Genomic DNA, 55,677 nt, shown 5'->3' on the forward strand with positions numbered 1-55,677 from the left:
GCGATGGCCGCGGCGCCGGCGAAGACGATGCCCGCGGCGGCGATGCCGGCACCGGCGCCGATCGAGCCGGCGGCCGGCTGGCCGTAGCCGATCAGGAGGAGCGCGATCAGGCCGCCGAGTACCACGTTGGCCCCGGCCGCGACGATCAGCGCCGCGGTGAGTCCGGCGTGCCGGCCGACGACGGTCGCGCCGACCATCTCGGAACGGCCGGTCTCCTCGTTCTGCCGGGTGTGCCGCACGACCGCGAGGGTGCTCATGAAGCCGGCGAGCACCGCGGCGTACGTGAGGAACGAGAACATGATCATCGCGGCTTCGCTCGCGCCGGTCGGCGCCGTGCGGAACAGCAGCAGCGCGGGGCTACCGACCGCACTGCGCAGGATCTCGATGCGGTCCGCCTCGGTCGGGTAGCGGTCCTGTACCGACGCCACCACGATCGGGACGAACAGCGCCGTGCCGGCGATCCACAGTGGAAGCTGGACGCGGTCCCGCCGGATCGCCAGCCGCACGAGGCGACCGGTACCCGTGAAGGCGCTCATCAGACCATCGCCTCCTGTAGCTCGTCGCCGTAGTGGCGCATGAACAGCTCCTCCAGCGACGGCGGGGCGCTGGTGAGCGTCCGCACCTCGAAGCGGGTCAGGTAGCGCAGCGCGTGGTCCAGCTCGTGACTGTCCACATCGAACTTCGCGCGGGTGCCCTCGACCTTTGCGTCGTGTACCCCCGACTGCTCCTCGAGGCCGGTGATCGGGTGGGTGGTCTCCACCGAGATCGACGTGCGCGTCAGGTGGCGCAGCTCGCTCAGCGTGCCGGCCTCCACGGTCCTGCCCTGCCGGATGATGCTCACCCGGTCGCAGAGCGCCTCCACCTCCGAGAAGATGTGGCTGGAAAGGAGGACGGTGCGGCCCTCGTGCTTCACCTCGCGCACGCACTCCTGGAAGGCCGCCTCCATCAACGGGTCGAGGCCCGAGGTCGGCTCGTCGAGGATGTAGAGCTCGACGTCGGAGGCGAACGCGGCGACGACCGCCACCTTCTGCCGGTTGCCCTTGGAGTACGTGCGGGCCTTCTTGCTCGGGTCGAGCTGAAACCGCTCGACCAGCTCGGCGCGGCGCCGCTTGTCCAGCCCGCCGCGGAGGGCGCCGAAGAGGTCGATCGCCTCCCCGCCGGTCAGGTTGGGCCAGAGGTTCACGTCGCCGGGTACGTAGGCGAGCCGCCGATGCAACGCCACCGCGTCCCGCCACGGGTGGCCGCCGAGCAGGCTCACGTCGCCGGCGTCGGCGCGGAGCAGGCCGAGCAGCACCCGGATGGTCGTGGACTTGCCCGAGCCGTTCGGGCCCAGGAAGCCGTGCACCTCACCGGTGTCGACGGACAGGTCGAGCCCGTCCAGCGCGCGGGTCTGACCGAAGGTCTTCACCAGGCCAGAGACCGAGATCGCAGATGTCATACCGCTGAAGCTACGCTCGTTTCACAAATTTGTGAAACGTCAGAAGCGTATGAATAGCGTCAAGAAATGTGACCCGGGCCACCGCCCTGTCAGAGCTGGGCGTCGACCACCTCGCCGATGCCGGAGGCGACCAACTCGTCGCGGATCACGGCGGCGTCGCCCTCGACGACCAGCGTGAGACCGTGCGGGTTGAGGTGGCTGGCGGCCGCCTGGGAGACCGTCGCCTCGTCGGCCGCCAGCAGGGTCGCGCGCAGGTTGGCGTGGTAGTCGTCGGGCAGGTTGTGCACCACCAACGTGGCCAGGGCACCGGCGATCGCGCCCGGCGTCTGAAGCTCGACCGACAGCTGCCCCGCCCGCCACGACCGGGCCACCGCCAGCTCCGGCTCGGTGACGCCCTCGGCCGCGGTACGCGAGATCTCGCCGACGGTGTCGACCAGCGCCGGCACGGTGACCGCGGTCTGCACGCTCGAGCTGACCAGCAGCCGGCCGAAGCGGCGGGACTGGCCGAACTCGCCGCGGATGCCGTACGTGTACCCGCGCACCTCGCGGATCAGGTGGTTGAGCCGGGAGGTGAACGCCCCGCCCAGCACCGTCGCGGCCAGCGTCATCGGCACGTAGTCGGGGTGCGCGCGGTGTGGCGCGGCGTGCCCGAGCCGCAGCGTCGACTGCACCGAGCCGGGTCGGTCGACGAGCACGACCCGCCGCTCGGTACGCGGATCGATCGGCAGCGGCCCGCCCATCCCCTCGACCGGCGCACCGGCACCGGCGAAGACCGCCGCGCCGAGCGCGTCGAGGTCGACCGTCGTCAGGTCGCCGGCGACCACCAGCGTGCCCCGCTGGCCGAACCAGCCGCCGTGGTACCCGGTCACGTCGTCGACCGTGATCGCCGCGACCGAGTCGGGGTCGCCGTGCAGCGGGCGGCCGTGCCGCTGGTCGCGCCCGAAGAGGTCGGCCCGCAGCGCGGCCTCGGCTCGCGGCCCGGGGTCCGCCCACTCCATCCGGAGCGCGGTCGCCTCGTCGTCGCGCACCCGGGCGATGTCCGCCGGGTCCAGGCGCGGAGTGCGGGCCGCCTCGGCGAGCAGCGCCACCGCGTCCGGCAGCCGGTCGACCGGCGCCTGCACGCCGATCCGGAACGAGTCCCAGTCCACTGTGGTGAAAAGCTCGGCGCCCAGGCTCTCCAGCGCGAGCGCGTACGCGGCCGAGTCGCGCTCGCCCGTGCCCTCCTCCAAGGCCTTGGCCACCACAGCGGCGAGCCCTTCGCGGCCGGCCGGCTCGCGGCCGGCGCCGGCGTCGATCAGCAGGATCGCGATCGCCAAAGCCTGGCCGGGCAGGTGGGCGGCGACCACGCCGTCGCGGCGCACGACCTCGGGAAAGCGGTACGGCCGGGCGGCACCAGGCCCCGGACGCTCGGCGACCAGACTCACGAAGGCTCCTCGGTCAGGTAGGTGAGGGTGACGCGGCTCGACGGGCGCAGCTCGGCGGCGACCTCGGCCACGGCGTCGAGCGTGACCGCCTGCCAGGCCGGCAGCCGATCCCCCGCCCGCGCCGCGTCGCCGAACTGCGTGGCGTACCGGCTCAGCGCGTCCGCCCGACCCGCCACTGTGGACACCTGCCGCCACCACGCGGTGGCCAGCAGCGCCTTGGCCCGATCCAGCTCCTCCTGGCTGACGTCGGCGAGCCCGTCGAGCACGCCGACCAGGCCGGCCTCCAGGTCGGCGGCGGACACGCCGTCGCGGGCGGTCGCGCTCACGATCAGCGGGGCGGGCGCGTGCGCCAGGTCGACGCCGTACGCCGAGACGTAGTCCGGCTGGGCGAGCCGCGCCCCGTCCGCGAGCCTCTGGTAGAGGCGGCTGCCCCGGCCGTTGCCGAGGATCGTGGCGAGCACGGTGACCGCGTCGTACTCCGCCGAGCCGAACGCGTGGGTGCGCTGCGCGATGTAGATGCGCGGGGCGGGCACGTCGCCGACCACGTCCTCGCGCACCGGACCGCCGGGCGGCGCCGGCCGCGTGCCGTCGGGGGCGGGCGGGATGTCGGTACGCGCCGGCAGCCCGCCGAAGTATTTCTCGGCGAGCGCGAACACCTCGGCCGGCACCACGTCGCCCACGACCGACAGCACCGCGTTGTTGGGCGCGTAGTACGTGGTGTGGAAGGCCGCGAACGTCGGCAGGTCGGCCGCGTTGAGGTCGTCCATCGAGCCGATCGTCGCGTGGTGGTACGGGTGGCCGGGCGGGTAGAGCAGCGGCAGCAGGCGCAGCCAGGCGTCGCCGTACGGCACGTTGTCGTACCGCTGGCGCCGCTCGTTCTTGACCACCTCGCGCTGGTTGTCGAGCGTCTCCTGGGTGAGCGCCGGCACGAGCCCGCCCATCCGGTCCGCCTCGAGCCACAGCGCCAGCTCCAGGTGCTCCGACGGCACGGTCTCGAAGTAGTTGGTGCGGTCGGGGTTGGTGGTCGCGTTGAGCGAGCCGCCGGCGCCCTGGATCAGCCGCATGTGCTCGGTCTTCGCCACGTGCGCCGACCCCTCGAACATCAGGTGCTCGAAGAGGTGCGCGAACCCGGTCTGCCCCTCCGGCTCGTGCCGCGATCCCACGTCGTACCAGATATTGACGGCCACGACTGGTGCCGTGCGATCTTCGCTGACCACGACGCGGAGGCCGTTGTCGAGGCGGGTGGTTTCGATGGGCCACGGGTAGCCGGTCGGCGACATGCGCTCGACGGTAGCGGATCTATTGCGTTCCGCACGCAACGGTCCCTCGGCGGTGTCCGGGGCGGGCCGGGAAGCATACTCGGGACATGCTGTGTGAGCCGTACCTGCTCGATCCCACCGCGGACGGCGTGCACGTCGTCTGGCACACCGAGGGGCCCGGCTCCCACCACGCGGTGCTCGTCGGTCCGGCCGTCGCGGCCATGACCGGCGACCAGGCCCGTGCCGCGGCCGCCGGCGACGCGGGTGAGGGATGGCGCCGCGTCGGCGCGGACACCGTCGAGCTGTCCCGCACCCGGGAGGACCAGGAGTCCGCGGTACCGGGCCGGACGTACCCGATCGTCACCCGCCGCCCCGTGTACCGGCACCTGGCCACCGTCACCGGCCTCGCGGGTGGGCGCACGCCGTACCGGGTGGTGTCCGACGGCACGGTCACCGCCGCGTACACGCTCGCGCCCGCCCCGCCGCCCGACCGGCCGGTGCGCCTGCTGCTCACCAGCGACCACCAGCTCAAGGCGATGGTGCCGGTCAACCTGGCGAAGGTGGCCGAGACGGCGGGCGAGACCTTCGACGGCGTGCTGATGGCCGGCGACATGGTAAACGCGCCCGACCGGGCCAGCGAGTGGTTCGACAGCACGGCCGAGCCGCCGTTCTTCCGCACGTTCGAGCGGATCCTGGCGCACTCGCCGATCTACCCCGCGCTCGGCAACCACGAGGTGATGGGGCGCTGGTCGGAGACCGCGACGCTGGACGCCCAGTTCAACGACCCGCAGCCGGGCGACTGGGACATCACCACGTACGCGGAGCTGTTCCCGTACCCGCGCAGCGAGTCCGGCGGCCAGAAGTGGTGGTCCCGCACGATCGGCGACGTGCACGTGATCTGCCTCTTCGCCACGCAGGTGTGGCGCTCGCCGCACCCCGAGGGCCGGGGCAAGTTTCAGGAGGCGCTCGAAGACGTCGACAACCCCGACCGCTGGGGCTGGGGCCAGTTCATCTTCGAGCCAATCAAGCGCGGCTCACCCCAGTTCGCCTTCCTGGAGGCCGAGCTGGCGTCGTCCGCCGCGCGGGCCGCGCGCTATCGCGTGGTGATGTTCCACCACCCGAGCCACGGGCTGGGCAACCACTCGGTGCCGCCGTACACCGATCCGGTCCAGGTCGTCGGGCACAAGTCGATCCGGTACGAGTACCCCCTGGCCGACGACCACATCCTGCGCGACGTGGAGCCGCTGCTCTCCGCGTCCGGCGTGCACCTCGTCCTCAATGGACACTCGCACGTGTGGAACCGCTTCCGGAACGCGGCCGGCGTGCACTGGCTCGAAACGTCCAATGTGGGCAACAGCTACGGCGCCTACGACGTCACCTCCGGCATGACCCGCTGGTACCCGCCGGGCTACGTACTACAGGGCGACCCGGGCGGCCTCCAGCCGGTGGTGCCGACGGTCGCTCCCCTGGTGCGCCCCGACGGCGTGCCGCTGCCCTTCGTGGCGAGCAACGAGGTCACCGTCTTCACCCTGCTCGACTCGGCGGCGGGCGTCGTGCGCTCATACCGCCACGACACCCGCCACCCCGAGTCACCCGCGATCCTCTTCGACGAGTTCCCCTTGCGCTGAAAGGCCCCTTCGCCGTCATACCCCGGTCCGCAGGTGACGCGGACCGGGGCAAATTTCCGCCTCTAAGAAAGTCCTACCTGAAGGGGCCGCGGACCTCGTAGGTGATGCCGCCGGACGACGAGCCTGACGTGCCGCGCTGTGACGAGAAGTACAGGCGCGTGCCGTCCGGGGAGAAGGCCGGGCCGGTGATCTCCGAGCCGGACTGCCCGGCGAGGCGGATGAACGGCGCCACCACCCCGGCCGGCGTGATGATGTTGATCTCCATGTTGCCGCCGTCCTCGGCGACGAAGAGGTCGCCCGAGTCCGAGCCGGTGATGTTGTCGACGCCGGTCAACGGGGCGGTGCCGCTCACCAGCGAGTCGTCGTAGGCGAGGTCGATCCGCTGGTTGACCGCGTCGTAGGCCCACACCCGGTTGTCGCCCTTGGTCGTGAACCAGCAGACGCCGTCGGCGTAGTAGCAGCCCTCGCCGCCGTTGAACCGCTTGGCGCCGGAGACCTGGCTCCGGGTGCGGGTGGGGCTGCCGTCCGGGTCGGGCACCGGCGCCCAACTCACCGGACCGCTGGTGGCCGTGCCGGCGACCAGCACCTCCAGCGTGCCGGACGAGAGGTTGCCCCAGCTGGTGGGACGGAAGCGGTAGAAGCAACCGTTGGTCTCGTCCTCGGTCAGGTAGATCACCCGCCGGTCCGGGTCGGCCGCGGCCGCCTCGTGTGTGAAGCGTCCCATCGCCGGCCGCCGCACCGCCGCGGTCCCGCCCAGCGGGTACGTCTCGTACACGTACCCCAGGTCGGTCTCCTCGCAGGACAGCCAGGTGCCCCACGGGGTGGCGCCGCCGGCGCAGTTGCGGTTGGTGTTGCCCAGGATCCGGTACGCGGACGCGACGCTGCCGTCCGCGTTGAACCGCACCGCCGAGGCACCTCCCGTGGACGAGATCTCGGAGTTGGACACGTACACCCAGCCGGACCCGGCCACGAAGCACGCGCCGCCGTCCGGGGCGTCGTGCCAGGTGTACCCGGCCACCGCCTGGCGGGAACGGGCGATGATCCGGCTGGTGAAGCCGGTCGGCAGTTGTACGCCGTTGGCGTCGGCGGCGCGCAGCCCGCCGTAGGGACTCGGCCCGGGCTGGGCGGGGGCGGCGAAGGCAGCCGACCAGAGGCTGCCGGAGAAGGCGGCGGTGCCCGCTCCGATGACGGTGGCACGCAACACAGTGCGACGATCCATGCCGGAAACGTATTGATTGATCGGTGTCGTGCGGCATGCCCGGAAGGTGAACGCCGGACGACGGTCCGTTGATAGTCCAGCGATGGGATATGATGCGACGGTGACCCGATGGTATGCGTGCTTTAGTTGGCCGGCGCTGGCGCCGGCGACTGAGGCATGACCGCATGACCTAGTCACCACCGCCAGAGCCGGCACAGGGCAGGAGAGACTCCTGCCCTTTCGCGTGCAACGACGACGCAGAGCCGGCTTCGGCCCCGGGACGCCGGCCCCGGGGTGGCTGGCGGAAGGAACCCCACGTGACTCTCCCGAGTGTGCAGCGGGTCAGCGACACCCGGATCGACAAGGTCGTGCCGCTGGTGTCGCCCGCGCTGCTCCACCATGAGCTGCCCCTTGACGACGATCTTTCGGCCGCGGTGGTCGACGGCCGGCGTGCCGTGGCCCGCGTGCTGGACCGGGAGGACGACCGCCTCATGGTCGTCGTGGGCCCGTGTTCGGTGCACGACCCCGCGGCCGCCCTCGAGTACGCCGACCGGCTCGCCGAGACGGCGGCGCGGCTCGCCGACGACCTGCTGATCGTGATGCGGGTCTACTTCGAAAAGCCGCGCTCGACCGTCGGCTGGAAGGGGCTCATCAACGACCCCGGCCTCGACGGCTCCGGCGACGTCAACACCGGCCTGCGTACCGCCCGCTCGCTGCTGCTCCAGGTGCTGCGCAAGGGCTTGCCGGTCGGCTGCGAGTTCCTCGACCCGATCACCCCGCAGTACATCGCCGACACCGTCTCGTGGGGTGCGATCGGCGCCCGCACGGTGGAGAGCCAGGTGCACCGCCAGCTCGCCTCGGGCCTTTCGATGCCGATCGGCATGAAGAACAGGCCGGACGGGGCGATCTCCACGGCCGTCGACGCGATCCGGGCCGCGGCGGTGCCGCACGTGTTTCCCGGTATCGACGTGTCCGGCACGCCGGCGATCCTGCACACCCGCGGCAACGCCGACTGCCACCTGGTGCTACGCGGCGGCCGCGGCGGGCCCAACTACGGCGCCGAGGACGTCGCCGGCGCGCTCGACCTGCTGCGCGCGGCCGGGCTGCCGGAGCGGCTGATCGTCGACGCCAGCCACGACAACAGCGGCAAGGACCACACCCGCCAGCCCGTGGTCGCCGAGGACGTGGCCGCCCAGCTCGCCGCCGGCCAGCGCGGCATCGCCGGGGTCATGCTCGAGTCGTTCCTGGTACCGGGCCGGCAAGACCTGGACCCGACGCGCCCCCTCGCCTACGGCAAGTCGATCACCGACGCGTGCATGGGCTGGGACACGACGGTCCAGGTCCTGGAAGGGCTCGCCTCCGCCCGCCGCTGATGCCTACGCGATCTTGCACCCCGCATTCCGGCGCGGGGTGCAAGCTCAGGCGGTTCTGCGGCGCTCGCTGGAGCCCATGAAGCGGGCCGCCAGCCAGACGAAGAGGACCGCGAGCGCGATCTGGATGGCGTGCCGGATCCAGTCGATGCCCTTGGTGTCGCCGACGCCGAGCCAGTCGGCGAGCACGCCACCGAGCAGCGCCGCCGCGATGCCGACGCCGATGGTGACCCAGACGGAGATGTTCTGCCGGCCGGGCAGGAGCAGCCGACCCAGCATGCCGACGATGGCGCCACCGATGATGGCCCAGAGAATCGTTCCGATCATGTGGGGAGCGTATGACCGGTGCTCGCCTAAAAGAGGTGAATTGCCAGGAAAGCCCGGACCACTCGTGAAAGTGCTGTGAAGATCGGTATCAGCTGCAACCCCAGCCTCACCTCTGGACGTCTTTGCAGGCGTGACCGAACCTCTCCTCCGCTTCCACCCCGGGCGCGCCGCCGGACGGCCCCGGCGCCACGCGCTCGTCAACCTCGCGACGCTCGTGGTGTGCGGCCTCCTCGCCGGCCTCGTCGTCGCGGCCGCGATGTTTCCGGCGCTGGCCGCCTCGGGCCTCGCGGCGAAGGCGGGAGCGGAGTCGTTCGAGGCCTTGCCCACCGAGCTCACGACCACCCAGGCGCCGCAGCAGACCGAGGTGTACGCGTCCGACGGCAAGACGCTGATCTCGCGGTTCTTCGACGAAAACCGCGACGACGTCACGTTCGACCAGATCTCCGAGCCGATGCGCGAGGCGATGATCGCGGCGGAAGACCACAACTTCTACGTGCACAACGGCGTCGACGTGAAGGGCACGTTCCGCGCCCTGCTCAACAACAGCACCGGCGGGGCACAGCAGGGCGCCTCGACGCTGACGATGCAGTTCGTGCGGATGTCCACCATCTACACCGCGCCCACGTACGACAGCGCGGTCAAGGCGGGCGAGGACACCACCGCCCGCAAGGTCCGCGAGATGCGGCTGGCGCAGCAGGCGGAGAAGAGGTTTTCCAAGGACGAGATCCTCACCCGCTACCTCAACCTCGCACCGTTCGGTCACAACACGTACGGGGTCAACGCCGCCAGCCAGTTCTACTTCGGGAAGAAGCCGAAGGACCTGACCATCCCGGAGGCGGCGCTGATCGCCGGCATGGTCAAGTCGCCCACCTACAACGACCCGCTGGATCCCAAGGGCAAGGAGCGCGCGCTCGACCGGCGCAACTGGGTGATCGGCCAGATGGTGGAGATCAAGGCGATCACCGCGGCCGAAGGCGAGGCCGCGAAGAAGGTCAAGCTGACGGTCAAGGGAAAGCGCCCGCCGAAGGGCTGCACGGTCACCAAGCCGAACGACTGGGGCTTCTTCTGCGACTACTTCCGCCGGTGGTGGCTCGGCCAGGAGGCCTTCGGCGCCACGCCGTACGACCGCGAGCGGCGGCTGCACGGTGGCGGCTACCGCGTCGTAACCACGCTCGACCCGAGCGTGCAGAAGAAGGCCCGGGACAACGTGGAGGAGCACCTCAAGACCGGCAACAAGCACGCGCTCATGGTCGCCGCGATCGAGCCGGGCACCGGGCGGGTGCGCGCGCTCGCCACCAACCGGGTGTTCAAGCTCGACAACTCCAAGAACAAGCCCACGACCAATCCGAAGAACCAGGGGCAGAGGGGCACCTACCCGAACACCACCAACCCGTTGCTCACGGGGGGCAGCGGTTACCAGTTCGGGTCGACCTTCAAGATCTTCACGCTGGTGGCCGCGCTCGAGAAGGGATATCCGCTCGCCACCACGATCAACGCCCCGCAGCAGTACAAGTCCAAGTACCACGCCTCGGGCAGCTCGGCCTGCCCCGGCACCGACCAGTGGTGCCCGAAGAACAGCAGCCCCAGCCTCGCCGGCGTGCACAACGCCTGGACCGGCTTCGGCAAGTCGGTCAACACGTACTTCGTGCCGCTGGAGGAGATGGCCGGCGCGGCCAACACCGTGGAAGCCGCGAAGAAACTGGGCATCCGCTTCCTCAACGAGGACGACGCCAGCATGGCGAACGACAAGGAGAAGGCCGACGGGTGGGGCTCCTTCACGCTCGGCGTCTCCGGCACGACCCCGCTCGACCTCGCCAACGCGTACGCCACCCTCGCCGCGGACGGCAGGCACTGCGAGCCGATCCCGGTACAGGAGATCAAGGACTTCGAGGGCAAGAAGCTCGACGTCGCCAACCCACGCTGCGACCAGGCGGTCGACCGTGACGTGGCGCGCGCCGCGATCGACGCCGCGCGGTGCCCGGTTGGCGACAGGTCCGCGTTCGGCGAGTGCAACGGCACGACCGCCGCCGACGCGTTCCGCACCATCAAGCACCCGATCGCCGGCAAGACCGGTACGACCGACAGCAAGCGCACCGCCTCGCTGGTCGTCACCAGCCGGACGATGGCGGTCGCCGGCATCCTGGTCGACCCGGACTGGCCGGAGACCACGGCGAACATGGACCACGGCATCGTCAACCCCGCCGTGTACGAGACGCTCGCCGACATCATGCGGGGCAAGGCGCAGCAGGACTTCCCGCGCCCCAGCCAGAAGATCGCGTACGGCACGCAGCGCCAGATCCCGACCGTCACCTGCCAGACCGTCGAAGCAGCGACGTCCACATTGGAGGGTCAGGGTTTCCGGGTCGAGGTGAACGAGGTGCCGATCCCGTCGTCCTGCCCCGCCGGCACGGTCGCCGGCACCGAACCGGCCGGACGCACCATCGACGGCGGCCTGGTGGTGCTTCGCAAGAGCAATGGGGTCGCCGGCCCCCCTCCCACCGCGTCGCCTCCCACGCGGTAAGAGGCCGGCACGCAAAGAGCGCCGCCCGGTGGGATGGCCACCGGGCGGCGCTGGCGTCGGTGTGCAGGTCGCCTCTCGGCGAGTGGCACGACGCGGCTCCAGCCGGACGGTATTCCGCGAAGGCAAATAGGTGAGGCCCGGGGACACTGGACACACCGTCAGTCATCTCAACGGCACGCCCCCGCCAGGTGTTCCGGGGCCCGGGGGTGGCCCGCGCCACACCCGACCGGCTCAGTCGCGGAGGCGGCTCGGGTCGACCTCCCGGCCGGGATAACGGGTGAGGTACTCCGTCTCCAGCTCGGCCGTGCGCCGCAGGTGGTTGGCCACCGCGGCGTCGGAGCCGTGTCGCAGCGTGTCCAGCCGGGTCCGGTGCAGGCTGCTCATCTCCCGGAAGAGGTCGTCATCGGTGAGGTCGGCCCCGTCGACACCGGTGTCGAGCTCGGCCGCCGCGCCTTCGGCGTACTGCGCAGGTCCGCTCATGTCCCACCGTTGCCCGGCCCGAACCTCGCCGAAACCCCGCCGGTACTCTCGGGCGTATGAGGCGGCTGTGGTCACCGGCGTGGATCGCGCGCCACGTGCTCGCGGTCGGGCTCGTGGCCGGCTTCCTGGCCCTCGGCTGGTGGCAGATCAGCCGAGCCGCCGGGGGCAACACCCTCAGTTGGGCGTACGCGTTCGAGTGGCCCGTGTTCGCCGCGTTCGTGGTGTTCATCTGGGTGCGCGAGGTGCGCCTCACGCTCCGCGGTAAGCCCGAGGTGCCGGTCTCACCGGCCCCGTCGGGCTCAGCGGCCACGGCCTACCGCCGCCCCGTCCGCACCGCGCGGCAGCCCGTCGGGTACGACGATGGCGCCGACCCGGAGCTTGCGGCGTACAACCGATATCTGGCCTGGCTCAACGAGCACCCGGACGCCCGGCCCGCCGACTACCCGGGGTGAGTAGAGGAGTAACCGTGGGGGGAGCCCTGCTGCGCTACCGCGCGATCGCGTACATCGTGGGCGTGGTCCTGATCGTGCTCGTGGTGATCGGCATGCCGCTCAAGTACGTCTGGGACGAGCCTTCCATCGTGGAGACCGTAGGCCCGGCACACGGCTTCCTCTACATGATCTACCTGGTCGCGGTCTTCGACCTGGCCCGCCGCGCCCGGTGGGGGCTGCGTCGCATGCTTCTGGTCATGCTCGCGGGCACGATTCCGTTTCTTTCCTTCTACGCCGAGCGGGTCGCGACCCGGTGGGTGCGCGAGCCCGTCGCCGTCACCGGTTGAACTCACCGGCGCGCAGCGCCGCGCAGAACACCCTCCATGCTGTCGCGGTGACCTCAATGAACGGCCCGTCCGGCGACGCAGAGTTACGGATCGCGACGTGAGCCTCGTCCAAGGCCACCTCGACACAGTTCAGCGACTCACACTGCCCGCTCTTACGCCACTTCGTCGGTCCATCCGCCACGGCAACCTGCCCCTCCGCGGGCTGGTGCGCGCCGGCCATGACGGCACCGCCCCGCACTCGCGCTGCTATCAAATGTTCCATGCCGAGGCATATGCAGAAAGGAGGGCGTACATGAATGAATGACCTCCTCGCCGCTACCAATGTGCCACACGCCGTCGCGGCTTCCGTGAACAACAAAAAGAGGCATCCGTCGTGGATGCCCCGCTGGTGCCGGAGGAGAGCTCCCCGGGCGGAGAGACCCGGGGAACAGGACCCTACTGAAGGTCGAACTGACCTGCGCGAACGCCGCTGATGAACGCTGCCCACACCGGGCGGGCGAAGGCCAACTGCGTGTCCGGAACCGAGTTGTTGCGAATAGCAACCTCGTCGGCGCGCTCGGCTACCTCGACGCAGTTGTGCGCCTCGCAGCGTGCGCTCTTCCGCCACACGTCGGTGACGGAATGTGTCTGGGACATCCGGTGCTCCTCTTAAGCAGCCGCAAATGTCGCGGCAGAGCGCCGTGACGCCACACTGTAGCGCATGAAGAGTGGACCGATGCGCCCAAACCGCCGCACTTACGGCCGAGTCCGAACTGCCCCTTTGACGGATGCTCAGGCACCCCGGGCACGATGCTGGAAAAGCTAGCAGGGCAGGTGTAGCCTTCACAAGACTAGCTAAATGGCAGGTCGCGTCTAGCCAGGTGGCATTCTGCACAGATCATTTTCTTGCACGGACGGGTCTACTGCACGGTGACACATCGTGGGCGCGTGACGCGCGCAGCCGGGGAGGGTCGCCGATGACGACGGTGCACGGGCCTACGGTCGGCCGGCGCCGGCTGCGGTCCGCGCTGCGCCGGGCGAGAGACGCCGCCGGGCTGACCCAGGAGCAGGTGGCGGCCGCCATGGACTGGTCGCTCTCCAAGCTGATCCGCATCGAGGCCGGCTCCGTGTCGATCTCCACCAACGACGTCAAGGCGCTGCTCGGTCACTACCGGATGACCGACCAGCACCAGATCAACGAGCTGGTCGAGCTGGCCCGGGTCTCCCGGCGCCGCACCTGGTGGTCGCAGTACAAAGACACCCTCCCCAGTGCCTACGCGGCGTACATCGGGCTGGAGGCGGAGGCGTTCAAGCTCTCCTTCTTCCAGCCCTCCGGCATCCCCGGCCTCCTACAGACCGACTCCTACGCGCGGGCCGCCGTCACCGCGGCCTCGACCACCGTGGGCGACACGATGGACGCGGAGCAGATCGAGCTCCGACACGCGATCCGCATGCGGCGGCAAAAGGAAGTGCTCGACCGCCCCGACCGGCCACACATCGACGTGGTGCTCGACGAAGCCGCGCTGCACCGGCAGACCGGCGGCCCGGAGAGCCTGCGCGAGCAGCTGCGTCACCTGGCCGACGTCGGACGGCGCGCCCAGGTGACGATCAGGGTGCTCCCGTTCACGGCGGGCGACTACGCCCCTCAAGGCCCGTTCGTGATCCTGCGCTTCCCTGACGATGACGACACCGACATCGTCTATCTCGAGGGAGTGCTCGCCCAAGACGTGCTCGACCGCCCCACCGACGTAGCGGCGTATCAGCAGATGTTCGACCGACTCTGGGAGATGTCCCTCCAGCCCGACGAGTCCCTCGAAAAGATCACCAAGATGGCCGACCAGCTCGGCTGATCGGCGAAACAACGCAGGAGCGGCGGCATGACTGCGACATATGGACCCACCGTTGGTCGGCGACGGTTGCGGTCCGCGTTGCGCGCGGCGCGTGAGGCGGCAGGCTTCACGCAGGAGCAGGTTGCCACGGAGATGGACTGGTCCCTGTCGAAGATCATCCGGATCGAGTCAGGTGCCGTCGGCGTCTCGCCCATCGACGCGCGCGCCCTGCTGCGGCTCTACGGGGTGACCGACAAGCCGCGGGTCGACGAGCTCGTCGGGCTGGCCCGTTCGTCGCGGGTGCGCCGGTGGTGGTCGTCGTACGCGGGCGCCCTCCCCGCGCCGTACACGGCCTACATCGGGCTGGAGGCGGAGACCTCGTCGGTGCTCTGCTACACGCCCACCAAGCTCCCCGCGCTCTTCCAGACCGAGGCTTACGCGGCCAAGGCGCTGCGCCGCCAGCCGGGCGCCGACGAGGAGAGCCAGATCGCGGTGCGGCTCGCCCGCCAGCGGGAGGTGCTGGGCAAGGACGACCCGCCACACATCACCGCGGTGATCGACGAGGCGGTCGTGCGGCGCATCGCCAGCGACCCGCGTACGAAGCGGGAGCAGCTGGAGCGGCTCGTCTCGCTGTGCGGCGAGCCCAACATCACCATCCAGGTGCTGCCGTTCGCGGCGGGCGTCGACGGCTTTCCCAACCCGTTCGCGATCCTGGAGTTTCCCGACCCGACCGACGACGCCGTGATGTACCTGGAAAACGGCCTCGGCGACGACGTGGTCGACCAGCCCGACCTGGTAAAGCCCTACCGGCACGAGTTTGACCGGCTGCGCGAGATGGCGCTGAGCCCGACCGAGACCCAGGACATGATCAAACGGATCGTGGGCGAGCTCGACTGAGCCCGCCCACGATCGGTGTGGCCCCCCGGCCCCACCGCGCCCCTCGTCCGCCGTTGACCCGCTTTGCCGCGCGGCGGCCGAACTCGGGACGAAGTCTCTATGGCTAGCGCATGCGCCAGATGTTCATCGTTACCAGCGGCTCGGCCAGCCCGCCGAGCCGGTATGCCTCTTGCGCCCGGAGCAGCGCCCGGGTGACCTGCCCGTACTGCCGCTCCTCGTCGCTGCTGAAGAGCAGCACCGTCATCCCGCGAAACTCGCCCCACAGCTCGTAGGCCCGCGGCCGCAGGCGGTGGCCGATCGTCGCCACGAGGAATGGGACGAACGCCACCGCCGTGAGCGCCAGGTAGGCCTGTGCACTCAGGTGGTTGAGCTCGGTGGTCATGCCGAGCGTGATCCCGATGGCGGCCAGCACGATCGCGGTCACCGTCACCGACCGCACGGTGAGCTGATGTGCTGGGCCTCGGGCCGTGTGCAGGTGCCTGAGCTCGCCGACCGGGAACCGGCGCCCACCGACGATGAACCAGTCGCGGGTAACCAGGATGCCGGGCTGTTGGTACAGCGGAGCAGGCGGTTTCGGGCTCGTTACGTCTGCTTGCGTTACGGGCTGTGCTGCTGGTGACCGCGCGGGGTAGCGAGTAGTCTGCACTTCAATGCCTCCTACGGCTCGTGAGGCGGGCTGGTGTGGTGGTTCTTGAGATCGGCACCTGGTGGCAGCCAGGTGCCGATCGTCTTTCTCGCTCTGTTCCGTCTGGCGATCAAGTGCCGCTTCAGCAACCTCAAGGGCCCTGCTGCCATTGTGCGAGATGCCATCTAGTCGAGGGAAGGGGTGCAATCAGCCACCTGGCAGATTGGCAGCGGTCGGCTAGCTGCATCGCGGGGCTTTCAGGCCCGCATATCCGATTTGTCAGCGCCGTCGCCCACCCAACGCGTAGACCGACAAATCGCCCTTCACCCGTCTGGCCGACCGACCTGGGTGTACGACCTAATCACTTAGAGTGACACAGACATTCGCCCCGTTCGCGGGCGTCCGTCACAAGTCATCCTTCCGCCACTTTCGCCCGCCCGGCCCCGACGCTAGGTTGGAGCCGCTGGTCCGGTAGTCAGTCACTCCCCCGGGTGACGCCGGTCCGGTGCCGCCTAATCGCACGACGATTACTCTCCGTCAGCGAGTTGGGGACCCACCGAATGCACTGGGGTGAATCCGCGGCCCGCCCGCCCCTCGGCGGACCCGGTAGGGCGATCTTCCCGCCCGAATCCGTCAGCTCACGTCGCCTCGCCGCTCGCGGCGAGCCGCCGCTAGCGCAAGCTGCCGAGTTTGATGGGTCGCGCGCAAGCTCGCTCACCCGGTAGGCGGCGTTGGGGAAGAAGGGTTCACCGTTTGTCTTCCGCGCGGAAGCTGCTCCACGCCCTCGTGCTGATCGGGCTCGGGATCGGGCTGACCGTGCCGGCAGCGGCCGCACAGGCCGAGCCGTCGCCGAGCGAGCTGACGGAGCAGATCAACAAGGCATCCACCGAGCTGGAGAAGGTCGTCGAGTCGTACAACAAGCTCAACGAGCAGCTCAAGCAGACCAAGGCCGCCGCCACGGCGCTCAGCGCCAAGATGGGCCCGCTGGAGGCCCAGCTCGCCAAGGCGGACACCGAGGTGGGCCAGATGGCTTCGGTGGCGTACCGGACGGGCCAGGTGGGCACCGCGAGCGCCCTGCTGAACGGCAGCGGGCCGCTCGCCGACCGGCTCGGCATGCTCGACCAGCTGGCCCGCGACCGCAAGCGGCAGCTGGAGGGTTTCACCGAGGCCGAGCGCCGGTTCACCGAGCAGAAGGCGACGCTCGACGCCACCCAGGCCAAGCAGACCGCCCAGCTCAAGGAGCTCGCGGCCGGCAAGAAGAAGATCGAGGGCGACCTCGACAAGCTGTACAAGATGCGCGAGGAGGCGTACGGCTCGGCCACCACCTCCAGCGGCGGCTACACCGGGTCGATCCCCTCGATCTCCGGTAAGGCGGGCGTGGCGGTGCGGTTCGCGTACAACGCGATCGGCACGCCCTACGTCTGGGCCGGCGAGAGCTCCAGCGGGTACGACTGCTCGGGCCTCACGCTCGCCGCCTGGCGAGCGGCCGGCAAGTCGCTGCCGCACAACGCCGCGATGCAGTGGGACGTGGTGGCACACATCGGCCGCGGCTCCCTCCAGGCGGGCGACCTCGTCTTCTACAACGGTCTCGGCCACGTCGCGATCTACGTGGGCAGCGGCAAGGTGATCCACGCGCCGCAGGCCGGCGAGAGCGTCGAGCTGGCATCGGTCGACATGATGACCCCGTACGGCTACGGCAGAGTCAGATAAATCTTCAAGTGCGCCGATCGAGGGCGGCTTGCGGCGGGTCCATCGCGGACGCGCCGTCGGCAGCCCTCGATCGGCGCACAAGTCCTTGATCGGCGGGAGGACGGGCCGGCCGGAAGTGTCGTACCGCGGGTTCACCGTCGAGGCATGACCGAAGTCTTTCTGGCGGCCACCGAGCCGTTCTCGTTCGACCTGTCCCTGCGCGCCCTGGCCGGCTTCGCGCCCTGCGCCGGTGGCCATGTGATCTCCGGGGGCCGGGTGCGCAAGGCGTTCCTGCTCGGCTCCGAGGCGGTGGTCGCCGACGTCGGGCCTGCTTCCGAGGGTCCGGGCGTCGTGCTCACCCTCCACGCCGACCGCCACCTCTTACCCACCGAGCGGGCGGTGGTGCATCGCGCCGTCGGGCGGTGGCTCGGCCTCGACGACGACCTCGGTGCCTTCCTCGACGTCGCCGGGCGCGACCCGGCCATGGCCGGGCTGCTGCGCGCCGCGCACGGGCTACACCAGGTGCGCTTCTCCTCGCTCGCCGAGGGCGCGGTCTACTTCGCGCTCGTCCAGCGGAGCACCCAGTGGTATGCGGCGGCCCGCAAGCGCCGGGTGGCCGCCGAGCTCGGGCCGTCCCTGACGCTCGACGGGGTGGAGCACGTCGCGTTCCCTTCGCTCGCCACGGTCGCCGCGCGAGACGACGCCGATCTCGTCCGCTTCGCGGGCAATCGGCTGCGCGCCCGCCGCCTGCGCGAGGTGGTCGAGGGGGTGGCCTCGCTCGACGAGGAGTGGCTCCGCACCGGGCCGTATGAGGACGTTCGCAAGGCGCTGCTGGCCCTGCCGGGCGTCGGCGCGTTCACCGCGCACGCGCTGTTGTTGCGCGTGCTCGGCCGCCCCGATGGCGTGCCGCTCCACATGCCCCAGTTCGAAGACGCCGCTCGCGCGGTGTATGGCAACCCACCGCCCAGCCCCGCCGAGTTGCGCGCGGCATACGGGTCTTCGATCGGCTGGTGGGCCTACTACGTGCGCACCGCCCGCTCGTGGCAGCCGGAAGACACCCTGGTGGCCGCATAGACGGGCGAGCGGCCGGTGTCCTATTCGGACACCGGCCGCTCAGCGGGCAGATGGTGGGGGGTGTGTGTCAGGCGGCCTGGAGGCCCTCGGCCCGAGCCAGCTCGCGCAGCCGGCCCAGCGCCTGGATCTCCAGCTGGCGGATCCGCTCGCGGGAGAGGGAGAAGCGCGAGGCGACCTCGGTGAGCGAGTGCTCGCGCCCGTCCTCCAGGCCGTAGCGGGCCCGCATGATGCCGGCCGACCGGTCGTCGAGGTGGTTGAGCAGGCCCTCGATCCGCTGCCGCTCGAGGGCGGTCAGCACGACCTCCTCGGGCGACGGCGCGTCGCTGTCGGCCACCAGGTCACCGAGGTTGGTGTCGCCGTCGTCGCCGACCGGCGTGTCGAGCGACACGGTGTCCTGCGACCAGCGCACCAGCTCGTGCACCCGCTCCACCGGCACGCCCAGCGCCACCGCGATCTGCTCCGGCTCCGGGTCGGAGCCGAGCTCGCGGGTCAGCTGGCGAGCCACGTTACGCATCCGGTTGACGTCTTCGACGAGGTGCACCGGCAGCCGCACGGTGCGCTCCTGCTGGGCGATCGCCCGGCTGATGGCCTGGCGGATCCACCACGTCGCGTACGTCGAAAACTTGAAACCGCGCTCGTAGTCGAACTTCTCCACGGCGCGCACCAGGCCGGTGTTGCCCTCCTGGATCAGGTCGAGCATCGGCATGCCCGACCGCACGTAGCGGCGGGCGATCGACACGACCAGCCGGAGGTTGGCCCGGATGAAGAGGTCCTTGGCGCGCTCGCCCTCGAAGACGATGCGCTCGAGCTCCTCCTGGCCGACGCCCTTCGGGATCTGCCCCTCGTCGAGCAGGTGCTCGGCGTAGAGCCCGGCCTCGATGGCCTTCGAGAGGTCGACCTCGGTGGCGGCGTCGAGCAGTGGCGTCCGGGAGATCTCGTGTAGGTAGACGCCAACCAGGTCGCGCTCTTCGGCGACCTCGTCGGTGCGCATCACCACATTGCTTTCCACGTTGCTCACGATCCCCTCGTTCGCCCCTCTTGCTCTCTTGCCTGCGGTCCCCACGTTCATCAGCCCTCCCCCGTAACTTCCGCTATCCCCCGCGGTGCTGACACCTACACAACAGATGAGACGCGTAAGGGATTCCATCTGCTGAGTCGAAAGTGTCACGAATGCCTGAGTACTAGCTGAGAGCGCGGTGCATAGTTGCTGTGCACTGCCCTCATCAGGACGTTCGGGGTCCGACCCGGTGGTGGATTGGGCGGCCGCTGTGCATACTTCGCCCGAATAATGACAACATCCGAGCTCCATAAGGCACAGCGATCCGGGTCACTACCTGTCTGCGATCCTCGTCACTTCACAGTACGCACGTACGCCGACGCCGGTTCACTGTCGGATCAAGGATTACCCGGCCCTCAACGGCGCTAACTCAAGCCCGCTCGGCATCCATCTCAACCGTGACGGTCGTCACGCCCGACCGGTGGCGAGCAGGGCGACGGCACCCCGCACCTGACCCGCCGAGCGCGCCAGCGCGCCCCGTGCGTCGGCCACGCTCGCGCCCGAGACGAGCGCCACAAGAGCGGCCTTGAGGTCGCCGTCCGCGTCGGCGAGGGCCCGGCGGCAGGCTTCCTCGCCGTACCCGGTGGCCTCCTCCAGGATGGAGATCATGCGGCCGCGCAGCTTCGCGTTGGTGGCGACCATGTCGATCATCAGGTTGGAGTAGACCCGGCCGAGCCGCACCATCACCGCGGTGGAGAAGGCGTTCAGCACCAGCTTCTGCGCGGTCGCCGCCTTCATCCGGGTGGAGCCGGTCACCACCTCCGGCCCGGTGTCCACGCCGATGAAGACGTCCACCTCGGCGGCCGCCGCGGCGGCGGGGTCGGCGGCCACCAGCACGGTGCCGGCACCCGCCGCACGCGAGGCGCGCAGCGCGCCCAGCACGTACGGGGTGCGCCCGCTCGCGGCCAGCCCCACCACGAGGTCGCCGGCGTGCACGCAGTCGGCGGCCTCGCGCTCGCCGCCGCCGTCGCTGTCCTCCGCGTCCTCGACCGGCCGGAAGACCGCCCCGGTGCCGCCGGCGAGATGGGCGCAGAACCAGTCTTCCGGCGAGTTGAACGTCGGCGGCAGCTCCGCCACGTCGAGCACTCCCAGCCGTCCGGAGGTACCCGCGCCGAAGTAGTGCACCCGGCGACCGGAGCGGATCGCCACGACCGCCAGGTCGACGGCGGCCGCGATCTCGTCGAGCACGGCCGCCACCGCGGTCGGCACGGTGCGATCGGCCTCGTTGATGACCCGTACGACGTCGCGGGTCGACATCAGGTCCAGGTCGACGCTGTCCGGGTTGCGGCGCTCGGTCGGCGAGCCGACCCGGACGACCGCGCGCCCGTCCGCTTCCGCCGTCACCGGGACCGCCGGGCCGCACCCACGCGGTGGGTCTGCACGGCCTCGGCGGTGACCTCGAGCGCGCGGCGCGCCTTGGTCCGGTTGCGGGCCGCGACGCCGACGAAGAGGCAGTCGACGACGGTCAGCTGGGCCAGGCGGCTGGCCATCGCACCCGATCGGTACGTGGTCTCGCGCGCCGCCGTGGTGAGCACGAAGTCGGCCACCTCGGTGATCGGGGATCTGGGGAAGTTGGTCAGGGCGACCGTGGTGGCGCCCCGCGCGCGGGCCTGCTGGAGCACCTCGATGACGTCGGAGGTGGTGCCGGAGTGCGAGATGCCCATCGCCACGTCACCCTTGCCGAGCAGCGCGGCCGAGGTGAGCGCGAGGTGCACGTCCGGCCAGGCGAACGCGGTGCGCCCGATGCGGTGCAGCTTTTGCTGGAAGTCGGAGGCGACGAAACCACTCGCGGCGGCGCCGTAGATGTCTACCCTGCCGGCACTGTTGATGGCGTCGACCACCTGCTCGCAGACGGCGGGGTCGAGCTGCTCGGCCGTCTCCTCCACCGCGCGGGCGTCGTTGAACGAGATCGTCGCGATGATCTGGGCCAGGTCGGCACCGGGCGGGATGTCGCCGCCGACCACGCGCGCGTCCGGCGGCTCGACCCGGCGCGCGGCCTCGGCGGCGAGCCGGATGCGCAGCTGCGGGTAGCCCTCCATGCCGACCGAGCGGCAGAAGCGGATGACCGTGGCCTCGGATGTCTCCGCGGCGGTCGCGAGATCGGTGATCGTGCGCCGCGCGGCGTCGGCCGGATCGGCCACGACGAGGCGCGCGACGCGCTGCTCCGCGGGCGACAGCGACGGAAGCAGGCCGCTGATGTGCACAATCAGCCCGCTCGACTCGTGAGTCGCGGAAACCTTCGTCGTTTTCGCCACGGATGAAACTTACTTTCACAGAGGTCGGACCGTCAACCGTGACCTCGCTATCTGCGACGGTACGCCGTGGACCTTTCCACCGCGTCCGGCTTTCGCCCGCCGAGCGTGCCATTCCTTACACCCGTTCGGTTGGATGGCGGGGATACGGTGTGGCAATGGCCGATCGCACCGCATTGATCACCGGTGGCACGGGCGGGTTGGGCGGTGCCGTCACCGCCGCTTTCGTCGCGGCGGGTTGGCGCGCCGTCGTGCCGGTGCGCAAAGATCCGCCCGAGGGCGGCAGCGCCGAATACCTGACCGCGGACCTCACCGATCCCGCGGCGGTCGAGTCGGTGGTTTCGGCCGCCGTGTCCGACCCGGCCGCGCCTCTGCGGGCCGTGGTCAACCTCGTGGGCGGGTACGCGCCGGGCGGTCTCGTGCACGAGACCCCGATCGAAGACTTCGAGCGGATGCTGTCGCTCAACCTGCGCCCCACCTACCTCGTCACCCAGGCGGCGCTGCCACACCTGATCGAGGCCGGCGGCGGGGCCGTGGTCTGCGTCTCCTCCCGGGCGGCGGTCTCACCCTTCCCCGGCGCGGCCGGCTACGTCACCTCGAAGGCCGCCGTGCTGGCTTTCGCCAACGCGGTAGCGGTGGAGTACAAGGCAAAGGGGGTGCGGTGCAACACCGTGCTGCCGAGCGTGATCGACACCCCGGCCAACAGGGCCGCCCAGCCTGACGCGGACCCGTCGCGGTGGGTACGGCCGGAGGAGATCGCGACGGTGATCCGGTTTCTCGCCGGCGAGGAGTCGGCGCCGACCAGTGGCGCGGCGATCCCGGTCTACGGGCGGGCGTAGCTCCGGTCGGCCAGCGCCGCGAGGCGCTCCTGGATACGGGCGGTCACCTCGTCCGGCGTACCATTTCCGTCAATCACCACGAAAGAGCCGAATTCAGGCAGCGACCGGTACGCGACGGTCGACGTCGCCAGGAAGTCCTCGCTCTCGTGGTCTTCGGCCCGCAGGTCGATGCGGCGGACCGCCTCGGCCGGATCCACCGCGAGGAAGAACGTCACGTCCGGCCGGGGAAACAGCGCGTACGCCCGGCGGGCCAGCCACTCGGCGACCCGGCTGCCGTCGTGGGCGCGGATGCTCGCGTACTGGCAGACCGCGTACCGGTCCATGACCGCGACCCGGCCGCGCAGGCGGGAGCGGAGCAGCGCTCGGGCGATGGCCAGCCAGCGAAGGATCGACTCGACCAGGAGGAGCCCAGCCCGGCCGAGCAGCCGCTGAGCGTCGCCGCCGCGGCCCAGGCGCTTGGCCAGCCGGCTGAACCACCTGCGGCCGCCGGCGTTCTGCCAGTAGGTGGCCGGAAGGCCGGCCTCGGTCAACGCGGTGGCCAGGCGGTGGGCCTGGGTGGTCTTGCCAGAGCCGTCGACGCCCACGAGCGCGACAACCCGTGGGTGCCCGGTCACAGCGGGCCGAACTCTGGAGTAGATCACAGCAGCCCACAGTACTCGGGCTGCACAACATCGTACTTTCGGCTAGATTTCCGTGAACCGTTTGGTCTAGGGTGAGATAGCTGATCGGTTAATCAACCCCTGAATGATCGGACAGCTGAGAAGACGGACAGGAACTGACACGAGTCCGGACACAGGTGCAGGGAGGACCACCATGACCGCGACACACGTGCACCAGACGAAGAGCAGTGCCCACCTGGACCAGCGCCAGGCGACCGATAACGCGGCGGATCTGATGGCCGCGATGGCCTCGCTGCCGCCGCACCACCCGTCCCGGGCCCGCGTGCGCGACCAGGTGATCGAGTCCTGGCTCCCGCTGGCACAGCACCTCGCCAACCGCTTCGCCGGCCGTGGCGAGCCGATCGAAGACCTGGTGCAGACGGCGACAGTCGGGCTGATCAAGGCGGTCGACAAGTTCGACCCCGAGCGCGGCGTCGAGTTCGCCGCCTATGCGATCCCCACCATCATCGGCGAGATCAAGCGCCACTTCCGCGACCGCACGTGGGACATCCGGGTGCCCCGCCGCCTCCAGGAGCTGCGGCTGAGCATCTCCGAGGCGACGAGCACGCTGCTTCAGACGCTCGGCCGCTCGCCGACGGTCGCCGACATCGCCGCCCACATCGGGATCAGCGAAGAAGAGGTGCTGGAAGGGTTGGAAGGCGCCCGGGCGTACAACGCCGTGTCGCTCTCCATGCCGACCAGCGACGGCGACCGTGCCACCGAGCTTGGCGACATGCTCGGCAGCGAGGACAGCGAGTTCGAGCTCGCCGAGCTGCGCGTCGCGCTCGGGCCGGCGCTCGCCGCGCTCGACCAGCGCGAGCAGAAGATCCTGACGCTCCGCTTCTACGGCAACATGACGCAGTCGCAGATCGCCGACCAGATCGGGGTCTCGCAGATGCACGTGTCCCGGCTGCTCGCCCGGGCACTCGCCAAGCTGCGTGGCCACCTCGGCGAGGACGCCGCCTAGGCGCTCGCCACCCCCAGACGCTCGACGGCGGTTCGCCGGATGAGCGGCCCTTCACGCGCGGACGGACCGGTGCGCCTCTATCAAGGGGCAGGGGCCACCGGTCCGTCCGTGCGTGTCAACGGGCCTTCACCTGGGTATTTGTTCTTCCTTCCCCCGAGCGACGACGCTGAGGAGCTTTTATGAGCGTGGACGACGGACTGCTCATCACACTCAAACGGGTCGCCGCAACGCTCAAGCAGGCAGAGATCCCGTTCGCACTCGGCGGCAGCTTCGCCGTGTACGCGCACGGCGGCCACTCCGGTGACCACGACGTCGACTTCCTCCTTCGCGAGGAGGACGTCGAGCGGGCGCTGGAAGCGTTGGTGGCGACCGGTTTCCGGGCCGAGCGGCCGCCGGAAGACTGGTTGGTCAAGGTCTACGACGAGGATCGGATGGTCGACCTCATCCACCACCCGCTGGACACTCCGGTGACCGCGGAGACCCTCGCCGACACCGTCCCCCGGGTCGTCGACGCGATCGTCATGCCGTGCGTGACCGCCACGCAGCTGATGATCCACAAGCTGCTGAGCTTCACCGAGCACTACTGTGACTTCACCCGCGGCCTGCCGCTGGCCCGGTCTCTGCGCGAGCAGATCGACTGGGACCGGGTGCGTAAGGAAACCGCGCCGTCGCCGTACGCCGAGGCGTTCCTGCTGCTGCTCGAACGACTGGAGGTCGTTCCATGATCGATGAATATGTGGAGGCGGCCGTACAGCGGCTGCTGACCGAGCACGGGGGCCTCGCCGAGCAGGGCATCACGGTGGCTCGCCGGGAACGCACGATGGTCCTCTGCGGTGAGGTGGAAAGCCCCGCCCGCCGGGATGAGATCGTGCGGCTGGTCGAGGAGAACTTCCCCGACGTCCCCCTGTGGGTCGACATCGGCATCACCCGCGCGAACGCACCGAGCGAGGCGGAGGACCTGCTGTGAAGGACCCGAACGACCCGCCTATCCGCATCGCGGCGGTGGGCGACGTCCACATGGACCAGGACGTGCTCGGCCGCTTCCGCCCCGCCCTGGATCAGCTGCCCGAACACGCCGACGTGCTGCTGCTCGCCGGTGACCTGACCCGGCACGGCACCGAGGCGGAAGCGCGCTGCGTGGCACAGGAGTTCGGCCAGCTCGGCGTCCCGGTGATCGCCGTGCTCGGCAACCACGACTACCACTGCGACCAGGTCGACAAGGTCGTCGACGTGCTCACCAACGAGGGCGGCATCACCGTCCTCGAAGGAGACAGCACGGTCGTGGAGACGCCGGCCTGCCGCCTCGGTGTTGCCGGCGCGAAGGGCTTCGGCGGCGGGTTCGCGGGGCGGTGCGCCAGCGAGTTCGGCGAGCCGGAGATGAAGGCGTTCGTGCGCACGACGAGCACGGTGGCCGAGCGGCTGGGCCAGGTGCTGCGCGACCTCGACTGCGACGTGCGGGTCGCGCTGACCCACTACGCGCCGGTGCCGGACACGTTGGCCGGCGAGCCGCCCGAGATCTACCCATTTCTCGGCTCGTACCTGCTCGGTCAGGCCATCGACTCGGCGCCGACCGCCCTGGCGGTGCACGGGCACGCACACGCCGGCAGCGAGCGGGGCGCCACCCCGGGCGGCGTTCGGGTGCGTAACGTCGCGCATCCGGTCATCAAGCAGGCCTACAGCGTCTTCCGGCTTGGCTGAGAATAGGTTTCTGCCGGCGAGCGCGGGGGTACCTCACAACACATGGAATTTCTTCTGTGGATTATCGCAGTTGTGCTCGTGGTCGCCGGCATCCTGGCGCTCTTCCGCCGGCAGGTCCTGTGGGGCGTCGTCCTCATCATCGTGGGGCTGCTCGTTGGCCCCGGTGGCGTCAGCATCTTCACCTAGTCACCAGGTGCTTTCGCACCGCTACCCCTCGGCGTATCTGAGCGGTCTGGGCGACTTGCGGCCACCCCAACGGCTGTAAGTCGCCCAGATCTTGGTAAGGGGCGCACAACCTGTGCGGCCGCCCGGCCACCGGCGTGCCTCAATCACTGCCGTGGCTGAGATCCATCACCTGACGTACGGTGCCGTCAATCCCGTCGTCGCGTACCTGATCGCCTTCGTCGGCTCGCTGCTCGGTCTGGTCTGCACGAGCCGGGCCCGGGCCGCCCGCCATCGCCGGCGGCGCGCCCGCTGGCTCGTCCTCGCCGCCATCACGATCGGCGGGGCCGCGATCTGGCTCATGCACTTCACCGCCATGTTCGGCTTCGACGTACCGGACAGCCCGGTCCGGTACAGCCCGACGCTCACCGTCGCGAGCCTCGTCGTTGCGGTCGTTACCGTGGGATCCGGCCTCTTCGTCGTCGGCCGCGGCGAGCCGAACGGCGGCCGTATCGTCCTTGGCGGCCTGCTCACCGGCGCCGGCGCGGTGGCGATGCACTACACCGCGATGGCCGCCGTGCGGGTCGCCGGCCGCATCGAGTACTCCGGCGCGCTCGTCGGAGCCTCCACCCTCATCGCCGTCGCGTGCGCGACCCTGGCGCTCTGGCTCGTCATCGCGGTACGCGGCTGGCGTGCGGTCGTCGGCGGCGCGTTCGTGCTCGGGCTCGCCGTGTGCGGCATGCACTACACCGGCATGGCGGCGATGCGCGTGCGGCTGTGGACACCCGGTGAGACCCGGGTAGAAGGGCTCAGCCCGTCACTGCTCATCGTGCCGATCACGGTCCTGGCCGCGGTCACGCTGATCGGTGTGGCGTTCAGCGCGCTCCAGGCGATGACCGAGGAGGAGTTCGCCGACGACCGGTGGCCCGCGTCCCGGGCCGCCGGCCGGCCCGCGCCGATCGACGCGGGCCCGCCGTACGTGCGCGCTGTCGGAATGCGCCGCGTCCGCTGATCAGCAGCGCGGGACGCTCGGGATGAAGCCGTCGTATCCGGTGTAGACATACGCGTCGGAGACGAACCTGCCGGTGCCGATGCGGTCCCAGATGTTGCTCGTGCCGTACGTGCCGGTGACCGTCGTCCCGGTCGTCTGGCAGTAGATGGTGACGGTGGCGCCGTCGGCGACGGTGCCGACCGAGGCGTAGCCCGTGCCGGGTCCGGATCGGACGGTCAGCGGCGAGCCGGCCGTGTTGACGGTGCCCGACCCGGTGTTGCCGCCGGAGCAGGCGTTGTCGCTGGTGTACGTCTTCGTGCCCCAGTAGAGCGCGAGCGCGCCGTTGAAGCGCACCTGGATGTCCGCCCCGTTCAGGCGCTGCTCGTAGTGCAGGTGCGGGCCAGTCGAGCCGCCGGTGGTGCCGACGTAGCCGATGACGCTGCCGTAGCCCACCGTCTGTCCAACAGAGACGTTGAACGCGTTGAGGTGCGCGTAGTACGTGGTGTACCCGCTGCCGTGGTTGATGCGCACGTACTTGCCGTAGCTCGTGTTGCCGAGGTCGGTGACCCGGTCGACGGTGCCGGGCGCGCTGGCGACGACGGGGTCGCCGGTGTCGTCCGTGCGGTTGAAGTCGATGGCGTTGGCAGGGCTGTGGTTGGTGCGGGTCTGGCCGGACCACGACTGTCCACAGGGGAATGGGACCTTGAACGTCGGTGCGGCCTGTGCCGGGCCGGGCGCCACGATGACCACGGCGGCCGCGGTGGCGGTAACGGCGAGGAGTCGGAGCACGCGTCTTGCCATGGAAGTCCTCCTGCGTCGAAAACCTTCCTGCTTGCGCGGCAGTTTGACAGAAAGCTTCATCGAGCGGAAGGAGGGCCGACGGAAATTGGCGTGATCCGGTATACCTGGGCCCATGGCTTCCCCGGCGTACCTCGCGACCATGCCGCTGCACGCGATCACCGAGGTCTACGGGGAAGACGGCCTGCGGCAGCGGTTCGCGCTGGAGGTCGCCCGCTTCGCCGCCGCCGACCAGGATCGGCTGACCGAGGCGCTGGAGCTGGCCGCGCACCTGCACCGCGACGACCGCCGGACCCGCGAGCCGTACCTCAACCACCTGCTCCGGGTCGCGATCCGGATCATGTCGCACTACGGCGTGACCGACGTCGACGTACTCGTGGCGGCGTTGCTCCACGACACGGTCGAAGACCACCCCGAGGAGCTGGGCGGCGACGCCGAGGCGGCGCTGGCCGAGCTGGCCCGGCGGTTCAACCCGCGGGTCGCCGACCTGGTCCGCGCGGTGACCAACCCGGAGTACGACCCGGGGCGCGACCGCCACGAGCAATACCGGGCGCACGTGGCGGAGAGCCTCGACCGCCACCCGTGGGCACGCGTGATCAAGGTGTCCGACTTCACCGACAACGGGGTGGGCGTCATACACACCACCGGGCCGAAGGTGCACAGCTCAGCCACGAAGTACCGGCCGCTCGTGCCGGTCTTCCGGGAGCTGGTCGGCCGCCCGGACACGCCGCTCTCCGACCCGACGAAGGCGCACATCATGGACCAGCTCGACCTCGCGGAGAGCCGGTTCGCGGCCATCCTCGACGGCCATGGAAGCGCTCCCGACGTTTCCTAATCGTTACGGCTTCCTTACTCGAAAGCCTGGACGAAAGATCGGTGCAAGCGCTTACATGTGTAGACGCCCCAAGTCGGGACCGGCACGTGAGCCAACGCACCGTGCCGGCGAGGAAGGAGGACGGCATGGCGGTCTTTCCAAGACGACGCCAAGCCATCGTGATCGCCACCGTGGTCGGGTTGGCGCTCAGCGCCACCGCGTGCGGGGACGGCGACGACAGCGGAAGTGGCAGCAACGGAAGCTCGGCGGAGTGCTCCGCCTTTGACAAGTACGACGGCAACGACGGCAAGAAGGTCAAGATCTACGCGTCCATCCGTGACACGGAGGCCGACCTGCTTGAGCAGTCCTGGAAGCAGTTCAGCGACTGCACCGGCATCGAGATCGACTACGAGGGCAGCGGCGAGTTCGAGGCGCAGCTCCAGGTTCTTGTGGACGGCGGCAACGCGCCGGACATCGCCTTCATCCCCCAGCCCGGTCTGCTGGGCACGTTCGCGAAGTCGGGCAAGCTCAAGCCCGCTCCCGCCGACACCAAGGCTTCGGCGGAGGCCAACTACCCCGCTGACTGGCTGAAGTACGGCACGGTCGACGGCACGTTCTACGGCGCGCCGCTCGGCTCCAACGTCAAGTCCTTCGTCTGGTACTCGCCGAAGACCTTCCAGGAGAAGGGCTACGCGGTCCCCAAGACCTGGGACGAGCTCATCGCACTCAGCGACAAGATCGCTCAGGGCGGCGAAAAGCCCTGGTGCGCGGGCATCGAGTCCGGTGACGCCACCGGCTGGCCGGCCACCGACTGGATCGAGGACATCATGCTCCGCGACCAGTCGCCCGAGGTTTACGACCAGTGGGTGACCCACCAGATCCCGTTCAACGACCCGAAGGTCGCCGCCGCGGTCGACCGCGCCGGCACGATCCTCAAGAACGACAAGTACGTCAACGCCGGGTTCGGCCCCGTGAAGAGCATCTCGACCACGTCGTTCCAGGAGGCGGGCCTGCCGATCCTGGAAGACAAGTGCTACCTGCACCGCCAGGCGTCCTTCTACGCCAACCAGTGGCCGCAGGGCACGAAGGTGGCCGAGGACGGCGACGTGTTCGCCTTCTACTTCCCGGCCGTCGACCCGAGCAAGGGCGAGCCGGTGCTCGCGGCCGGTGAGTTCACCGCCGCGTTCGCCGACCGTCCCGAGGTCCAGGCGGTGCAGAACTACCTGGCCACGCCCGAGTACGCCAACTCCCGGGCCAAGCTCGGCAACTGGGTGTCGGGCAGCAAGGGCGCGGACATCAACAACTTCGCCAACCCGATCGACAAGCTGTCGGTCGAGATCCTGCAAGACCAGAGCAAGGTGCTCCGCTTCGACGGCTCCGACCTGATGCCGTCGGCCGTCGGCGCCGGCACGTTCTGGAAGGGCATGGTCGAGTGGATCAACGGTAAGGACACCGCGAGCGTGCTCGCCGGTATCCAGAGCTCCTGGAAGTAGCGCATAGACGGCCGGCCCGACCCCTTCCCTCGGGGTCGGGCCGGCCGATCCCCCTCGGGAGGGCGGATGGAATTCGCGGACATTTCCCCCAAGCTCACCATGTTGGTGTACGGCCTCGTCGCGTTCGCGGTCGTCGTCGGTGGGCTCTTGCTTCTGCTTGACGTCGTACCCACCTACTTCGCCCGCCGGCGGGAGCGCCAGCTCATCGCCGTCGCCGCCGGCGACGCGCCCGCGCCACCCGCGGGCCGCCTGCGCAAGCCCCGCGAGTTCGGGTACGCGATCTTCTTCCTCCTCCCGGTCGTGGTCCTGGTGCTGATCGGGCTGGTGGTGCCATTGATCCGGACCACCATCCTGTCGTTCCAGAACGGCGACAGCTCCGGGTGGGTTGGCCTGGACAACTACGGCTGGATGTTCAGCAACGGCGACATCCTCGGTGTGCTGTGGAACAGCCTCCTCTGGGTCGTGCTGGTGCCGCTGGTGGCGACCTCGGTGGGGCTCCTCTACGCCGTGCTCGTCGACCGCGCCCGCTTCGAGGCGGTCGCCAAGTCGCTGATCTTCCTGCCGATGGCGATCTCGATGGTCGGCGCGAGCATCATCTGGCGGTTCGTGTACGCGTACCGCGGCGAGGAGCAGGATCAGATCGGTCTGCTCAACCAGATCGTGGTGTGGCTCGGCGGCGCGCCGCAGCAGTGGCTGCTCGAGTCGCCGCTCAACACGTTGCTGCTGATCATGGTCCTGGTCTGGATCCAGGCCGGCTTCGCGATGGTCATCCTCTCCGCCGCCATCAAGGCGATCCCCGCCGACATCGTGGAGGCGGCCCGCCTCGACGGCGTCACCGCGTGGCAGATGTTCTGGCGGATCACGATGCCGAGCATCCGGCCCGCCCTGATCGTCGTGGTCGTGGCCATCACGGTCGCCACGATGAAGATCTTCGACATCGTGCGGACGATGACCAACGGCAACTACGACACCAACGTCATCGCCCTGGAGATGTACAACCAGGCGTTCCGTTATCAGGAGGTCGGGCAGGGCTCGGCACTGGCCGTGTTCCTGTTCATCCTGGTGATCCCGATCGTCATCTTCCAGGTCCGCAACCTGCGCCAGCAGCGGGAGGGCTGACATGGCTACCACGACTCCCGTCCTGCCCGGCCTCACCGCGGAGCCGCTGCCCAAGACGGTGGCCGGCCGCGTGCGCAAGCGGCTCAACACCCGCGCCGCCACGATCGTCTCGATCCTCATCGCGGTGCTGTGGACGGTGCCCACCTTCGGCCTGTTCATCTCGTCGCTGCGTCCCGAGCAGGCGATCAAGACCACCGGCTGGTGGACGTTCTTCAGCGACCCCCAGCTGACGCTGGAAAACTACAACGAGGTCCTCTTCGGACAGTCGGCCTCCTCCGGCCAGCTGGCCAACTACTTCGTCAACTCGCTCGTCATCACGATCCCGTCGGTGCTCTTCCCGGTGGCGTTCGCCGCGATGGCGGCCTACGCGCTCTCCTGGATCCAGTTTCGCGGGCGGGAGTGGCTCTACATCCTCATCTTCGCGCTCCAGATCGTGCCGCTCCAGATGTCGCTCGTACCGCTGCTGAGCTTCTTCTCCCGGGGCGTCTCGCTGGGCGGCATCACGCTCATGCCCGCCTGGCAGCTGGAAGACGAGCAGAAGTTCATCCAGGTGTGGTTCGCGCACACCTGCTTCGCCCTGCCGTTCGCCGTGTTCCTGCTGCACAACTTCGTGTCGCAGCTGCCCGGCGAGCTGATGGAGGCGGCCCGGGTAGACGGGGCCAGCCACCCGAAGATCTTCCGGACCATCGTGTTGCCGTTGATCACGCCGGCGCTGGCATCGCTGACCATCTTCCAGTTCCTGTGGGTCTGGAACGACCTGCTCGTAGCGCTCATCTTCGCGGGAGGCGGGGACGAAACGGCCCCGCTGACGGTACGGCTCGCCGAGCTGGCCGGCACCCGCGGCAACGAGTGGCAACGGCTGACGTCCGGCGCGTTCGTGTCGATCGTCATCCCGCTGATCGTCTTCCTCTCCCTCCAGCGGTACTTCGTCCGGGGTCTCCTCACCGGCAGCGTGAAGGGCTGATGGCCGTGTGCGGGTGGGTGGCCCGGCCACCCGCCCGCCGACGGTCGACTGGGGAGGTGCACGCGTGACAAAGATCGACGATGTCGCGCGACTGGCCGGCGTATCGACGGCCACCGTTTCCCGGGCACTGCGCGGCCTGCCGACGGTGTCCCAGGCCACCCGCGACCGGGTGCTCGCGGCCGCGGCCCAGCTCGGATACGCCGCCTCGCCAAGCGCGTCGCGCCTGGCCGGCGGCAAGTCCGGGGCGGTTGCGGTGGTCGTGCCGCGGATCACCCGCTGGTTCTTCGCGACCGTGGTCGAGGCCGCCGAGCAGGCGCTGCACGAGGCCGGCTACGACCTGCTGCTGCACAACCTCGGCGGCAGCGAGACCGAGCGGCAGCGGCTGCTGCACACGGCCGCGCTGCACAAGCGCGTCGACGCGCTGATGCTGGTGGCCACACCGCTCCAAGGCGTCGACCTCGAGGCGGTCACCGGCCTCGCCCTGCCCGGCGTGACGGTCAGCTCGGGCACCGGCGTGCCGGGCTGGCCCAGCATCCGGATCGACGACGTCGCCGCCGCGTACACCGCCACGTCACACCTCATCGGGTGCGGCCACCGGCGGATCGCGCACATCTCCGGCGATCCCGCCGACGAGCTGGCATTCACCACGCACATCGACCGCCGCCGCGGCTACTGGCAGGCGCTGGCCGAGGTCGGCGTCACCCCGGACCCGGCGCTGGACGTGGAGGAGGAGTTCACGGTCTCCGGCGGCGAGCGGGCGGTGGCCACGCTGCTGCGGCGGGGCGACCCGCCCACCGCCATATTCGCGGCCTGCGACGAGATCGCCATGGGCGCGATGGCGGCCCTACGGCAGGCGGGGCTCAAGGTGCCAGAAGACATCAGCGTGATCGGCATCGACGACCACGACCTGGCCGGTGTGGTGGGCCTCACAACAGTGGCCCAGCCAGCCGCCGATCAAGGCCGCCTCGCGGCCAACATCCTTCTCGGCCCGCTGACCGGCGGCGAGTACCCAGGAGAGGAAACCGTGATCCTGCCAACTCAGTTGATCGTTCGCGAATCTACCGCGCCGCCTCGGGCAAACTAGAGCGATGCCTGAGCAGAGCAAAGACTGGTGGCGCACAGCCGTCATCTACCAGATCTATCCCCGGTCCTTCGCCGACTCCAACGGCGACGGCATCGGCGACCTGCCCGGCATCACGGCGCGGCTCGACCACCTCGTCGAGCTCGGCGTCGACGCCCTCTGGCTGTCGCCCTTCTACCCCTCGCCGCAGGCGGACGCCGGCTACGACGTGTCCGACTACCGAGACGTGGATCCCCTCTTCGGCCGCCTCGACGACGCCGACAAGCTCCTCGCCGCGGCCCGCGAGCGGGGCCTGCGGGTGATCGTCGACCTGGTGCCCAACCACACGTCGAGCGAGCACCCGTGGTTCAAGCAGGCGCTCGCCGCCGGCCCGGGCAGTCCCGAGCGGGCCCGCTACATCTTCCGGACGCACAAGCCGAACAACTGGGAGAGCACGTTCGGCGGCCCGGCCTGGACCCAGGTGCCCGACGGCGAGTGGTACCTGCACCTGTTCGACGCGGGCCAGCCCGACCTCAACTGGGACCACCCCGAGGTGCGCGCCGAGTTCCGCGACATCCTGCGCTTCTGGCTCGACCGCGGTGTCGACGGCTTCCGGGTCGACGTCGCGCACGGGCTGATCAAGCAGGCCGACCTCGCCGACTGGCACTACCCGGTCGAGCCGCTCACCGGCCCGGCCACGGAGGGCATCCGCCCCCCGATGTGGGACCAGGACGCCGTGCACGACGTCTACCGCGACTGGCGGCGGGTCCTGGAGGAGTACCCCGGCGAGCGCGTGCTCGTAGCCGAGGCCTGGGTCTCGCCCGCCGAGCGGCTCGCGGCGTACGTGCGGCCGGACGAGATGCACCAGGCGTTCAACTTCGAGTACCTGGAGGCCGCCTGGACCGCGGCCGCCCAGCACGAGGTGATCACCCGGTCGCTGGCGGCCAACGGGACGGTCGGCGCGCCGACCACGTGGGTGCTGTCCAACCACGACGTGCTCCGCCACGCCTCCCGCCTCGGCCTGCCGATCGGCACCATGCGCCCGCGCGGCATCGGCGTCGGCGACCCGCAGCCTGACCTCGTGCTCGGCCTGCGCCGGGCCCGCGCGGCGACGCTGCTGATGCTGGCCCTGCCCGGCTCGGCCTACCTCTACCAGGGCGAGGAGCTGGGCCTGCCGGAGCACACGACGATGCCGGACGAGGAACGGCAGGATCCGATGTTCCGGCGTACCAACGGCGAACAGAAGGGGCGCGACGGCTGCCGGGTCCCGATCCCGTGGCAGAGCGACGCCCCGTCGTACGGGTTCGGCCCCACCAACGCGAGCTGGCTCCCCCAGCCCGCGAACTGGGCCGGATACGCGCTCGACCGGCAGCGCGGGGTGCCCGGCTCGACGTACGAGATGTACCGCGCGGCCCTGCGCCTGCGTGCCCAGCAGGGGCTCGGCCCCGGCTCGCTCACCTGGGCCGAAGGGCCAGAGGGCGTGCTCGCCTTCCGCAACGGCGACGTGTACGTGCTGACCAACTTCGGCGAGACACCGGCCTCCCTGCCCGCGGGCGCCCGCCCGCTGATCAGCAGCGAGGAGCTGCACGCCGACGGCACGGTGCCGACGGACGTCACGGTGTGGGCTGTGGTGTAGCCGGCTTGCTCCGCTCGGCGCGGGCCTCCAGCAACTCGTGGACGGTGGCGATGTCCGCCGGCGAGGTGCGGGAGGCCCGCAGGTACATCAGGCCGGTCGGCACGAAGAAGAGCTGGAAGGCGGCCAGCCCCACCGCGTAGTTGAGCGGCGGCGGCAACGGCCCCTGTAGCGCCCGAAACGCCACCCCGGCCAGGCCGTTGCCGACCGCGCGCCCCACGCCGTTGGTGAGGTTGCCCAGGCTGTACACGGTGCCGCGGTGCTCGGGCGGGTTGACGTCCGCGATAAGTGCGAACCAGTTGGGCGAGTTGGCCGAGGTCAGCGCCAGCGCGACGAGCGCGGTGAGCAGGCTCAGCCCCACGGTCGGCTCGGTGAACACACTGGACAGCACGGCCCGGACCACCGCGCCCGCACCGGCGCCGTCGGGCACGTCGATGCGGATCGGCACGAAGAAGAGCACGAGGTACAGCGGAACCGCCGCGAGGATGCCGACGGCCGCCACCATGGCCCGCCCGCCGGGGTCGCGCCGCTGGAGCCGGTCGCCGATCAGACCGCCGAGGATCGAGAAGCCCGCGCCGAGCTGAAACAGCGTGGCGAAGATGCTGCCCACCACGATGGCGGTGTCGTCGCTGTAGCCCTGTGCCTCGGCCCGCTCCCGGAAGAGCACCGGCAGCCACACCAGCGATCCGAACGCCACCTGTGCGGTCAGCCCTTGCAGCACGAGCCAGAGGTTGGTCCGGCGGTCCAGGATCGTGGGCAGGTCGTCGCGGCTGATCCGGTAGTCGTAGTCGACCACGCCGGCGAGCTCGGCGTCACTCTGGCCGCGCCGCACGTCGTACGTGAACAGGTACGCCACTGTGGCCGCCACCCCGACCACCGTGAGCACCAGGAACGGCACCCGCCAGTCCCCCCGCCCGAGCAGCCCGCCGACGAGCGTGCCGGCGAGCGTGCCGATCCCCTGCGACAGCCCCCAGAAGCTCATCACCAGCCCGCGGCGGCGCGGCGCGATGAGGTCGCTGACCACGGAGAACCCGACCGAGGCGACCGCGCCCAACCCGACCGCGGCGACGATCTGCGCCGCGAAGAACGTCACGTAGCCGCCGCTCAGCGCCGTGCCCCCGGTGCCCGCCGCCCACACCAGCGTGCCGATCATGAGCAGCGGCTTGCGGTGGTGTCGATCTCCCGTGTACGCCCAGGCGACGGCGGCGACCGCGCTGAAGAGGAAGGTGATCGCGGTGACCAGCCCGACGGCACTCTCGGCCACGCCGAACGACTCGCTGATGCTCCCGTAGAGCGGCGGCACGAGCCCGATGGCGACGTTGTCGAGCGAGGCGAGCACGACGAAGACCACCACGCTGTAGGTCCGGTGCGCCCGCCCGCCACCACTCATGACCGGCACCCAACCAGCACCAGATAACGAAGCGGTAGCGCCACGCCGCCGAGGGCCGGCCCATCCGTTCCGAAGTTGATAAGTTCAATTCGGTAGCGGCTGCCTGTATCAACTTCACAGCTATGCATCTGGAGAGCGGGTCGTGGTGAGCAGGGGACGCCCCAGCCGGGAGACGGTCTATGCGCGACTGGATAGCGCGCTGCTGGAGCTGAACCAGAGGCTCGGTGGCTTACCTAACCCGAAGGAGGCCCAGGGCATCTGGGAGGATATTTGGCACCAGGAGGCGCATCACTCCACGGCGCTGGAGGGCAACACCCTAATTCTCCGTGAAGTGGAAGCCCTTTTGGAGCAAGGCCGGGCCGTCGGCGCCAAGCCGCTGCGCGAATACAACGAGGTCCGCGGCTATGCGGACGCCGCGAAATGGGTTTACGGGCAGGCACTCGAGCCGGAGGGGTGGCACGACGGACGGCTGGTCACCGTCAGTGAGGTACGGCAGGTGCACCACACCGCGATGACTCCGGTGTGGAATGTGGCCCCACATCCGGACGCTACCGGCCGCGAGGGTCCGGGGAGCTTCCGCGAGCACGACATCCAGTCGTTCGCCGGCGGCATGCGGCCACCCGCGTGGCCACTGGTCCCGGCCCAGGTCGAGCACTGGGCTGCGGAGGTGTGCACGCTTGGCCAGCAGATCACCGCGGGCGTCGCGACTCCTCGCCCGCTGCCAGAGGCACTCGCCCACCTGCACAACGAGTTCGAGCGGATCCATCCCTTCATCGACGGAAACGGACGGGCCGGCCGCCTGCTACTCAACCTGATTCTCGTGCGCCTCGGTTATCCGCCGGTGATCATCTTCAAGCAGCAACGGGCGGCGTACCTCACGGCCTTGCAGCGCGCCGACAGTGGCGACTGTGGCGCGCTCGGTGAGTTGATCGCACGGGCGATGCACGACAATCTCAACCGCTTCATCGTGCCCAACCTGGCCGGTCCGGCTCGATTGGTGCCGCTGGCCGCGCTGGTGACGGACGAGTTCACGATGGCGGCCCTGCGGCAGGCCGCCCAGCGAGGACGACTGGACGCGCTGCAAGGACCCGACGGCGTCTGGCGGAGCTCCCGCAAGGCGGTGAACGCCTACCGCGCGTCTCGGGGCAAGCGGACGCGGCGGACGCCCTAGATACAAACCGTTTGTACTACAAGCTGTTTGTACTGCCCGGCCTGGTGACGACCAGGCCGAGCTCTTCGGCGCGATCCCAGACCGGGCGCATCGCGGCCTCCGGGTCGCGGTGGAAGACGCTGGCCCGCAGGCGCACGAAGACGCAGTTGCCGACGCGTTCCAGGATGGCCTGGCGGCGGAGGTCGTGTGCGAACGCCTCGGCGCCGTGATAGCTGTCGCCGTCGCACTCGATGGCCAGGCGGCGGCCGTCCGGAGCGGCGATCATGAAGTCGACCTTGAACGTGCCGATGCGGAACTGTGGCACCGCGCGCAGCCCGGCGCCGGTCAGCTGGCGGTGCACCGCGCGCTGGAACTCCGTCACCGGCTCGCCGCCGACCTCTGGCGGCGCGGGCGGGCGCTGGGCGTACCCGAGCAGTGCCGCGCGGGCGTCGTCGGGGTGCAGGTCGGCGGGCGTGACCGAGTGGAAGAGCCACAGCTGGTCGCGGGCACGGGACGCGGCGACGTTGATGCGACGGTGGAAGTCGCGCTTGGTGAACGCGCCGATCGCGCCGTCGGCCGAAGACACCACCATCGACACGAGCACCACGTCGCGCTCGTCGCCCTGGAACGTGTATGGGTCGCCGACCCGCAGCTCGCGCCGCTCCAGCTCGTCCGGGCCGATCTCCTCGCGGAGCCGGTGCTGGAGATAGGCCGCCTGCCCGCTCCCGGAGAGCAGGCTGACCACGCCGAGCGTGCGGCCGGTGTACGACGGGTCGGCCACGATCGCCGCCACGCGGGCCACCAGCGCCTCCGCCTCGGCCACGTTGACCTCGCCGTACTCCGGGAGGGTCACCCGCTTGCCCTGCGGTACGTGCTCGGCCACCACGGAGCGGTCGAGGCCGCTGCGGGCGGCGCGGAGTGGCTGGATCTTGCCGTCGTAGTAGACGCCGCTGGAGAAGCCGATGATCTCGGGCACGCTGCGGAAGTGCTCGGTCAGCAGGATGCGCTGTGGCGAGCGGCGTACCGCGTGGTCGTAGAGGCTGCTCTCGGTGTCGAAGTGCTCCGCCGAGGGCACGCCGGCCGGGTGCAGGTGAGTGGCGACAAGGCCGTTGACCCGGTCGGTCGGTACGCCGACGAGCTGCGGCCCGATCTGCTGGTCGTCGCCGACCACGACCGCGCGGCGGGCGAGCGTGAGCACCGGCAGCGCGAAGAGGTCGGCCTGGGACGCCTCGTCGACGATCACCACGTCGAAGATCGGCGCCTGCCCCGGGAATTGCTCCAGCGCCCGGTCGATCGACATGATCCAGACCGGGACCGCGGTGACCGCCTCGGACATGGCCCGCTGCGCGGCGGCCTGCCAGTGCGCGGCGCTCTTGCCCGTGCCCTTGCCGATCTTGCGGAGCGCGGCGGTCCAGTCGGCGAGCGCGGCCTTGCGCCGGTCGTCGAGCGCCAGGGCGACCTCGAGCCAGGCCGAGGTGACCACCAGGTCGCCGGTGAGCCGGCGGATCTGGTCGCGGGCCCGCTCCAGCCGGCGTCCCAGGTCGGCGCCGTCGACGTCGCCGATCACCTCGTCGAACCAGGTCTGCGCCTGCCGCCACTGCCACGCCCGCAGCGCCGCCCCGCCGTCGAAGTCGCCCGCACCGGTGTCGATCGCCGCCGCCCACTGGGGGGCGACCGCGGCGAGGCGGGCGTGCAGCACGGCGTACCGGGTGGCGTCCGGCCGCAGTGTCCACAGTCGACGGATCTCGGCCAGCGCCGCGTCCCAGCCGGCGAGGTCGTCGCGCTCCCACGCCGCGGCGAGCGCCTGGATCTGCGGCGCCTCGGGCGCGAACCGGCGCAGCCACTCGGCCATCGCCGTGCGCTCGGCCTCGAGGCGGTCGGCGAGGAAGACGTTGCCCGCGGCCTCGACCGCGCCGGCCAGCTCGGCGATCTGCCGGGCGTCGACGTCGCGCGGGCAGCGCGGGAAGACGGTGACCAGCGTGGCGTGCAGCTCCGGCCAGCGGACGCTTTCCCACTCCAGCGCCGCTACCGCCGAGGAGAGCAGGCGCCCCGCCCACAGCTCGGGCTCGGCGGAGACATCCTGCGGGACGGGCGCGTCGAGCCGCGTGCGCCACTCGCCCCACCGCGCGGCGAGCTGCTGCCGCAACTGCTCGCGCTCCACGGTGGCGATCACGAGGTCGACGTCGTCGGCGGTGCGCAGCGGCTCGCCGTCGACCTGCACCTCGGCGACGACCCGGGCCAGCTCGGCGTGGGTGAGGCGGCGGACCGGCTTGCCGGCCGCGTACCGCGCGCGGATCTCGGTGAGCTGGGTGAGCAGGCGGCGGGGCTGCGTCGAGTGCGGCTCGGGGATCGTGATCCGCCGCCCGGCCAGGAACGCGGTGCGCCGCCCCAGCTCGTCGAGCAGCTGCTGGCAGCCGGCGACGTGGCCGTCCCACACCGCGCGCCAGCTCGGGTCGCGGATCAGCAGGCCGAGCCGGTCGGTCCAGCTCCCCTCGCGGCGGGTCAAATCGTCGGCCGCCCCGCGCAGGGCCGCGGCTAGCTCGTCGACGGCCGTGGAACCGACCGCGCGTACCCCGTCTATGGCCATGCCGCGGTCGCGCAGCGCGTCGACCACCTTGCGGGCGTCGCGCATCGCGTCTCTCTGCGCGGCGACCGCCTCACCGACCGGAAGCTGGCCGTCGGCGGGCAGGGGCCCGAGCGCGGCGGCGCGGTCCGCGGCGGTCAGCCGCCGCGACAGCTCCGCGAGTACGGCGAACTCGGCGGCCTCCAGCGGCGCCGGCGTGCCCGGCGCGATCGGGTCGGGCACGAGCGCGTCGGCGGCGTGGCGGCGCAGCCACTCGCCCACCTCGCCGGCGCTCCGCCCGCCGTAGCGCCGCGCCTCCCGCTCGGCGGCCGCCAGCAGCTCGGCGCGGGCCGCGGCGAACGCCTCCTCGGCCGCCTCCACGTCGGCGAGCAGGCGCCGCACCCAGGCCGCCTCCGCCTCACTGTCCAATGTGGCGGCGCGGTCGGCGAGCTCACGGGCGGCGACCTGGAGCTGCACGAGCTGGTCGGCGGAGCGGCCCAGCACCGCCAGGCAGAGCGGCTGGATCTCCTCGGGCAGCCCGTCGCGGAGTACCCGAAGGGGGTCTTCCTTCTGGGCGAGGACGAGCACCCGCTTGCCGTGCGCGACGAGGTGGCAGATGAGGTTGCGGATGGTGTGTGTCTTGCCGGTGCCGGGCGGGCCCTGCACGGCGACGTTTCGGTGCGCGGCCAGCCGCCGGGCGATCGACTCCTGTGCGTCGTTGGTGGCCATCGGCATCAGCAGCCGCTCGCTGGTGCGCACCCACGCGTCGGTGTCGTCGTCGGGCATCCGCAGCCGGCTCGGCTCGTGGGCGAGCACGCCGGCGAGCGCGCCCACCTCGGTGCTGCTGCCGCTGGTCAGCCGCTCCTGGAGCAGCTCCAGGAAGCGCCGGACCATCCGCTGGCGGGGGCGCACGAAGAGGACGCCGGTGTCGACGACGGTCTCCGGCTCGAGGCCGAGGCGGCGCACCGCCCGCCGGCCGAAGTCGAGCCGCTCGGCCGCGTCCCACGGGTCGATGTCGACCTGGCCGCCGGTGCCGCCGAGGTCGAGCAGGTCGGCCACCCGCCGCGCGTCGAGGTCACCGAGCGCGTCGGCCTGTATCCGCGGCGGGCCCTGCGGGGTCACCGAGACGGTGGTCGAGTCCGGGTCGTACTCGATCGCGACCGGCGTGGCCAGCAGCGGGTAGTGGATGTCGCGGTGGCGCAGGACCAGGTGGCCCCAGACCAGCTCGACCCGGGCGGCGTCGATGTCGACCCGGTAGCGCAGGTCGTAGAGGCGGTCGTGCAGCCGCCGGGTCACCTCGGAGAGCTGGTGGTCGCGGGCCCACGGCTCCCACTGCTTGTCACGCCACTCGGTGAACGCGGCCTCCACCTCGGGATCGACCTCGCCGATCGTGGGCGGTGCCGTGTCGGAGAGATCCCAGACCAGGTGGCGCAGCAGCGGTGTGGGGATCGAGGGCGGGTCGGGCGGGTCCGGGCGGCCGACCCGCAGCCAGCTCCCGCCCGGCTTGAACGGGCCGACCCCGCACTCGACGTGGGCGGGCAGGTCGGCCTGCCAGTACGCGTCAACGGCCGGCACGGCCCGCACCGGCTTTTCCAGGAGCGTGCGCACGGCCAGCAGGTACTCGGTGAGCGCGACCGCCCGCGCGTGCACCGCTGACGGCGAGTCGCCGTCAGCGGTCTGCTCCGCGTCGTCCTGCGCTTCGGTCATACCCATCGACGGTAACCCGCCGGTGCACCGTAATGCGCGTTGATCAAGCGGTTCGGTCGATCACGTGTTCGCGTGCCTCCGCGTAGCGCTCCCGGATCGCCGGGACGGCCTTGCCTTCGTACTCCTCGACCGCGCCTCCGGACCAGGCCGGTGGCTCGTCGCCGCCGAGCGCGACCCAGGCCGCCTGGCGGGCCGCGCCGTCGGCGACGTACTCACCCGGCGGCGGGACGACCACCGGTGCCCCGAAGACCTCCGGCGCGATCCGGCGGACCGCCTCCGAGCGGGCGCCGCCGCCCACGAGGATCACCCTGTTGACCACCGCACCCTGCGCCACCAGCGCGTCGAGACCGTCGGCGAGCGCGCAGAGCATGCCCTCCACGGCCGCCCGGGCCAAGTGTGCCGGGGTGGACGTGCCCAGCGTCAGCCCGTGCAGCGCGCCGGTCGAGTTCGGACGGTTGGGGGTGCGCTCGCCCTCCAGGTACGGCACGAGGGCCAGCCCGCCCGCCCCGGCCGGCGCGCTCAGCGCCAGCCGGGAGAGCTCCGCGTGGTCGACGCCGAGCAGCCTCGCGGCCGCGTCCAGCACCCGGGCCGCGTTGAGCGTGGCGACCAGCGGCAGGAAGCGCCCGGTGGTGTCGGCGAACCCGGCGACCGTGCCGCTCGGGTCGGCGGCCGGCGTCTCCGCGACGCTGAACGCCGTACCCGACGTGCCGATCGAGACCAGCACGTCGCCGGGCAGGGCGCCGGCACCCAGCGCGGCCGCGGCGTTGTCGCCCGCGCCCGGCCCGAGCGGGGCACCGCCCGGCAGGGTGCCCGCGACGCCGGTGGGCCCGAGCACCTCCGGCACGAGTGGCTCCCGCCCGAACGCCCGCCGGAGCAGGTCGGGCCGGTACTCCCCGGTGGGCGTTGACCAGTAGCCGGTGCCGCTGGCGTCGCTGCGGTCGGTGCGCAGCGCGGCGAGGCTCCCGGCACCGGCCAGCTTCCAGGTCAGCCAGTCGTGCGGCAGGCACACCGCGGCGGTGCGGTCGGCGTTGGCCGGCTCGTTGCTGGCCAGCCAGCGCAGCTTGGTGATGGTGAACGAGGCCACCGGCACCAGGCCCACCGCCTCGGCCCACGCCTGCCCGCCGCCCAGCTCCTCGATCAGCTCGGCGGCGGCGCCGGCGGAACGGGTGTCGTTCCACAGCAGGGCCGGACGGACCACCTCGCCGCTCTCGTCGAGGCAGACCATGCCGTGCTGCTGCCCGGCCACCGAGGCGGCGGCCACGTCGTCCAGACCGCCCGCGCCCTCGATCGCCTGGCCGAGCGCCGCCCACCAGGCGGCCGGATCGACCTCGGTGCCGTCCGGGTGGCTGGCCCGCCCCTCACGCACGAGCGCGCCGGTCTCCGCGTCCCGGACGACCACCTTGCACGACTGGGTGGACGAGTCCACTCCCGCGACGAGCATGGCCCCGCCCTCAGCGAGCCCCGAGCGCGTGCTCGGCGGCGAGCTGGTTGAGGCGGACGAAGTGGTAGCCCTGCTCGCCCTTGGCGTCGGGGTCGAAGTCTTCCCACGCGGTGCGGTCGGCCAGCAGGTCGGCGACCGTCTCGCCCTCGCCGAGCGTGGGCTGGGACAGCTCCGCCACCTTCGCGGCGGCCAGTGCCTCCTGCACCTCGGGGTCGGCCCGGAACGCCTTGGCGCGCTCCTTGAGCAGCAGGTACATCCGCATGTTGGCCCGGGCCGACTCCCAAACGCCCTCGTAGTCCTCGGTGCGGGAGGGCTTGTAGTCGAAGTGGCGGGGGCCCTCGTAGGCCTGGCCGCCGGCCGGCCCGCCGTGCTCCAGCAGGTCGACCAGCGCGAACGCGTTGAGCAGGTCGCCGTGGCCGAAGACCAGGTCCTGGTCGAACTTGATGCCGCGCTGCCCGTTGAGGTCGATGTGGAAGAGCTTGCCGGCCCACAGCGCCTGGGCGATGCCGTGCGCGAAGTTGAGCCCGGCCATCTGCTCGTGCCCCACCTCGGGGTTGAGGCCGACCATGTCGCCGTGCTCCAGTTGGGCGATGAAGGCGAGCGCGTGACCCACCGTCGGCAGCAGGATGTCGCCGCGCGGCTCGTTGGGCTTGGGCTCCAGCGCGAAGCGGAGGCCGTAGCCGCGGTCGACGACGTACTGCGCGAGCGTGTCGACGGCCTCCCGGTAGCGGTCGAGCGCGGCCCGGACGTCCTTCGCCGAGTCGTACTCCGCGCCCTCGCGGCCACCCCACATCACGAACGTCTGCGCGCCGAGCTCGGCGGCGAGGTCGATGTTGCGCAGCACCTTGCGCAGCGCGTAGCGGCGGACCGTGCGGTCGTTGCTGGTGAAGCCGCCGTCCTTGAACACCGGGTGGGTGAAGAGGTTGGTGGTCACCATCGGGATGACCAGGCCGGTCTCGTCGAGCGCCTTGCGGAAGCGGCCGAGGATCTCGTCGCGGCTGGCATTGTCGGAGCCGAACGGCACGACGTCGTCGTCGTGGAACGTCATGCCGTATGCGCCCAGCTCGGTCAGCTTGTGGACGGCCTCGACCGGGTCGAGGGGCGCGCGGGTGGCGTCACCGAAGGGATCGCGGGCCTGCCAACCCACGGTCCAGAGGCCGAAGGAGAACTTGTCGGCGCGCGTCGGCTGGACAGACATATTGACCTCCGTGTGGCATCCACGATTTGTTCAACGGTTGAATTATTTGCCCCCACTGTGGCACTGTCAAGGGCATGACGGACGCGCCTGTACGGCAGGCCTCGCTGCGCGAGCACAACCTGGGGCTGGTGCTCCGCCAGGCCGCGAACGCCGCCCGTCCGCCCTCCCGCGCCGACATCGCCGCCGCCACAAGTCTCACCCGCGCCACCGTCTCCGCGCTGGTAGATGACCTGATCGCGGGTGGCCTGCTGACCGAGGTAGAGCCCGCGCCGAGGGCCGGCGCCGGGCGCCCCGCCGCCGGCCTTGTGCTTTCCGCGAGCGGCCCGGCCGGTCTCGGCCTGGAGATCAACGTCGACTACCTGTCGGCCTGCGTGGTGGACCTCGCCGGGACCGTCCGCCACCGGGAGGTACGCCACGCCGACCAGCGCCCCGGCCGCCCGGCCGAGGTGCTCGCCGAGGTCGCCGAGCTCGCCGCCGCGGCCCGCGCACACGCCGAGCGGCAGGGCCTGACCCTCGCCGGGGCGGCCCTCGCCGTGCCCGGACTCGTGACCCCCACCGGCCTCGTCCGCCTCGCTCCCAACCTCGGCTGGCGCGACGTGGACGTGCCCGCCGGCCTCGCACAGGGGCTGGCGGGCTCCGGTCCGCGAAGCGAAGCGACGAGGCGGGATGGCGCCGGCCCTCTGGGGCGCTCAGCCGCGCTCGACGGCCTACCGGTCACTGTGGACAACGAGGCCAACCTCGCCGCGCTGGGCGAGCTGCACGCCGGCCCGGCCGGCCCGGCCAGCTTCCTCTACGTATCCGGCGAGATCGGCATCGGCGCCGGCATCGTGCTGCACGGCACCCTCTTCCGCGGCGCCCGCGGCTGGAGCGGCGAGCTCGGTCACATGGCCGTGCGCCCGGACGGCCCCGCCTGCCGGTGCGGCGCACGCGGCTGCCTGGAGCAGTACGCCGGCCAGGAAGCCATCCTCCGCGCCGCCGGCACCGACGATTTGCTCCCACAGGCCAAGGCGGGCAACCCGGCGGTGCTGGACGCCCTCTCCGCGGCCGGCGCCGCACTCGGGGTAGCGGTAGCCGGCGTGGTCAACCTCCTCGACGTCGAGGCGGTCGTGCTCGGCGGCATCTACGCGCCACTCGCCCCTTGGCTGTGCCCCGCGGTCGAGGCCGAGATCCGCCAGCGGGTGCTGACGGCCGGCTGGTCCCCTGTGGACATACGCCCGTCGGTCCTCGGCGCCGACGCCGCCGTGGTCGGCGCCGCCGGCTCGGTGGTCCGCACCATCCACGACCACCCGGCCCGCTGGCTCACCCGCGTCTAGAGCCTTTTCGGAGTCGAGGTGGCCGGCCGATACGTTCCTTTTAGGACAAAGATTTGAGCTACCGCGACGTCCGTCGTGGTCCAGACCGCCGCTCCCGCGGCCTCACCCGTCCGCCGCCGGTCCCGCTCACCCCGTTGGGCCGCGCGGCGGTCGCTGTTTGTCCACAATGCCTGCTCCCGGGTCGGCGCTCTGGGAAAGCAACAGGGGTTTCGTCGCCGCGGGTAACCGCCGCGGCGGTGTGAGCCGCGCGAGATTCCAGATCTCGGAGAGTTAGGGCGCTATTTCAACCCTAAGCCTCCTAGATCTCGAAGTCCCGACCCATGAGCTGGTAACGCTGCGTCAGGATGGCGAAGGAAGGCCCCGCGAAGACCCCCTTCGGGGCTTGTCCCGCGGACCTGCCAGTGGACGGCCGGAGATCTCGGCTCGCCCCGCGAGCCGCCGGCCGGGAACGGTCCCCGCGGGAGCATACGGCCTCCAGCTGACGCGGACGGGGGCTCAGCATCTGGGCGGCACCGTGATCGTTAGCCCTACAGCCGTACGACACGCCGGAGACAGTGCGGGTAGTGGGCTACCGATCATCGCGGCGCGGTGGTCAGCCGCGCGTCTTTAGCGGCCTGGGTGTGTCGCGCAGAGGGTGAGCCGCCAAAGACGGTTGTCTAGTAGGCGCCTCGGCTGGCCATGACGGCGCCGATGGTCTTCCACATGATGACGACGTCGGTGGCGAGGGACCAGTTTTCGACGTAGTAGAGGTCTAGGCGCAGACCGTCCTCCCAGGACAGGTCCGAGCGGCCGCTGACCTGCCACAGGCCGGTGATGCCGGGCTTGACCAGCAGGCGGCGGGCGATGTCGCCGTCGTAGCGGGCGACCTCGGAGGGCAGCGGCGGGCGTGGGCCGACCAGGCTCATGTGGCCGACCAGCACGTTGAGCAGCTGGGGCAGCTCGTCCAATGAGTACTTGCGGAGGATGCGGCCGACGCGGGTGACCCGAGGGTCCTTGCGCATCTTGAAGAGCAGGCCATCGTGCTCGTTGTTGGCGGCCAGCTTGGCCAGCATCTCGTCGGCGTTGACCACCATGGTGCGGAACTTGTACACGCCGAACTCGCGGCCGCCCTGGCCGACGCGGATCTGCCGGAAGATGACCGGGCCCTTGCTGTCGAGCTTGATGGCCAGGGCGATCAGGAGCATCAGCGGCAGCGCGATCGTCAGGCCGAACAGCGCGGTGAACCGGTCGACGAAGCCCTTGACGATCTTGCGGGTGCCGCGGAACTCGGGCGCCTCCACGTGGATCAGCGGCAGGCCGGCGACCGGGCGGGTGTGGATCCGTGGGCCGGCGACGTCGGTGAGGGCGGGCGCGAGCACCAGGTCGATGCCGGTGCCTTCCATCTGCCAGCCGAGCCGGCGCAGGCGGGCGGCGGTCAGCTCGCCGGAAGCGGTCACCGCGACCGTGTCGACGCCGGCCGCGCGGGCGGCCTCGAGGATGCTGCGGAACGAGCCCACCACCGGCACGTCGCCGAGCCGCTGCGGCACCGGTGCGAGCAGCGCGTCCGGGATGCAGGCGCCGACCACGCGGTAGCCGGCGTACGGCTCGCGGCGGAGCGTGTGCACGAGCTCCAGCACGTGCGGGGCGTCGCCGACCACCAGCACGCGGCGGGACCAGCCGGTGCCCCGGACGCGCGCCCGGTGCAGCCACTTGCGGGCCACGTAGCGCCCGGCGACGAGGCCGATCGTGCCGGTCGCGAACGTCAGGGCCAGGAAGCCCCGGGCGACGCCGACGTTGGCCACGTAGCCGACGATCGCGATGCCGCCGGCCAGGCGGAGGCTCGCTGAGGTGACCCGGCGGTACTCGTCGGCGCCGTAGCCGAGCACGCGGTCGTCGTAGCAGCGAAGCAGCTTGAGTGAGGCGAGCCAGACCAGCACGAGGGCTGGTCCGACCACCGGGTAGGGGATCTGCGAGCCGACCGGCGCACCCCCGCCGAACGGCTCCACCACCCAGTTGAACCGGCCGAAGTAGCCCGCGAGGACGGCGAGCGAGATGATGCCGAGATCCAGCACCACCAATGCCCGCTCGTACGTGCGCAGCCTCGTGCGAAGCAGCGCACCTGTCGTTTCTAATGCCCCCGGAGCCCCCACCGGACGCGTCAGGAGAGTCGCCGACGTCACCAGCCCTCCCCCAGCTTGTTTAAGTCGACCGTGCCCTCACGGCAAGCGCCGGACCCATTTTGGGGCCGGCGGCGCCTGAGCACCAGGACATCTTGAACCCACTGCGGCACCCCGCAAGTGCTTCGGACAAAAAACTGTCAGTTCATTGCGATCAACCACCCGAACGTACATGTACGCAAGGTAGTCAATTGCCTACAACCGGTATATCCGCAGGTCAGCGGGGGGCTGCGGGGCGCAGCGCGAGGGCTTTGAGGAAGATGTCGCCGATTTTCGTCGGGTCCTTGGTGACGAAGACTCCGCCGCCTGTGACATTGGTAATCCGCTTGAGCTGACCCTCGTCGACGCCGTCGCCGATGCCCAAGATGATCACCTGGACGGGCTTCTTCGGGTCGGCGAGATCCTTCAGCTGGGCCAGCAGGGCCTGCTCGCTGATGCCGTTGGCGTCGTCGTTCTTACCGTCCGTGAACATGACGATCGAGTTGACCCGGTCGGCCGCCCAGCCGTCCTGGACTTCCTTGTACGCCGCGAGCATCGTGTCGTAGAGCCCGGTGTCGCCGTCGGACTTCGGCTCGATGGACTTCAGGGCGGCGAGCGCCTGCGATCGGTTGCTGCTCAGTGGACCGATCGGCACGAGCTCGAGCCAGTCTTTGCCGCCGTCGAGCTGAGTGGAGAACGTCCACAGGCCGAGCGCCCACGAGTCGTCGAAGAGGCCGAGCCCGGCCTGGGCCGCCGCGAGCGTCACCGCCATCCGGGTGGCGTTGCGGGCCTCGGGCACCGTCTCCAGCATCGAGCCGGAAACGTCCATGACGGCGAGCATGCGGCCCGGCGCGGTGACGGCCGTCCAGGTGGCCAGCGAGCGGTCGAGCGCGAGCGGGTCGAGGTCGCCGGCCGCCTTGCCGCCGGCGTTGGGCGTCGGGGACGGCGGCCCGCCGGCCGGGCTGGGCGCGCCGGTGGGCGGCGCGAAGCCGGTCCCCCACGTGCCGTCGGGCGAGCGGAGGCCCTGCGCGCCGAGCCGGTCGCGGAAGGTGCCGCTGTCGAGCGCGTCGTGGACCGCCTCGGCCGCGGCCGCCTTGGCCGGGTCGACTCCCGGCATGATCGCGAACGGGTAGTCGAGCGGGGTCGGCGTCGGCTCGACGTAGAGCGCGGCGAGCGGCACCGGCGGCTTCTTCGCGTTGTACGCGATGACGTCCTTTTCGGACAGTGGCGCCACGCTGAGCCCGGAGGCGAGCGAGGCGGCGTCGGAGGCCTGTGGAAACTTGGCCACCAGGTCGTCACGGAGCGCCGAGCGCCCGATGGCCAGCGACCGCAGGGCGGCGGTCTGCGCCTGCCTGTTGCTGCCCGCGCCGGCCGCCGCGCTGAGCGAGAGCAGCCCGGAGAGGCCGGCCGCGTCGCGGGTCGGCTCGACGATCCCGGTGCGCAGGCCGGTGCCGGTGGTCATCTGCTTGAGCAGGTCGGCCCAGCCCACCTTCTTTTCCGGCCAGCCGAGGCTCTCGGCGAGCGGCTCCGGCATCGCGGCCACCACCGGGCTGCGCGCGACCGACCCACCGTCTGAGGGGGTGAAGCCGGGCGCCAGGGTCTTGAGCCGCACCAGCCAGGTCGAGGAGTCGGGCAGCCACACGTCGGGCAGCTCCAGCGTGCCGTTGGCGCTGCCGACTCCGGCGAGGCCGACGCTGTGCTGCGCCGCGATCACCGCCGCCACGTCGACCGAGTTGACCTCGCTGACGTCGACCGCCACGCAGGTGCCGTCGACCGAGCCGCCGTCCGCGCGCCAAGCGTCCACCGTGGAACGCACAGCGGGTGCGATCTCGGGTGAGGCGGCGACGGCAAGCTTCACCTCGCCGGTGCACCGGGAGCCGACGAGCTCTCGATATCCGAACCACGAGCCACCCACGACGAGGACAAGCGCCACCGCCACAGCGATGGCGCCTGCTCCGCGGTAGTTGCTACGCATGCGATGGCGGCCTGGCACGGTCCCCATCCTGCTGACGCTTCCTGCACATCGCCAGGTACGTTCGGCCGAAAGTTACGGATCAGGGACCTTCTGGTTGATATTCGGTCACGTGGCGTAGCTGTATAGCGCCGGTGCGTTTTGGGAATCCCCCATATACCGGGGCAATCCACAATCGTTCAAGAGAGGCGCTTCATTCGCGATATCGGCCTATAAGGACTTAGCGGGCAAAACGCAGGTAGGGCTCGGCAGATCGAGTACCCTGCCCGGCTCCTGCGGGACGCCGGAGTCCCGATCCAGGTGGAAACCGACCACCGCGTGCGAGCGCTCGTTGGCCACGTACAGGTGCTCGCCCACCACCGCGAAGTGCCGCGGCCAGTGGCCACCGGTCGGCACCTCGGCCAGGTATGCGAGGGCGTCGTCGGCGAGCGAGAACACCGAGACCGTGTCGATCCCGCGGTTGGCGACGTAGAGGAAGCGGCCGTCGGGGCGCACCGCGATCTCAGAGGGCTGCGCCCCGGTGAGCCGGGTGGTGGCCATCCGGCCGCGCTCGTGCAGCACACCGGCGGCGCCGTCGATGTCGTAGGCGGTCACGGTCGCGTCGAGCTCGCCCACCAGGTAGGCGCGCTTGCCGTCCGGGTGGCGGGCGATGTGTCGCGGCCCCATGCCGGCGTGCACGTGGATCCGCGGCCCGATCGGCACGAGACGGCCGGTGGCGGCCTCCAACTCGTACCGGTAGACGGCGTCGGTGCCCAGGTCGATCACGAGGATCGCGCCGCCGCCCGGATTGGGTGAGGCCATGTGGGCGTGCGCCCGCTCCTGCCGCTCGGGGTTGGGGCCCTTGCCGTCGTGCACCAGCAGGTCGGTGCGCTCACCCAGCGCGCCGTCGTCACCCAGCCGGTGTACGGCCACGCTCCCGCTCGTGTAGTTAGTGCTCACGAGGTATCGCCCGCCGGGCGCCACGACGAGGTGGCAGGGGTGGGCGCCGCCGGTGGCGCCGGTGCCGAGGGAGCGCAGGTCGGTCTCGCCATCCACGGCCCAGGCGTGCACCTCGCCCTCCTCGACCTCGCTCGTCGAGTAGAGCACCGGGAGAGTCGGGTGCCAGGCGAGGAACGAGGGCGACTGGGTGCGCGCCACCACGCCCAGCGAGTCGAGCCGGCCGGTCGCCGGGTCACGCCGCACGGCGGTGATGCCCGTGCCTTCCCCGCCCATCTCCGCCGTGTAGCACCCGATGTAGAGGAGTCCGGTCACGCTCTGATCCAACCAGACGACCACCGGTTGATCTAGCGTCTGCAGATCGTATAGGATCTACGATCGTGGTGACGATGAGGCCGGCCCGGCGACTGACCCTCACCGAGGACGTGTACGCGTCGGTGCAGGCGCTGATCATGGACCACGCCGTCGCGCCCGGCGCCCGGATCAACATCGACGCCCTCGCCCGCCAGCTGGAGGTCTCACCCACGCCGGTGCGCGAGGCGCTCGCCCGGCTGGAGGCCGACGGGCTGGTCCGCAAGCGCCCGCTGGCCGGATACACGGCCGCGCCGCTGCTCACCCGCGACGAGTTCGAGGAGCTGGTGGAGATGCGGCTCATCCTGGAGCCGCCGGCGGCGAGCCGTGCCGCCGGTGTGACCGCGGCGTCCGATGTGGACCGGCTCCGCGCCGAGGCCGACCTCCCCGACCCGCAGCCGGGAATCGCCGCTTTCACCGCGCAGGACGCCCGCTTCCACAACCTCGTCGCCGAGCTCTCCGCCAACCGCATGCTGCACGAGGCCGTGGTGCGGCTCCGCTCGCACCTGCACCTCTTCCGGCTCCACTTCCCGCCGGCCCACTACGGGATCAGCGCGGAGGAGCACCACCGCGTGGTCGACGCGATCGCCGCGCGCGACCCGGAGCGCGCGGGAGCGGCCATGCGCGCGCACATCACCGCCGCCCGGGAGCGGCATCTCCCCTACTTCGGGAGGCCCGCGTGAAAGTCGCGCTCTTCGTCACCTGCGTCAACGACCTCGTCTTCCCCGGCACCGGCCGCGCGGTGGTCCAGATCCTGGAGCGGCTCGGCCACACCGTGGAGTTTCCCGCCGAGCAGGGCTGCTGCGGCCAGATGCACGCCAACAGCGGCTACCGCGAAGAGGCGCTGCCGCTGGTGGCCAACTACGCCAAGACCTTCGACGGGTACGACGCGGTGGTCTGCCCGTCCGGCTCGTGCGTGGCGATGGTCCGCGACTGGTACCCCAAGCTGGTGCCCGGTGCCGCCGGGGTGGCCGCCCGTACGTACGAGCTGTCCGAGCTGCTGGTCGACGTGCTCGGCGTGACCGACGTGGGCGCGGTGTTCCCGCACAAGGTGACGTACCACCCCACCTGCCACGGCCTGCGCATGCTCCGCCTCGGCGACCGGCCGCGGCGGCTGCTGGAGGCGGTCCGCGACCTGGATCTCGTCGACCTGCCCGGCGCGGAGGAGTGCTGCGGCTTCGGCGGCACGTTCGCGATGAAGAACGCCGGCGTATCGGGCGCCATGCTCGCCGACAAGTGCCGCTCCATCGTGGACACCGGCGCCGCGTACGTGGCGGCGGTCGACAACTCGTGCCTCGCGCACATCGGCGGCGGCCTGTCCCGCGGCGGTGGCCCGGCCAAGCCGATCCACTACGCCGAGATCCTGGCGGCGACCTCATGAGTGGCATCGTCGCGAAGCGACCGTTTCCGGCGGCGGCGCGCAAGGAGCTGGCCGACGCGCAGCTGCGCGCCAACCTCCGCAAGGCCACCCACACGATCCGCGACAAGCGGCTGCGCGTGGTCGGCGAGGTGCCCGATTGGGAGGCGCTGCGCCGCTCCGGCGCGGCCGTCAAGGACGACGTGCTGAGCCGCCTGCCCGAGCTGCTCGAACAGTTCGAGGCGGCGGCCACGGCGGCCGGCGCGACGGTCCACTGGGCCCGCGACGCGGCCGAGGCCTGCGCGGTGGTCACCGGGCTGGTGCGCGACACCGGCGCCGCCGAGGTCGTCAAGGTGAAGTCGATGGTCACCCAGGAGATCGGCCTCAACGAAGCGCTGGAGGCGGCCGGCATCGCGGCGGTGGAGACCGACCTGGCCGAGCTGATCGTCCAGCTCGCCGGCGACACCCCCTCGCACATCCTGGTGCCGGCGATCCACTACAACCGCTCGCAGATCCGCGACATCTTCAAGCGCAACGGCCTCTCGGCGTTGACCGACGACCCGCCCGCGCTGGCCGAGGCGGCACGGCGGCACCTGCGCGCCAAGTTCCTCTCCGCGCGGGTGGGCATCTCGGGCGCCAACTTCGCGGTCGCCGAGTCCGGCACGCTCGTGGTGGTCGAGTCCGAGGGCAACGGCCGGATGTGCCTCACGCTCCCGGAGACGCTCATCTCGGTCGTGGGCATCGAGAAGATCGTGCCGACGTTCCGCGACCTGGAGGTCTTCCTCCAGCTGCTGCCGCGCTCCTCGACGGGCGAGCGGATGAACCCGTACACGTCACTGTGGACCGGCGTCACGCCCGGCGACGGGCCGCAGACCGTCCACATCGTCCTCGTCGACAACGGACGCACGGACACCCTCGCCGATGACGTGGGTCGGCAGGCGCTGCGCTGCATCCGCTGCTCCGCCTGCCTCAACGTCTGCCCGGTGTACGAGCGGGTCGGCGGCCACGCCTACGGCTCCGTCTACCCTGGACCGATCGGCGCGATCCTCTCCCCGCAGATGAGCGGCGAGGGCGCCAACCACACCCTGCCGTACGCGTCCACGCTCTGTGGCGCCTGCTACGACGCCTGCCCGGTGCGGATCAACATCCCGGAGGTGCTGGTCCACCTGCGACAGACCGGCCCGCACCCGCCGGCCGAGCGGGCCGCGATGCGCGCGCTGTCGTGGGTGATGCGCGACCGCCGCCGCTACACCGCGGCCCTCCGCGCCGCCCGCCGCGGCGCCGCCCCGGTGCGCTGGGTGGCCGGCCGCCGCGGCACGGTGCGCCACCTTCCGTGGCCCCTGTCGAAGTGGACGTCCACACGGGACGCTCCCCTGCCTGCGAAGCAGACCTTCCGCGAGTGGTGGGCCAATGAACGCGGCGCCTAATCCCACGACAGCCCTCAAGACTCGAAGAAGAACAGAAGCATTGAGCTACCGCGATGTCCGTCGTGGTCCAGACCGTTGCGCGGGGTCCCCGGGGAAACGTGGAGCGCAGCGGAGCGTTTTCTTGGGGTGCATTTCCCGCGGCCTCACCCGTCCGCTGTTGGTTGAGGCGTCGCTTCGCGACGCCGTTCGGGCTTGCCCCGCGGACATGGCAGCGGAGGTCGGGGATTTCGGCTCGCTCCGCGAGCCGCCGACCTGCGCGGTCTCCGGCGGGAGCAGCGGTCCGCAGGTGACGCGGACCGGGAAATGTTCTCATGAATATCCGGCGGTGGGCCCATGAGTGCGCGTGACGAGGTGTTGCGGCGGGTGCGGGCGGCGCGGCCGAGCACGGCCGTCACCGTGCCGCGGGAGTACCGGGCCGTCGACGGCGACACCGACCTCGTGGATCTGCTCGTGGACCGGCTGCTCGACTACAAGGCGACCGTGCGGCGGTGCGGCGCGGACGGGCTGGGCGGCGCGGTCGGCGAGCTGCTGAGCGGCGCCTCGGCCGTGGTCACGCCGGCCGGTGTGCCGGACGCCTGGCTCGCCGGATACCAGGGCGATGTCTTGCGAGAACCGCTCGCGGTGGCCGACCTCGACGCGCCCGGGGTGGCAGTGCTGACCGGATGTGCCGTCGCGATCGCGCGCACCGGGACGCTGGTGCTGGACGCGGGGCCGGACCAGGGGCGGCGCGCGCTCACGCTGGTGCCCGACCACCACGTCTGCGTCGTCCACAGCGGACAGATCGTGGGCGGGGTGCCGGAGGCGCTGGCCCGGCTGGCAGACCCCACGCGGCCGCTCACGCTGGTCTCCGGGCCCTCGGCGACGAGCGACATCGAGCTAAACCGGGTCGAGGGCGTGCACGGGCCGCGGCGGCTCGACGTCGTCCTGGTGGTGGATTGACGTTACCTCGCCACGCAGGCGGGGCTGGTCGGCGCAGATCTTCTTGAGCAGCGCGACGATCGGGCGCAGGTGGTTGGGGCGGGGGTTGGCCGTCGTCACGTGCACCTCCAGCGTCAGCCGCTCGGTCTCGTGGTGCAGCGGCACCCACTTGGAGTGCTCCACGCCCGCACCGCCGAAGCGCATGCCGGGCTTGTAGATGAGCGCGATGTCCGACGGCGCCAGGACGAGCGGGCTGGCCAGGCCGCACTCGTGCAGCAGGGCGACCCGCTCGATGACACTGCCGATCTCGTACGTGGCGCTGGCCACCCGCCGCTCCTCGCCCGGGTCCTCGATCCGGTTGGCGGCGATCCGCTCCTCCAGCAGGATGCGTGCGCGCGAGTCCTTGGGCGGCACGTGCGAGACGCTGCGCACGAACTCGGCCAGCGGCATCGCGTCGCCCGGGTACTCGGCCGGCACCAGCACCTCCAGCTGCGACTCGTACAGCAGGTCGGACTGGAGCTCCTCGCGAAACTCGGCGGGTGGCGGCTGGCCGATCGCGAGGTGGTACGTGCCTGTGGTGAGCGGCCAGAAGGCCTGGTCGAAGAAGGACTCGTTGCCGCGGTCGCTCTGCTTGAGCTCCTCGATGCCGACCTTCTCCTCACCTGCCGGGTGCTGGGCGAGCGTCTCGACGTAGAGGGTCTTGACGATCGTGGCGTGGTGCGGGAGGCAGACCAGCCGGGTCACGTCCGACTCGGCGAGACGGCCCCGCTCCTCCTGGTACAGGCTGCGAACGCGTT

General features: G+C 70.9%; 50 protein-coding genes, 1 pseudogene and 1 riboswitch (2 of these 52 running past the window's edge). Of the genes and pseudogenes, 28 read left to right on the forward strand and 23 right to left on the reverse strand.

Going from position 1 to position 55,677, the window contains the following annotated elements; all coding sequences use genetic code 11:
• The 4 genes from ACTMTJ_RS23355 to ACTMTJ_RS23370 form a co-directional block, all read right to left on the reverse strand.
• Positions 1-536, reverse strand: partial view of an ABC transporter permease gene (locus tag ACTMTJ_RS23355; protein WP_441219832.1) — the beginning only. The gene continues 1,099 nt to the left of window position 1, outside the view; the window shows 536 of its 1,635 coding nt (coding positions 1-536); it begins with the start codon at positions 534-536; its stop codon lies beyond the left edge, outside the window.
• On the reverse strand, positions 536-1,438 hold the full coding sequence (locus ACTMTJ_RS23360; RefSeq protein WP_441219833.1) for an ABC transporter ATP-binding protein: 903 nt from the start codon (positions 1,436-1,438) through the stop codon (positions 536-538). The genes ACTMTJ_RS23355 and ACTMTJ_RS23360 overlap by 1 nt, the downstream gene beginning before the upstream one ends.
• Before the next feature lie 89 nt (positions 1,439-1,527).
• Complete coding sequence (locus ACTMTJ_RS23365; protein ID WP_441219834.1) at positions 1,528-2,862, reverse strand: M16 family metallopeptidase; 1,335 nt, start codon at positions 2,860-2,862, stop codon at positions 1,528-1,530.
• A complete protein-coding gene (locus ACTMTJ_RS23370) occupies positions 2,859-4,142 on the reverse strand; it encodes a M16 family metallopeptidase (protein WP_441219835.1) in 1,284 nt (427 codons plus the stop codon). The genes ACTMTJ_RS23365 and ACTMTJ_RS23370 overlap by 4 nt, the downstream gene beginning before the upstream one ends.
• Before the next feature lie 86 nt (positions 4,143-4,228).
• Here ACTMTJ_RS23370 and ACTMTJ_RS23375 point away from each other — a divergent pair, with 86 nt between their 5' ends.
• Positions 4,229-5,749, forward strand: coding sequence for a metallophosphoesterase family protein (locus tag ACTMTJ_RS23375; RefSeq protein WP_441219836.1), 1,521 nt, complete (start codon positions 4,229-4,231; stop codon positions 5,747-5,749).
• 73 nt (positions 5,750-5,822) lie between these two features.
• Here ACTMTJ_RS23375 and ACTMTJ_RS23380 read toward each other — a convergent pair whose 3' ends face one another.
• The gene (locus tag ACTMTJ_RS23380; protein ID WP_441219837.1) at positions 5,823-6,968 is read right to left on the reverse strand and encodes an alkaline phosphatase PhoX; all 1,146 of its coding nucleotides are present in this window, start codon (positions 6,966-6,968) and stop codon (positions 5,823-5,825) included.
• 296 nt (positions 6,969-7,264) lie between these two features.
• Here ACTMTJ_RS23380 and ACTMTJ_RS23385 point away from each other — a divergent pair, with 296 nt between their 5' ends.
• On the forward strand, positions 7,265-8,320 hold the full coding sequence (locus ACTMTJ_RS23385) for a 3-deoxy-7-phosphoheptulonate synthase (protein WP_441219838.1): 1,056 nt from the start codon (positions 7,265-7,267) through the stop codon (positions 8,318-8,320).
• 45 nt (positions 8,321-8,365) lie between these two features.
• Here the strand turns inward: ACTMTJ_RS23385 and ACTMTJ_RS23390 are convergent, their stop codons facing one another.
• Entirely contained in the window at positions 8,366-8,644 is a 279-nt protein-coding gene (locus ACTMTJ_RS23390; protein ID WP_441219839.1) for a GlsB/YeaQ/YmgE family stress response membrane protein, read from the reverse strand.
• A gap of 130 nt (positions 8,645-8,774) precedes the next feature.
• Here ACTMTJ_RS23390 and ACTMTJ_RS23395 point away from each other — a divergent pair, with 130 nt between their 5' ends.
• Complete coding sequence (locus ACTMTJ_RS23395; RefSeq protein ID WP_441219840.1) at positions 8,775-11,165, forward strand: transglycosylase domain-containing protein; 2,391 nt, start codon at positions 8,775-8,777, stop codon at positions 11,163-11,165.
• Positions 11,166-11,396: 231 nt separating this feature from the next.
• On the opposite strand, the gene ACTMTJ_RS23400 is transcribed toward ACTMTJ_RS23395, so the two are convergent.
• Positions 11,397-11,645, reverse strand: coding sequence for a DUF6158 family protein (locus ACTMTJ_RS23400; protein WP_441219841.1), 249 nt, complete (start codon positions 11,643-11,645; stop codon positions 11,397-11,399).
• 56 nt (positions 11,646-11,701) lie between these two features.
• On the opposite strand from ACTMTJ_RS23400, the gene ACTMTJ_RS23405 reads away from it, so the two are divergent.
• On the forward strand, positions 11,702-12,097 hold the full coding sequence (locus ACTMTJ_RS23405; protein WP_441219842.1) for a hypothetical protein: 396 nt from the start codon (positions 11,702-11,704) through the stop codon (positions 12,095-12,097).
• A 14-nt stretch (positions 12,098-12,111) separates the two neighbouring features.
• On the forward strand, positions 12,112-12,423 hold the full coding sequence (locus ACTMTJ_RS23410; protein WP_441219843.1) for a DUF3817 domain-containing protein: 312 nt from the start codon (positions 12,112-12,114) through the stop codon (positions 12,421-12,423).
• Here ACTMTJ_RS23410 and ACTMTJ_RS23415 read toward each other — a convergent pair.
• Together ACTMTJ_RS23415 and ACTMTJ_RS23420 are read right to left on the reverse strand one after the other, a co-directional pair.
• A complete protein-coding gene (locus ACTMTJ_RS23415; protein ID WP_441219844.1) occupies positions 12,413-12,643 on the reverse strand; it encodes a DUF397 domain-containing protein in 231 nt (76 codons plus the stop codon). The genes ACTMTJ_RS23410 and ACTMTJ_RS23415 overlap by 11 nt on opposite strands.
• A gap of 215 nt (positions 12,644-12,858) precedes the next feature.
• Positions 12,859-13,059, reverse strand: a complete 201-nt coding sequence (locus ACTMTJ_RS23420) for a DUF397 domain-containing protein (RefSeq protein ID WP_441219845.1) — start codon at positions 13,057-13,059, stop codon at positions 12,859-12,861.
• Positions 13,060-13,379: 320 nt separating this feature from the next.
• Between ACTMTJ_RS23420 and ACTMTJ_RS23425 the strand changes: the two genes are divergently transcribed.
• Complete coding sequence (locus tag ACTMTJ_RS23425) at positions 13,380-14,252, forward strand: helix-turn-helix domain-containing protein (protein ID WP_441219846.1); 873 nt, start codon at positions 13,380-13,382, stop codon at positions 14,250-14,252.
• 27 nt (positions 14,253-14,279) lie between these two features.
• Entirely contained in the window at positions 14,280-15,128 is an 849-nt protein-coding gene (locus tag ACTMTJ_RS23430) for a helix-turn-helix domain-containing protein (RefSeq protein WP_441219847.1), read from the forward strand.
• Positions 15,129-15,231: 103 nt separating this feature from the next.
• Here ACTMTJ_RS23430 and ACTMTJ_RS23435 read toward each other — a convergent pair whose 3' ends face one another.
• Positions 15,232-15,774, reverse strand: a complete 543-nt coding sequence (locus ACTMTJ_RS23435) for a DUF6232 family protein (RefSeq protein WP_441219848.1) — start codon at positions 15,772-15,774, stop codon at positions 15,232-15,234.
• 528 nt (positions 15,775-16,302) lie between these two features.
• Positions 16,303-16,395, forward strand: a riboswitch (cyclic di-AMP (ydaO/yuaA leader).
• Between the two features lie 111 nt (positions 16,396-16,506).
• Between ACTMTJ_RS23435 and ACTMTJ_RS23440 the strand changes: the two genes are divergently transcribed.
• Together ACTMTJ_RS23440 and ACTMTJ_RS23445 are read left to right on the forward strand one after the other, a co-directional pair.
• Positions 16,507-17,463 carry an NlpC/P60 family protein gene (locus tag ACTMTJ_RS23440; RefSeq protein ID WP_441219849.1) on the forward strand — a complete coding sequence of 319 codons (957 nt, stop codon included), beginning with the start codon at positions 16,507-16,509 and terminating at the stop codon, positions 17,461-17,463.
• A 144-nt stretch (positions 17,464-17,607) separates the two neighbouring features.
• Complete coding sequence (locus ACTMTJ_RS23445; RefSeq protein ID WP_441219850.1) at positions 17,608-18,516, forward strand: DNA-3-methyladenine glycosylase family protein; 909 nt, start codon at positions 17,608-17,610, stop codon at positions 18,514-18,516.
• A gap of 67 nt (positions 18,517-18,583) precedes the next feature.
• Here the strand turns inward: ACTMTJ_RS23445 and ACTMTJ_RS23450 are convergent, their stop codons facing one another.
• The 3 genes from ACTMTJ_RS23450 to ACTMTJ_RS23460 all read right to left on the reverse strand — a co-directional run bounded on the left by ACTMTJ_RS23450 (position 18,584) and on the right by ACTMTJ_RS23460 (position 21,828).
• A complete protein-coding gene (locus ACTMTJ_RS23450) occupies positions 18,584-19,585 on the reverse strand; it encodes a sigma-70 family RNA polymerase sigma factor (RefSeq protein ID WP_441219851.1) in 1,002 nt (333 codons plus the stop codon).
• Between the two features lie 396 nt (positions 19,586-19,981).
• Positions 19,982-20,917 carry an N-acetylmuramic acid 6-phosphate etherase gene (murQ, locus tag ACTMTJ_RS23455; protein ID WP_441219852.1) on the reverse strand — a complete coding sequence of 312 codons (936 nt, stop codon included), beginning with the start codon at positions 20,915-20,917 and terminating at the stop codon, positions 19,982-19,984.
• Positions 20,914-21,828: a MurR/RpiR family transcriptional regulator gene (locus ACTMTJ_RS23460; protein ID WP_441219853.1), complete on the reverse strand. Its 915-nt coding sequence runs from the start codon at positions 21,826-21,828 to the stop codon at positions 20,914-20,916. Before ACTMTJ_RS23460 ends, murQ begins: the two co-directional genes overlap by 4 nt.
• Positions 21,829-21,983: 155 nt before the next feature.
• On the opposite strand from ACTMTJ_RS23460, the gene ACTMTJ_RS23465 reads away from it, so the two are divergent.
• On the forward strand, positions 21,984-22,664 hold the full coding sequence (locus tag ACTMTJ_RS23465) for an SDR family NAD(P)-dependent oxidoreductase (protein WP_441219854.1): 681 nt from the start codon (positions 21,984-21,986) through the stop codon (positions 22,662-22,664).
• A 20-nt stretch (positions 22,665-22,684) separates the two neighbouring features.
• On the opposite strand, the pseudogene ACTMTJ_RS23470 reads toward ACTMTJ_RS23465, so the two are convergent.
• Positions 22,685-23,317: pseudogene (locus ACTMTJ_RS23470) on the reverse strand (dTMP kinase); the annotation flags it as partial.
• Between the two features lie 160 nt (positions 23,318-23,477).
• On the opposite strand from ACTMTJ_RS23470, the gene ACTMTJ_RS23475 reads away from it, so the two are divergent.
• The 6 genes from ACTMTJ_RS23475 to ACTMTJ_RS23500 all read left to right on the forward strand — a co-directional run bounded on the left by ACTMTJ_RS23475 (position 23,478) and on the right by ACTMTJ_RS23500 (position 27,162).
• Positions 23,478-24,290, forward strand: coding sequence for a SigB/SigF/SigG family RNA polymerase sigma factor (locus ACTMTJ_RS23475; RefSeq protein WP_441219855.1), 813 nt, complete (start codon positions 23,478-23,480; stop codon positions 24,288-24,290).
• A 179-nt stretch (positions 24,291-24,469) separates the two neighbouring features.
• On the forward strand, positions 24,470-25,015 hold the full coding sequence (locus ACTMTJ_RS23480) for a nucleotidyltransferase (protein ID WP_441219856.1): 546 nt from the start codon (positions 24,470-24,472) through the stop codon (positions 25,013-25,015).
• Positions 25,012-25,257, forward strand: coding sequence for a hypothetical protein (locus tag ACTMTJ_RS23485; protein WP_441219857.1), 246 nt, complete (start codon positions 25,012-25,014; stop codon positions 25,255-25,257). The genes ACTMTJ_RS23480 and ACTMTJ_RS23485 overlap by 4 nt, the downstream gene beginning before the upstream one ends.
• A complete protein-coding gene (locus ACTMTJ_RS23490; protein WP_441219858.1) occupies positions 25,254-25,988 on the forward strand; it encodes a metallophosphoesterase family protein in 735 nt (244 codons plus the stop codon). The genes ACTMTJ_RS23485 and ACTMTJ_RS23490 overlap by 4 nt, the downstream gene beginning before the upstream one ends.
• A 42-nt stretch (positions 25,989-26,030) precedes the next feature.
• Positions 26,031-26,174, forward strand: coding sequence for a GPGG-motif small membrane protein (locus tag ACTMTJ_RS23495; protein ID WP_441219859.1), 144 nt, complete (start codon positions 26,031-26,033; stop codon positions 26,172-26,174).
• Positions 26,175-26,325: 151 nt separating this feature from the next.
• Positions 26,326-27,162: an MHYT domain-containing protein gene (locus tag ACTMTJ_RS23500; RefSeq protein ID WP_441219860.1), complete on the forward strand. Its 837-nt coding sequence runs from the start codon at positions 26,326-26,328 to the stop codon at positions 27,160-27,162.
• Here ACTMTJ_RS23500 and ACTMTJ_RS23505 read toward each other — a convergent pair whose 3' ends face one another.
• Positions 27,163-27,942, reverse strand: coding sequence for a peptidoglycan DD-metalloendopeptidase family protein (locus ACTMTJ_RS23505; RefSeq protein WP_441219861.1), 780 nt, complete (start codon positions 27,940-27,942; stop codon positions 27,163-27,165).
• A gap of 112 nt (positions 27,943-28,054) precedes the next feature.
• Here ACTMTJ_RS23505 and ACTMTJ_RS23510 point away from each other — a divergent pair, with 112 nt between their 5' ends.
• The 6 genes from ACTMTJ_RS23510 to ACTMTJ_RS23535 all read left to right on the forward strand — a co-directional run bounded on the left by ACTMTJ_RS23510 (position 28,055) and on the right by ACTMTJ_RS23535 (position 35,025).
• A complete protein-coding gene (locus tag ACTMTJ_RS23510; protein WP_441219862.1) occupies positions 28,055-28,774 on the forward strand; it encodes an HD domain-containing protein in 720 nt (239 codons plus the stop codon).
• A 125-nt stretch (positions 28,775-28,899) separates the two neighbouring features.
• Entirely contained in the window at positions 28,900-30,246 is a 1,347-nt protein-coding gene (locus ACTMTJ_RS23515; protein ID WP_441219863.1) for an ABC transporter substrate-binding protein, read from the forward strand.
• 66 nt (positions 30,247-30,312) lie between these two features.
• Entirely contained in the window at positions 30,313-31,365 is a 1,053-nt protein-coding gene (locus ACTMTJ_RS23520; RefSeq protein WP_441219864.1) for a carbohydrate ABC transporter permease, read from the forward strand.
• Position 31,366: 1 nt separating this feature from the next.
• Positions 31,367-32,329 carry a carbohydrate ABC transporter permease gene (locus ACTMTJ_RS23525; protein WP_441219865.1) on the forward strand — a complete coding sequence of 321 codons (963 nt, stop codon included), beginning with the start codon at positions 31,367-31,369 and terminating at the stop codon, positions 32,327-32,329.
• Between the two features lie 64 nt (positions 32,330-32,393).
• The gene (locus tag ACTMTJ_RS23530) at positions 32,394-33,413 is read left to right on the forward strand and encodes a LacI family DNA-binding transcriptional regulator (protein WP_441219866.1); all 1,020 of its coding nucleotides are present in this window, start codon (positions 32,394-32,396) and stop codon (positions 33,411-33,413) included.
• A 4-nt stretch (positions 33,414-33,417) separates the two neighbouring features.
• Positions 33,418-35,025, forward strand: a complete 1,608-nt coding sequence (locus ACTMTJ_RS23535) for a glycoside hydrolase family 13 protein (protein WP_441219867.1) — start codon at positions 33,418-33,420, stop codon at positions 35,023-35,025.
• On the opposite strand, the gene ACTMTJ_RS23540 is transcribed toward ACTMTJ_RS23535, so the two are convergent.
• Positions 35,003-36,412 (reverse strand): MFS transporter, encoded by a 1,410-nt coding sequence (locus tag ACTMTJ_RS23540; protein WP_441219868.1) that lies wholly within the window; start codon positions 36,410-36,412, stop codon positions 35,003-35,005. The genes ACTMTJ_RS23535 and ACTMTJ_RS23540 overlap by 23 nt on opposite strands.
• Before the next feature lie 145 nt (positions 36,413-36,557).
• Here ACTMTJ_RS23540 and ACTMTJ_RS23545 point away from each other — a divergent pair, with 145 nt between their 5' ends.
• On the forward strand, positions 36,558-37,583 hold the full coding sequence (locus ACTMTJ_RS23545; protein ID WP_441219869.1) for a Fic family protein: 1,026 nt from the start codon (positions 36,558-36,560) through the stop codon (positions 37,581-37,583).
• Positions 37,584-37,599: 16 nt separating this feature from the next.
• On the opposite strand, the gene ACTMTJ_RS23550 is transcribed toward ACTMTJ_RS23545, so the two are convergent.
• From ACTMTJ_RS23550 to xylA, 3 genes are read right to left on the reverse strand one after another with little or no spacing between them, the layout of a single operon-like run.
• On the reverse strand, positions 37,600-41,832 hold the full coding sequence (locus ACTMTJ_RS23550; RefSeq protein ID WP_441219870.1) for an AAA domain-containing protein: 4,233 nt from the start codon (positions 41,830-41,832) through the stop codon (positions 37,600-37,602).
• Positions 41,833-41,875: 43 nt separating this feature from the next.
• A complete protein-coding gene (gene xylB, locus ACTMTJ_RS23555) occupies positions 41,876-43,273 on the reverse strand; it encodes a xylulokinase (protein ID WP_441219871.1) in 1,398 nt (465 codons plus the stop codon).
• Positions 43,274-43,283: 10 nt separating this feature from the next.
• Positions 43,284-44,471, reverse strand: coding sequence for a xylose isomerase (xylA, locus tag ACTMTJ_RS23560; protein WP_441219872.1), 1,188 nt, complete (start codon positions 44,469-44,471; stop codon positions 43,284-43,286).
• A gap of 74 nt (positions 44,472-44,545) precedes the next feature.
• On the opposite strand from xylA, the gene ACTMTJ_RS23565 reads away from it, so the two are divergent.
• Entirely contained in the window at positions 44,546-45,784 is a 1,239-nt protein-coding gene (locus tag ACTMTJ_RS23565) for an ROK family protein (protein ID WP_441219873.1), read from the forward strand.
• Between the two features lie 656 nt (positions 45,785-46,440).
• Here the strand turns inward: ACTMTJ_RS23565 and ACTMTJ_RS23570 are convergent.
• The 3 genes from ACTMTJ_RS23570 to ACTMTJ_RS23580 all read right to left on the reverse strand — a co-directional run bounded on the left by ACTMTJ_RS23570 (position 46,441) and on the right by ACTMTJ_RS23580 (position 51,142).
• The gene (locus tag ACTMTJ_RS23570) at positions 46,441-47,943 is read right to left on the reverse strand and encodes a sugar transferase (protein WP_441219874.1); all 1,503 of its coding nucleotides are present in this window, start codon (positions 47,941-47,943) and stop codon (positions 46,441-46,443) included.
• A 214-nt stretch (positions 47,944-48,157) separates the two neighbouring features.
• On the reverse strand, positions 48,158-49,894 hold the full coding sequence (locus tag ACTMTJ_RS23575) for a VWA domain-containing protein (RefSeq protein WP_441219984.1): 1,737 nt from the start codon (positions 49,892-49,894) through the stop codon (positions 48,158-48,160).
• 207 nt (positions 49,895-50,101) lie between these two features.
• Positions 50,102-51,142: a lactonase family protein gene (locus ACTMTJ_RS23580; RefSeq protein WP_441219875.1), complete on the reverse strand. Its 1,041-nt coding sequence runs from the start codon at positions 51,140-51,142 to the stop codon at positions 50,102-50,104.
• Positions 51,143-51,216: 74 nt separating this feature from the next.
• Between ACTMTJ_RS23580 and ACTMTJ_RS23585 the strand changes: the two genes are divergently transcribed.
• The 4 genes from ACTMTJ_RS23585 (at position 51,217) to ACTMTJ_RS23600 (ending at position 54,901) form a co-directional block, all read left to right on the forward strand.
• A complete protein-coding gene (locus ACTMTJ_RS23585) occupies positions 51,217-51,861 on the forward strand; it encodes a GntR family transcriptional regulator (protein WP_441219985.1) in 645 nt (214 codons plus the stop codon).
• Positions 51,858-52,559 carry a (Fe-S)-binding protein gene (locus ACTMTJ_RS23590; protein ID WP_441219876.1) on the forward strand — a complete coding sequence of 234 codons (702 nt, stop codon included), beginning with the start codon at positions 51,858-51,860 and terminating at the stop codon, positions 52,557-52,559. Before ACTMTJ_RS23585 ends, ACTMTJ_RS23590 begins: the two co-directional genes overlap by 4 nt.
• Entirely contained in the window at positions 52,556-53,962 is a 1,407-nt protein-coding gene (locus ACTMTJ_RS23595; protein ID WP_441219877.1) for a LutB/LldF family L-lactate oxidation iron-sulfur protein, read from the forward strand. Before ACTMTJ_RS23590 ends, ACTMTJ_RS23595 begins: the two co-directional genes overlap by 4 nt.
• 333 nt (positions 53,963-54,295) lie before the next feature.
• A complete protein-coding gene (locus ACTMTJ_RS23600; protein ID WP_441219878.1) occupies positions 54,296-54,901 on the forward strand; it encodes a LutC/YkgG family protein in 606 nt (201 codons plus the stop codon).
• On the opposite strand, the gene ACTMTJ_RS23605 is transcribed toward ACTMTJ_RS23600, so the two are convergent.
• On the reverse strand, positions 54,839-55,677 hold the 3' portion of the coding sequence (locus ACTMTJ_RS23605; protein WP_441219879.1) for a hypothetical protein. It continues 256 nt past the right edge of the window; 839 of the gene's 1,095 nt are visible here — the last part of the coding sequence; the start codon falls outside the window, past its right edge — the gene reads right to left on this strand; it ends in the stop codon at positions 54,839-54,841. The genes ACTMTJ_RS23600 and ACTMTJ_RS23605 overlap by 63 nt on opposite strands.

Origin of the sequence: Phytohabitans sp. LJ34, assembly GCF_052068095.1 — a bacterium.
In the GTDB taxonomy this organism is placed as follows: Bacteria; Actinomycetota; Actinomycetes; order Mycobacteriales; family Micromonosporaceae; genus Phytohabitans.

What these genes read in the sequence shown, in the direction of transcription:
- ACTMTJ_RS23585 (WP_441219985.1), top strand. Translation starts at nt 51,217, where the DNA reads ATGAGGCCGGCCCGGCGACTGACCCTCACCGAGGACGTGTACGCGTCG.
- ACTMTJ_RS23400 (WP_441219841.1), bottom strand. Translation starts at nt 11,645, where the DNA reads ATGAGCGGACCTGCGCAGTACGCCGAAGGCGCGGCGGCCGAGCTCGAC.
- ACTMTJ_RS23420 (WP_441219845.1), bottom strand. Translation starts at nt 13,059, where the DNA reads ATGTCCCAGACACATTCCGTCACCGACGTGTGGCGGAAGAGCGCACGC.
- ACTMTJ_RS23485 (WP_441219857.1), top strand. Translation starts at nt 25,012, where the DNA reads ATGATCGATGAATATGTGGAGGCGGCCGTACAGCGGCTGCTGACCGAG.
- ACTMTJ_RS23550 (WP_441219870.1), bottom strand. Translation starts at nt 41,832, where the DNA reads ATGACCGAAGCGCAGGACGACGCGGAGCAGACCGCTGACGGCGACTCG.
- ACTMTJ_RS23510 (WP_441219862.1), top strand. Translation starts at nt 28,055, where the DNA reads ATGGCTTCCCCGGCGTACCTCGCGACCATGCCGCTGCACGCGATCACC.
- ACTMTJ_RS23445 (WP_441219850.1), top strand. Translation starts at nt 17,608, where the DNA reads ATGACCGAAGTCTTTCTGGCGGCCACCGAGCCGTTCTCGTTCGACCTG.
- ACTMTJ_RS23515 (WP_441219863.1), top strand. Translation starts at nt 28,900, where the DNA reads ATGGCGGTCTTTCCAAGACGACGCCAAGCCATCGTGATCGCCACCGTG.
- ACTMTJ_RS23360 (WP_441219833.1), bottom strand. Translation starts at nt 1,438, where the DNA reads ATGACATCTGCGATCTCGGTCTCTGGCCTGGTGAAGACCTTCGGTCAG.
- ACTMTJ_RS23405 (WP_441219842.1), top strand. Translation starts at nt 11,702, where the DNA reads ATGAGGCGGCTGTGGTCACCGGCGTGGATCGCGCGCCACGTGCTCGCG.
- ACTMTJ_RS23575 (WP_441219984.1), bottom strand. Translation starts at nt 49,894, where the DNA reads ATGCGTAGCAACTACCGCGGAGCAGGCGCCATCGCTGTGGCGGTGGCG.
- ACTMTJ_RS23565 (WP_441219873.1), top strand. Translation starts at nt 44,546, where the DNA reads ATGACGGACGCGCCTGTACGGCAGGCCTCGCTGCGCGAGCACAACCTG.
- ACTMTJ_RS23600 (WP_441219878.1), top strand. Translation starts at nt 54,296, where the DNA reads ATGAGTGCGCGTGACGAGGTGTTGCGGCGGGTGCGGGCGGCGCGGCCG.
- ACTMTJ_RS23370 (WP_441219835.1), bottom strand. Translation starts at nt 4,142, where the DNA reads ATGTCGCCGACCGGCTACCCGTGGCCCATCGAAACCACCCGCCTCGAC.
- ACTMTJ_RS23475 (WP_441219855.1), top strand. Translation starts at nt 23,478, where the DNA reads ATGACCGCGACACACGTGCACCAGACGAAGAGCAGTGCCCACCTGGAC.
- ACTMTJ_RS23465 (WP_441219854.1), top strand. Translation starts at nt 21,984, where the DNA reads ATGGCCGATCGCACCGCATTGATCACCGGTGGCACGGGCGGGTTGGGC.
- ACTMTJ_RS23430 (WP_441219847.1), top strand. Translation starts at nt 14,280, where the DNA reads ATGACTGCGACATATGGACCCACCGTTGGTCGGCGACGGTTGCGGTCC.
- ACTMTJ_RS23525 (WP_441219865.1), top strand. Translation starts at nt 31,367, where the DNA reads ATGGCTACCACGACTCCCGTCCTGCCCGGCCTCACCGCGGAGCCGCTG.
- ACTMTJ_RS23375 (WP_441219836.1), top strand. Translation starts at nt 4,229, where the DNA reads ATGCTGTGTGAGCCGTACCTGCTCGATCCCACCGCGGACGGCGTGCAC.
- ACTMTJ_RS23495 (WP_441219859.1), top strand. Translation starts at nt 26,031, where the DNA reads ATGGAATTTCTTCTGTGGATTATCGCAGTTGTGCTCGTGGTCGCCGGC.
- ACTMTJ_RS23380 (WP_441219837.1), bottom strand. Translation starts at nt 6,968, where the DNA reads ATGGATCGTCGCACTGTGTTGCGTGCCACCGTCATCGGAGCGGGCACC.
- xylB (WP_441219871.1), bottom strand. Translation starts at nt 43,273, where the DNA reads ATGCTCGTCGCGGGAGTGGACTCGTCCACCCAGTCGTGCAAGGTGGTC.
- ACTMTJ_RS23595 (WP_441219877.1), top strand. Translation starts at nt 52,556, where the DNA reads ATGAGTGGCATCGTCGCGAAGCGACCGTTTCCGGCGGCGGCGCGCAAG.
- ACTMTJ_RS23505 (WP_441219861.1), bottom strand. Translation starts at nt 27,942, where the DNA reads ATGGCAAGACGCGTGCTCCGACTCCTCGCCGTTACCGCCACCGCGGCC.
- ACTMTJ_RS23480 (WP_441219856.1), top strand. Translation starts at nt 24,470, where the DNA reads ATGAGCGTGGACGACGGACTGCTCATCACACTCAAACGGGTCGCCGCA.
- ACTMTJ_RS23520 (WP_441219864.1), top strand. Translation starts at nt 30,313, where the DNA reads ATGGAATTCGCGGACATTTCCCCCAAGCTCACCATGTTGGTGTACGGC.
- xylA (WP_441219872.1), bottom strand. Translation starts at nt 44,471, where the DNA reads ATGTCTGTCCAGCCGACGCGCGCCGACAAGTTCTCCTTCGGCCTCTGG.
- ACTMTJ_RS23425 (WP_441219846.1), top strand. Translation starts at nt 13,380, where the DNA reads ATGACGACGGTGCACGGGCCTACGGTCGGCCGGCGCCGGCTGCGGTCC.
- ACTMTJ_RS23415 (WP_441219844.1), bottom strand. Translation starts at nt 12,643, where the DNA reads ATGGCCGGCGCGCACCAGCCCGCGGAGGGGCAGGTTGCCGTGGCGGAT.
- ACTMTJ_RS23450 (WP_441219851.1), bottom strand. Translation starts at nt 19,585, where the DNA reads ATGAACGTGGGGACCGCAGGCAAGAGAGCAAGAGGGGCGAACGAGGGG.
- ACTMTJ_RS23540 (WP_441219868.1), bottom strand. Translation starts at nt 36,412, where the DNA reads ATGAGTGGTGGCGGGCGGGCGCACCGGACCTACAGCGTGGTGGTCTTC.
- ACTMTJ_RS23390 (WP_441219839.1), bottom strand. Translation starts at nt 8,644, where the DNA reads ATGATCGGAACGATTCTCTGGGCCATCATCGGTGGCGCCATCGTCGGC.
- ACTMTJ_RS23535 (WP_441219867.1), top strand. Translation starts at nt 33,418, where the DNA reads ATGCCTGAGCAGAGCAAAGACTGGTGGCGCACAGCCGTCATCTACCAG.